A 56,080-nucleotide genomic window follows, 5' to 3' on the forward strand; every position below is an offset into this window, starting at 1 on the left:
TCGAAGCGGCGAACGAGGGCTATGACATTGTCCACGCCTCTGTCGATTTCCGGCTCGCTGACAATTTGGAAGCGCTCATTCTGGAGGGGCAACGGGCCACGACAGGAATCGGCAATAATCTTGATAACACGCTGACAGGGAACTCCGCGAACAACACCCTTATCGGCGGCGGCGGGAACGACTATCTGGACGGACGAGATGGCGCTGATCGCATGGTCGGCGGTGCAGGCGATGACACTTATATCGTCGACAACATCGGCGATGCCGTCATCGAGGATGCAGGAAGCGGCATCGACCGCGTGCTGACGTCGGTAAGCTATACGTTGGGCGTCAATGTCGAAAACCTGACGGCGGCAATTGGCACCAACGCGCTCTCGCTGACTGGCAATACATTAAATAACACGATCGTCGGAAACGCCGGAAACAACCAGCTCGCCGGAGGTCTCGGCAAGGACACATTGACCGGCGGAAGTGGTCAGGACACGTTTGTCTTCAACACCAAGCTGAATGCCAAGACCAATCTGGACAATATCACCGACTTCAATGTGAAGGACGACACGATCTGGCTGTCCCGCTCGATTTTCAAGGCGCTGGGTAAGAAGGGCACCCCCGCCAGTCCGGCCAAGCTCGACAAGAAAATGTTCTGGGTCGGCCCCAAGGCGCACGACAAAGACGATCGCATTATTTACGATAAGGCGAAGGGCATACTCTATTATGATGCCGACGGCTCCGGTGCCGGTAAAGCAATCGCTTTCGCCACCGTCCCTAAAAAACTCAAGATGACCGCCGCAGATTTTTTCATCATCTAAGACCCGGCGACATCGGCGGGAGTACGAACGGCGGTCATTCGGTCGCCGTTCGTATTTTGTCGTGACCGCGCGAATAGATGCCCCGAGTTTCTAACGCGTGATCTCAACGACCAAGTGCCAGCTTCACTCCACGGCTCGAAGACCGCTCCTCTGAGGGCGAAGAAGATCCGCCTGCGCTCCAGCTTCGCCATCCTCGAATTCGAGCGTCTCGATTTTCTGGCCGCGCTTCACGATCTTGTCCGTCGAAATGCGAATCTGCGCCACGTCGTCCTGTGCCTGGCGGAAATGAGCGTCCAGCTTGGCAACACGGCCGTCCAGGCGCTCGATATCCTCAAGAAGCTTCTGCACCTCGACCTGGATGACGCGCGCCTCCTCGCGGATGCGGGCGTCGCGGACGAGCGCCTGCATGACCTGGATCGCAAGCGCGAGAAGGGATGGGGAAACGATCACGATGCGGGCGCGATGCGCCTTCTGGACCACGTCATCGAAATGCTCGGCGAGATCCGCATAGATCGACTCCGCTGGTACGAACATCATCGCGATGTCCTGCGTCTCGCCGGGAATGAAATACTTCTCCGAAATATCCCTCACATGGACGAGCATGTCGTTGCGAACGCGGGTCGCTGCCTGCTTGCGCGCCTCCTCGCCCTTGGCCTCGCGGAACTGGCTGAACCCTTCGAGCGGAAACTTGGCATCGACCACGAGCCCGCGCTCGTCACCCGGTAGTCTGACGATACAATCGGGCCGCGTGCGGTTGGAGAGCGTGGGCTGGAATTCAAAAGCACCGTTCGGCAGCCCGTCCCGGATGATGGCTTCCATGCGGCCCTGCCCGTAGGCGCCGCGACTTTGCTTGTTGGCCAGAATGTCCCGCAGGCCGACAATTTCGCCGGTGAGGTCGGTCAGATTCTTCTGCGCCGCATCGATGACCGCGAGGCGTTCGTTGAGTTTGGACAGATTTTCCGACTGGCGTTGCGTCGTCGCTTCCAACCCCTGCCCGACCCGGTGCTGGAGCCCGTCGATCCGCTCCGAGATCAGCCGGACGAAATCGCTCTGACGGGATCCGAACACTTCGGCGATGGTCTGCATCCGCCCGGTCATTTCGGCCTGGATACGGGTCAGTTCGGCGACCTTGTCGTCCATCTCCCGGGCCCGTTCATCGGAAACGGCTGCCTCAAGGGCCCGCTCTCGCCGCGTCCTCAAAAGGAGCGCCGTCACGATCAACAGAAGCACGAGGCTCAAGCACGCCATCCCGAGCACGAGCTTTCCCCACGTGAGGGGCATTGAGCCAAGGACCAGCACGACGTCGTTCATGAATATCAAGCTTCCGGTTGACGGATGCATCCGAACATAAGACGAACGATTTGACCATCCCGAGCCAAGCCCTTATCTCCGGCAATCATGACCATCAGACCTCTTGTCATTCTTCCCGACCCCAAGCTCCGCCTCGTTTCCGAGCCCGTGGCGACCATCACGGACGAGATCCGCAAGCTCGCCGACGACATGCTGGAAACCATGTATGACGCCCCCGGCGTGGGCCTCGCGGCAATCCAGATCGGCGTGCCCTTGCGGGTCGTGACGATGGACGTGTCGAAAACGGAGAACGAGCATCAACCCATGGTGCTGATCAATCCGGAAATCGTCTGGGCCTCGGACGAAAAGCGCGTCTACGAGGAAGGCTGCCTGTCGATCCCCGAATATTACGAGGAGGTCGAGCGGCCGGATCGGGTCCGCTTCCGCTATATGAGCCTCCAGGGTGAGACCATCGAGCAGGAGGCTGCGGAGCTGATGGCGACCTGCGTGCAGCACGAGATCGACCACCTCAACGGCATCCTGTTCATCGACTATCTCTCGAAGCTCAAGCGCGACAGGGTCGTGACCAAGTTCAAGAAGGCCGCCAAGCGTGAGGTGGGCGGCGCATGAGCCTTCGCATCGTTTTCATGGGGACGCCCGATTTCGCGGTGCCCACACTCTCCGAGATCGTCGGCCAGGGGCACGAGGTCGTGGCGGTCTACACCCGCCCACCCGCCGCTGCAGGGCGCGGCATGGAGCTGAAGCCCTCCCCCGTCCACCGGATGGCGGAGCGGTTCGGGCTCAATGTGTTCACGCCGAAGACCCTTCGGACGGACGAAGCGGCTGAGATTTTCCGGAGCCATGAGGCGGATGTGGCCGTGGTTGTGGCCTATGGCATGCTGTTGCCGAAATCGATCCTCGATGCGCCCGAGCTCGGCTGTCTCAATCTCCACGCCTCGCTCCTCCCCCGCTGGCGGGGCGCTGCGCCGATCCAGCGCGCGATCATGGCGGGCGACAAGGAAACCGGCGTCGCCGTCATGAAGATGGAAGAGGGTCTGGATACCGGCCCCGTCGCCATGGTCGAGCGCGTGGCGATTACCCCCGAGATGAATGCGGGCGAGTTGCACGACAAGTTGATGGGGCTCGGCGCCGACCTGATGGTGCGGGCGCTCGCCGCCCTCTCACGCGGCGGCCTGAACTTCACGCCGCAACCTGAGCAGGGCGTGACCTACGCCCACAAGCTGACGAATGACGACGCCAAGGTCGATTGGTCGAGGGCCGCCCAGACGGTGCACGACCATGTGCGCGGCCTCTCGCCCTTCCCCGGCGCTTTCTTCACCGCCGATTTCGGTAAAGGTCAGGAGCGCGTGAAGGTTCTGCGCACGTCTCTCGCGGATGGCTCCGGTGAGCCCGGCAGCCTGATTGATGCAAACGGCATTGTCGCCTGCGGCAGCGGCTCCATTCGCCTCCTTCAGGTGCAGCGTGCTGGCAAGGCGCCGATGAACGCGGATGAATTCCTGCGCGGCGTGAGGCTTGGCGCGGGGGCACGGCTCTAGGATGCCCCGCTACAAGCTCGTCGTCGAATATGACGGCACGCCCTTTACCGGCTGGCAGCATCAGGCGAATGGCCTCTCTGTGCAGCAGGCGGTCGAGGTCGCGATTGCCCGTTTCGCAGGCGAGACGGTTCGGATTCACTGCGCGGGTCGCACCGATTCCGGCGTTCATGCGACGCACCAGGTCATCCATGTGGATTTGAGCAAGGATTGGCGCTCCGACACGGTCCGCGACGCCACCAACGCGCATCTGAAACCCGCCCCCGTCGCGATCCTCTCCGCGACCCTCGTGCCGGAGACCTTCAACGCCCGCATCTCGGCGATCAAACGCCACTACGTCTATCGCATCCTCAACCGGCGCGCGCCACCGGCGCTCGAGGTCAACCGCGTGTGGCACGTAGCCTGGCCGCTCGATTCCGACATCATGCACGAAGCCGCCCAGACGCTCCTGGGAAAGCACGATTTCACCACCTTCCGCGCGGCCGAATGCCAGGCGAACAGCCCAATCCGCACGCTCGACCGCCTCGATGTGGAACGGATCGGCGACGAGATCCGGGTTTATGCCTCCGCGCGCTCGTTCCTGCATCATCAGGTCCGCTCGATTGTCGGCACGCTGGAGCGGGCCGGAGCCGGACGCTGGACCGTCGCCGATGTCCGCGCGGCGCTCGACGCGTGCGACCGCACACGCTGCGGCCCGATGGCCCCGTCGATGGGGCTCTACCTGATCGGTGTCGATTACCCGGAGTAGAGCATGATCAGGCTCTAGCTCAGCAAGCCCCGCGTCAAAGCGCCTATGAGGGTATTGAGCACCACGCCCAAGGCGACGATGCCGAAGGCCGGGATGCCTGGCAGGCCCAGCGTCGCCTTGGTGGCGAACCATTGCAGCCGCAAGAACACGATCGAGAAAGCAAGACCGAAGATGCTCGCCAGCGCGGGCGTGGCCCAGCCCAGCAGCAGAAGCAAGGCCGGGAGAGACAGCACCAGCAATCCGATGGCGGTGACCCAGTTCGCGACGATGACGAAGGGGACATAGCGATGGGTGAGCTGCATTCGGCGCGCGATCCAGATCATCGCGACCGGAAGGGCGATGAAACTGGCCCCGTAGCCGAGCGCCACCGCCAGATCGATCCCGGCACTGCCGAGAAGGCCTTGATCGGATTGCGACAGGCCGAGCCGGACCCGCTCGCAGGCCAGCGAGACGACATAGGCGGGAAGCGTCAGCCAGATCGCCGTGAACGAGCGCCAGAAGCCCCGCTCGCTCATGTCGAAGGCTTGCAAGCCCTCCACGCGGTTGTTGAGCAGATCGAGCGTTCCACGGAACGAACGGTTCACTTCATCGGCAGTGACGATCATGGGCGACACCGGAAAGACGTTGCTCACGAAAACCGGTAGAGCCCGCAAACGTTCCTGCGTGACTTAGACTTTAGTTTTATGAAACCGAGAAATTTCTAAGCCGAAACAGCGAAGTAGGCGTCGAGAACCTTGCCGTAGATCGTCGCAAGCCGGTCGAGATCGGCGACCGGGACGCGCTCATCGATCTGGTGCATGGTCTGTCCGACAAGGCCGAACTCGACCACCGGGCAATCCCGGACGATAAACCGGGCGTCGGACGTTCCGCCCGTGGTCGAAAGCTTGGGGCGAATGCCGGTCTCGGCTTCGATCGCGTCCGCGATGAAACCGACGAAGGCGTTCGGTTCGGTGATGAAGGCAACCGCGTTGGTCGGCTCGACGGTCAGCGTGTAGCGAACCGTGTTTCCGGCCGCCTCACGGAGCCTGCGGGCGATTTCCTCTTCAAGGCTTTGCGGCGTCCAGAGATCGTTGAAGCGGATATTGAAGGTCGCCCGCGCGTCGGCCGGAATCACATTCGAAGCGGGGTTGCCCACGTCGACCGTCGTCACTTCCAGATTCGAGGCGTCGAAATGGGCGGTGCCCCGATCGAGCGGCTCGCGCAGGAGACCATTCAGCAAACGCAGCATCCCCGGGATCGGGTTGTCGGCTAGATGCGGGTAGGCGACGTGGCCTTGCTTGCCTTCGACGACGAGCTTTCCCGTCAGCGAGCCGCGCCTGCCGATCTTGATCATGTCGCCGAGCTGGTTCGGATTGGTCGGCTCGCCGAGGATGCAATGATCGAAGCGCTCGCCCCGCGCCCGCGCCCAGTCGAGCAGCTTGACCGAGCCGTTGATGGCCGGGCCTTCCTCGTCTCCAGTGATGAGGAAGCCGATGGAGCCTTTGAAATCCGGGTTGGCACGAATGAATTCGATCGCCGCCGCCATCATGCAGGCGACGCCGCCCTTCATGTCGACCGCGCCGCGCCCGAAAAGCTCGCCCTCTTCGATGGCCCCGCTGAAGGGATCGTGCCGCCAGCGATTGATGTCGCCGGGTGGAACCACATCCGTGTGCCCTGCGAACAGCAGATAAGGCTCAGTCTTGCCGTAGCGGGCGTAGAGATTCTCGACATCGGGCGTGCCGGCCTCCGAGAACACCGGCCGATGCACTTCGAACCCGGCTTCCCGGAGGACGCCCTCGATGAAGGTCAACGCCCCGCCCTCCGCGGGCGTGACAGAGGGGCAGCGCAGAAGGGATTGGGCGATATGGAGAGGGGAAGTGTCGTGCGGCATGGCTACTCATGACGCACGTTACCCTCGGAAATCAATCCCCAATGGGCTGCAATTGCATGGCCGGCTGCGCTTCGCCAAGAGGGTCAGGCCCGAACCGGTTCGGGCCGACGGTGCCGCGAAGGAAGCCAAGCTGAATGAGGAACCAAATCGACACGATGCCAAGCCAAGCGATCAGCATGAAAGCCGGCGCGGGAAACCACAACAATTCCTTCGCACGCTCCCCAAACAAGGCGATGTCACCGGTTTCGCCAATCGAATTGGCAAAGACCTTCAGGATCACGACCAAGATCGCGAAGGGAATCGCGTGCAAAAGCTGCCACCACCCGCTTTTGTCTCGATCATGTAACCGCCGCGTCCACAATGAAACGCAATGGGCGAGCAAAGCGAGACCAATCGCTTCAAAACCGATTTCCTGAAGGAGACTTCCGAAGACGCTGTCCGCAAGCGGAGCGAGCTGGTCCAGCGCAATACCAATAAGAATGTTGCATATGAGGCCTTTCCAGAAAACAGCGCGGTTCATGCGCCCCGAAAAGCCGAAAAGATGCTGCAACAGTTCCACAACGTTCCCCTAGCAAAAAACCGAAACAATATTGCTAGAGGGTATCTATTTTGCAAGAAAATGTTCTCAATCCCGGAGCAGCTCGTTGATCGCCGTCTTCGCCCTCGTTTGCGCATCGACGCGCTTCACGATGACGGCGCAATAGAGTGACGGGCCGGGGGTGCCATCAGGCAGGGGCTTGCCGGGGAGCGAGCCGGGAACCACGACGGAGTAAGGCGGTACGCGGCCGATGAAGACCTCGCCCGTGTTGCGGTCGATGATCTTGGTGGAGGCGCTGATGAACACCCCCATGGAGAGGACAGAGCCCTCGCCGACGATCACGCCCTCGACCACTTCCGAACGCGCGCCGATGAAGCAATTGTCCTCGATGATGGTCGGGTTGGCCTGAAGCGGTTCCAGCACGCCGCCGATGCCGACGCCGCCGGAGAGATGCACATGCTTGCCGATCTGGGCGCAGGAGCCGACCGTCGCCCAGGTATCGACCATGGTGCCCTCGTCCACATAGGCGCCAAGATTGACGAAGGACGGCATGAGGACGACGTTCGGGGCCACATAGGCGCCGCGACGCACGACGCAGTTCGGCACGGCACGGAACCCCGCCTGCTTGAACTCGGCGTCTGACCACCCATCGAACTTGGACGGCACCTTGTCCCACCAGACAGCATCGCCGGGCCCACCCTTGATCACCGCCATGTCATTGAGGCGGAAGGACAAAAGCACGGCCTTTTTCAGCCATTGATTGACCTGCCACTCGCCGCCGATCTTCTCCGCGACGCGCGCCTGCCCGGAATCGAGAAGCTTGAGCGACCACTCCACGGCCTCGCGGATGGCTCCGGTCGTGGCGGGGCTCACATTGGCCCGGTCTTCCCAGGCGGCTTCGATGGTGTGGGCGAGATCGGTGCGGGACATGGAGAACTCGAGCAGGAGGTTCGATGCAGACTGATTAGCAATGGCTTTCCGGCCTGTCACCTGAGAGACTGTTTCAGGGAAGCAGTTTAGCCGCCTGACAACGGCTACGCTGTTGCGCTACACAGTTATGGATCTTTCGCATCTTCGAGTTCGATTGTTATGACCACCGTCCGCGACGTGCGTAGCGTTCTCTACGCCACCGCCATCCTCTTCGCGGTCGCGATCGTCGGCATTCGCGGTCTTTTCCTGTGGCTGGAATATCGGAATGCCATCGACCGCGCGGAAGCATCGACTCGCGATCTTGCGCTTCTGGTCGAGGAGAATACCAAGCGGGCGCTCGAAACGAGTGATCTCTTGCTGCGTGAGATCGTCGTCTATGTGCAGTCGAAAGGCGGGGTCGAGGCTGCCGCCGACTCAAGCGACATTCACGATTTTCTTGCCAGCCTGACTGAACGGTCCGCGACCAGCGACCAATTCCTGATCGTCGATTCCCATGGGTTTCCAGTTGCGACTTCGAGCAACCCCGCGCCGATGCGGACCAGCTTTGCGGACGTCGCCTGGTTCCTGTCCCTTCGTGACGGCGCGGAAACGTATATCGGCGACCCCTTCGTCCGGGGAAAAGGCGAGGAGATGCTTTATACCTATAATCGTCGCATCGATGACGCGAATGGCACGTTCGCGGGTGTCGCGCACGTGATTCTCAAGCCGACCATTCTGCAGACGATTTCGCGGCCGGATGCCGGTGCCGACAACCTGATTCTGGGGCTTTGGGGCCGCGACGGGCGCATCATCGCCCGAACCGGCCTGACCCCGGAGCAGCTCAATTTCAGCCTCGCACAGTCGCGGATATTGAATGCGATGGCTTCAGAGAAGTCGGGGACGTTTCGGTCAGACGTAACGGCAGATCAAGTTGAGCGGATCGTGTCGTTCCGCCGCCTCGAGCAATGGCCGGTGATCGTGACGGCGAGCATTCCGCTGGCGACGGCCCTCTCTTCCTGGACTGGGGGGTTCTATTGGAGCACGGCGCTCGCCGCCGTCGTCCTCGCCGCGTTCGGCGGACTGACGACGATCGGCGCGCGGCTGAGCTACCGGGTGGAGGAAACGCAAAACCAGTTGCAGAAGGCCAATGACGATCTCGCACAGGCCAACACCGATCTCGAAAAGGCCCTCGCCGACAAGGTCGTCCTGCTCCAGGAGATCCACCACCGGGTGAAAAACAACCTCCAGGTGACCTCCAGCCTGCTTCAGATGCAGTCGCGGCGCTTCACGGATCCGACTGTCAAGGCCGCCTTCAGGGAAACGCAGGATCGCCTGCGTTCCATCGGCCTGATCCACGATACTCTCTATCGCAGAGAGACCGGCGGGATGGTCGATTTGCAGGAATATCTCGATCGTCTCATCAACGAGCTGTCCGCGACCTATGGCGCGGCAGATCGCGGCATATCGGTCGAGCTCAATGCGGAGCCGATTTCAATTGGCCTCGAGCGCGCCGCGCCCCTCGCCCTTGCGATGACGGAGGCCATTTCGAATGCCTTCAAGCACGCCTTCGAGCCCGGTCGGGGCGGGCGAATCGTCATATCGGCGGTGCGGATCGACGATCAGATCGAAGTGTCCGTCCGCGATACGGGAAAAGGCGTATCGGACGTGAGGGAAACCGATTCATCCCTTGGAATGAGACTGATTCGCGCCTTCGCCGACCAGCTTGGCGGCAGCTTCAGCATTGAGGCGAAGGACGGAACGATCTTCCGGCTGCGAATTCCGGCATGATGGCTGAGAGTGAATGATGATCGAAATCGGCGTTCTTGAACCGCATGAAACGAATACCGCCGTCGCGCTTTGGCGAAAGGTCAACCTGACGCGTCCCTGGAACGATCCTTACGCGGATATCGAACTGGCCCTGAAGACGCCACTGTCGACGGTGCTTGTCGGGCGGCTGAACGGTGGGGTGGTCGCGACGGCCATGATCGGGTCGGATGGGCACCGGGCCTGGGTCTATTACCTCGGCATCGATCCCTCCATTCAAGGTCAGGGTCTGGGCCGGAAGATGATGGAGGCTTGCGAAGCGTGGGCGAGCGAGCGAGATGTGCGCAAGATCCAATTGATGGTGCGCAACGACAATCTTTCTGTCCGCGAGTTCTACAAATCGCTTGGCTATGATTTAAGCGAAGTGGTCGTGCTGTCGCGCTGGCTAGACGACAACAGCAAAGAGCTAGAACGCCGTGCGCTGGCGGATCGCCGCTGAGAGGGTGCCCTCGTCGAGATAGTCGAGTTCGCCGCCGACCGGCACGCCATGGGCGAGCTTCGTCACCTTCACCGGCAGGTGGCTCAAGAGATCGGTGACGTAGTGGGCCGTGGTCTGGCCGTCGACGGTCGCACTCAGCGCCAGGATCACTTCGACGACGCCGGGTCGAGACGCCCTCTCGACCAGACGGTCAAGGTTCAGATGTTCGGGGCGCACTCCATCGAGCGGCGAGAGCACGCCGCCGAGCACGTGGTAGAGCGCGTTGATGGCCCCCGAGCGCTCGAGCGCCCAGAGATCCGACACATCCTCCACCACCACAAGGATCGAGGCGTCGCGGCGGTGATCCCGGCAGATGGTGCAGGGATCGGACGTATCCACGTTGCCGCAGGACGAGCACACCACGATCCGCTCATTGGCGACGCGCATGGCGTCGCTCAACGGGTTGAGCAGGGTCTCCCGCTTCTTGATGAGGTGCAGAGCCGCGCGCCGGGCCGAGCGCGGACCCAGTCCCGGCAGGCGAGCCAGGAGCTGGATCAGGCGTTCGATTTCCGGACCGGCGACGGACTGGGCCATGAATGTCTCAGAAGAGCTTCAGGCCGGGCGGCAGCGGCAGGCCCTTGGTCAGATCCGCCATGCGGTCCTGCGCGGCGCGATCGGCCTTGGCCCGCGCGTCGTTCATCGCCGCAACGATGAGATCTTCGAGAATTTCCTTCTCGTCCGCATTCATGAGCGACGGGTCGATGTTGATGGCCTTGAGGGCGCCCTTGCCGGTCACCTTGACGGTGACGACGCCGCCGCCGGCGGTGCCTTCGACTTCGACATTCTCGAGCTCGGCCTGAGCATCCTGCAGCTTCTGCTGCATGGCCTGGGCCTGCTTCATCAATCCCATCATATCGCGCATGATTCTTACTCCAGTTCGTCTTCGGCGTCGGTTGCGCCGAGAATGTCCATATCGGCCTCGGCGGACGCATCCTCGCCCGCCTTCTCAGCGCGATCGACCACGTTCACGATCTGCGCGCCGGGAAACTTCGCGAGCACCGCCTGCACCAGAGGATGGCTCGTCGCCCCCTCCTTGCGTTCGCGCTCGGCGGTGTCGGCCTGCTGGCGCAGTGTCGGAGCGCCTTCGTCGGATGACAAGGCGATCATCCAGCGCTGGCCGGTCCATTGCTGCAGGGCACGCGCCAGATCGTTGGCAATCGTCCGGCTGCCGCCCTCGGCCAGATTGAACTCAATGCGGCCTTCCTCGAACCGGACGAGGCGGACATCCCGTTCAAGCGCGGTTTTGAGAACGATCTCGCGCTGCTCGGCCGCGAGCGCCACCACATCCTCGAACCGCCGCAGCCGCATGACCGGCGCGGTGCCTTGAGGCTGAGGCCGGGGCTGCGGCATCGGCTGGGAGGTCGCGAGCGCCACGTTGCCGGACGTCATAGGCCCGGTGGACATGGGCGGTGATGGCGGCGGGGACGAGGGCCCGCTGGAAGGGGCGGGAGCACCGTCTTTCAACGCGCGCAGGGCCTCATCGGGCGTCGGCAGATCGGCGGCGTAGGCAAGGCGCACGAGCACCATTTCCGCCGCAGCAATGGGACGGTTCGAGGCCTGGACCTCGGGGATGCCCTTCAACAGAATCTGCCACGCGCGAGACAGGGTCCGCACGGAGAGTTTCTGCGCATATTCCGTGCCGCGCGCACGCTCGATCTCGGACAACGCGGGGTCCTTCGCCGCGTCGGCGATCAGTTTGAGACGCGTGACCACGTGCGAAAAGGCGGCCAGATCGGACAGGATGACGCTGGGGTCGGCCCCCGCATCATATTGCGAGCGAAGCCCCGCGAATGCGGCGGGCACATCACCCCGCATCACCGCCTCGAACAGGTCGATGACGAGCGTGCGGTCGGCAAGACCCAGCATGTCGCGCACGGTCTCGCCCTGCACCACGCCCGCGCCGTGGGCGATGGCCTGATCGAGGAGGGAGAGCGAATCGCGCGCCGAGCCTTCCGCCGCGCGGGCGATGGCGGCAAGCGCCTCCTGGTCGGCTTTGACGCCCTCGGCATCGCAGATGCGGCCAAGATGGGCGACGAGCTTGTCGGCCTCGATGCGGCGCAGGTCGAAGCGCTGGCAGCGGGAGAGGATCGTGACCGGGACTTTGCGGATTTCAGTGGTGGCGAAGATGAATTTCGCGTGCGGCGGCGGCTCCTCAAGCGTCTTCAGGAAGGCATTGAACGCCTTCTCCGAGAGCATGTGGACCTCGTCGATGATGTAGACCTTGTAGCGCGCGGAAACCGGTGAATAGCGGATGCCGTCGATGATCTGGCGGACGTCGTCGATGCCGGTATGAGAGGCGGCGTCCATTTCCAGCACATCCACATGCCGCGATTCCATGATCGCTTCGCAATGCAGACCAAGCTCGGGCATATGGATCGTCGGCGCGCCGGTGCCGTCGGATTTCTGGTAGTTCAGGCCGCGGGCCAGAATACGGGCCGTCGTGGTCTTGCCGACGCCGCGAACGCCGGTCAGCATCCAGGCTTGCGGGATGCGCCCGGTCTCGAAGGCGTTCGAGAGGGTGCGCACCATCGCCTCCTGACCGATCAGGTCGTCGAAAGTGCGCGGGCGGTATTTGCGGGCAAGGACACGATAGGGCGATCCCGGCGCGGCGGCAGGCGCGGGAGGGAAACCCGGCAAGGCCGGCTCGTCGTTCAGGGGCGTGCCGGTTGTGGTTTCGTCCATCGGCTCTGAGGGCTCTGGGATATGGGGCGCCAACTTAAAGGCGCCAGGGTGGGAGGCTGGACGAAGACCCGTTCGGTCTCGTTAGGGCTGCTTCCTTCCGGATCTGACCCGGTTGGCGAGTGAGACGTCCCTCGCCAACCTCCCGTCGCCTATATGGAGTTTTCGCCTCAGGAACGCAAGCAGCGTTGTGGCGGGCGCGCTCAAGCCCCTCCCCCGTCATTCCGGGGCGAGCAAAAGCGAGAGCCCGGAACCCATAAACGCCAACACATCCAAACAGAGCGCATCGTTCGGGTTGCGGCTTATCTCCGAACGTCGGCGGCTACGGGTTCGGAATGGCGGGATCAGCGACGGGGGATAGGCATAAGATGCCAAGCTCGGCTAACGTCATGCCCATGAGTTCACCTTTCCAACTCGATTCGCGGCTTGAAGCCGATACGATCCCGGTCGGGGACCTGTCCCTGTCCTCCGTTCTGCTTCTGAACGACGCCCGGTTCCCGTGGTTCGTGCTGGTGCCGCGCATCAACGGCTTGAGCGAGTTGACGGACCTCTCGGATGAGCAGGCCGTCCAGCTGATGCAGGAAATCCGCATCGCGACGAAGGTCATGATGAGCCTTGCAAAGCCCGACAAGGTGAATGTGGGCGCGCTCGGCAACATCGTGACGCAGCTTCATGTCCATGTGATCGGGCGCTTCCGCTCCGATCCCGCCTGGCCTGGCCCCGTCTGGGGTCACGGCACCCGCACCCCCTACCCCGACCATGCGGCGGCCGCCCTGATCGAGCGTGCCACCACCCTTTTCGCGGCGGCCTGACCCCATGACATCTTCCCCCGGCTACATCACGAACCCTCTCGTGCGCCACAGCGCGGAGCGGGACCCCGAAGCGCTCGCGCGCCATGTGAACGACCCGCATGCAGCCATGGTGATCGTGGCGGGAGACATCCCCATCCTCCAAGCCGGAGAGCCGGGAACCGGTCTTTTGCCCGCATCCGCCTTGAAGCGGCTCACAACCCATCACGAGCAAGTCTTTCTCGGCACTCTTAAAGATCGCCCGGTCATCGCGACCCTCGCGCCGCCCGAAGCGGTGGATCTGTTTCAGGACGACCCGGCCTTCGCCGTCACCGATCTGCGCTCGATCGCGGTGCAGGGTCTGGTGCCGACGGAGGAGCTCGGCACGCTCGCCATGGCGAAGTCGATGCTCGGCTGGCACGCGCGGCATCGGTTCTGCGCCAACTGCGGCGCGCGGACAGAGCCCGCCCATGCGGGCTTCCGGCGCGATTGCGCGGCGTGCCGCACGGAGCATTTTCCCCGCACGGACCCGGTCGTGATCATGCTGGTGACACGAGGCGGCAAATGCCTGCTGGGGCGTCAGAGCCGGTTCAATGCGAAAACGTATTCCTGCCTCGCGGGATTTCTGGAGCCCGGCGAGACGATCGAGGATGCGGTGCGGCGGGAAACCTTCGAGGAAGCCGGCATCCGCGTCGGCAAGGTTCGTTACCTCGCCTCGCAACCCTGGCCGTTTCCGTCATCGCTCATGATCGGATGCGTGGGCGAAGCCGAGACCGACGAAATCACCATCGATACCGCCGAGCTGGAAGATGCCCGCTGGTTCACGCGCGATGACGTGCGCCGCATGCTCGACGGCACGCACGAAAACTTCGCCGCGCCCTCCCCCATCGCCATCGCGCATCACCTCCTGCGCGAATGGATGCGTAGTTAGAGTCAGTTGAAAACACCGACCTCATCCTGAGGAGCCGCGAAGCGGCCATGACTCCTTGTAGGATTCGCGCCATCCCTGAACGTGCGCGCGGGCGATGCCATCGGCATCCCCGTCACGCGCGTCACGGATGAGAATCGTCACTCGGCCGCTTCCTTGATCTTTTCGCGGAACGGATGGGCCGGATACACGCCGAGAATACGCAACTCGCGGGAGAAGAACTCCAGCTCCTCGAGCGCACGCTTCAGGTTCACGTCGTCCGGGTGGCCATCGACCTCGGCATAGAATTGCGTCGCCAGGAACTCACCCTCCAGCATGTAGCTTTCGAGCTTGGTCATGTTGATGCCGTTCGTCGCGAAGCCGCCCAGCGCCTTGTAGAGCGCCGCCGGAAGGTTGCGGACCCGGAACACAAAGGAGGTGACGGTCGGCCCGTTGCCCGCCGGAGCCCATCGCGCTGTCTTGGAGAGGATGACGAAGCGTGTCGTGTTGTGCGCCTCGTCCTCCACATCCTCGGCCAGGATCTTCAGCCCATAGATCTTTTCCGCCATGCGGGGGGCGAGCGAGGCCTTGGTCGGGTCCTTCCACTCGGCAACTTCGCGCGCCGAGCCCGCCGTATCGCCCGCCACATGGGCTTTCAGCCCGAGCTTGCGGATGATCTTGCGGCACTGGCCGAGCGCGTGGACGTGGCTGTGTACGCTCTTGATCGTGCCGAGATTGGCCTCGGGCACAGCCATGAGCTGGAAATGGATCGGCAGAAAGTGCTCGCCGATGATGTGAAGACCTGATGTCGGCAGGAGATGGTGGATATCCGCCACGCGGCCGGCGATCGAGTTCTCGATCGGGATCATGGCGAGCCCCGCCTGCCCCTCGTCCACGGCGGCGAAGGCATCCTCGAAGGTCGGGCAAGGAAGCACCTGCCACTGGGGATAGACCTCCTCGCAGGCGATATGGGAGTTTGCTCCCGGCTCGCCCTGGAACGAAATGATCTTGTTCATGGTTTCCTCCGGGCCGCGATGATCTCGCGCGCCCTTTCCAGATCGTGAGGGGTATCGACACCGAGCGGTACGTCATGGACCAGAACCGCATCGATGCGCATGCCGGCCTCCAGCGCGCGCAATTGCTCAAGCTTTTCGCGGAGCTCCAGCGCGGATGGCGGCAGGTTGACGAAGCGTTGCAGGGCTTTGCGACGATAAGCGTAGAGGCCGATATGGTGATAGAGCGGCCCCTCCCCGTAGGGTGCCATCGCACGGGTAAAGTACAGCGCGCGGAATCGGCCGGGCGAAACCTCGCTTCCCACCATCTTGACGACATTGGGATCGGCCCGCTCCTCCTCCCGCTTGATCACCGCCACGAGCGTCGAAAGATCGACGGCGGAATCGGACAGGGGAGCAATCGAAGCGGCGATAGCGCGCGGGTCGACTGTGGGAAGGTCACCCTGGACGTTGACCACCACATCGTGGCGGCCTTCCGGGTCGAGTTTTTCCACAGCCTCGAAGATGCGGTCGGAGCCGGAAGCGTGATCGGCACGGGTCAGGACGGCCCTGCCCCCGGCCCGGGTCACGGCCTCGGCGATTTCGGGGGCATCGGTCGCGACCGCGACCGGCCCGATTCCCGCCTCTTGAGCCCGGCGCAGCACATGGACGATCATGGGCTCACCCGCAATATCGGCCAGGGGCTTGTTTGGCAGGCGGGTTGCGGCGAGGCGTGCCGGGATCAGCACGAGAGGATCGGACATGGTGCAGGCCCAAGTGAACTTTGCGCGTCCTTACCAAGACGAGGCCGTTTTGTCATGGTCGGCCCGGATCTCTCACCGGGTGAAAGCACACCGCTGCCCCCAAAACACCTCGCTGCGACCACGAGACCGGCGAAAACCCGCGCGCCCCCCATTGTCAAAACCCCATCTCTGCGGCTAAGCAACGCCACGGTCGCGGGCACCCGTTCGCGCCCGACTTGTTCTGTTGCGCTGGTTTCGCCGTTATCCAAGGCGAGGAGAGCCTAATCCATGAATATCGAGACCAATAAGATCGCGGGCGCCGTATTCGGCTCGCTTCTTTTCGTGGTTGGCGTCAACGTCATCGCCAGTGGTCTGTTCGCGCCGAAAAAGCCAGCCGTTCCCGGCTACGATCTTCCGGCGCCGGAAGAGGCCGCAGCCGGTGGCGCAGCCGCTCCGGCCGCCCCGGCCGAGCCCCTGCCCGTCCTCCTCGCCAAGGCCGACCCGGCCAAGGGTCAGTCGGCTGCCAAGAAGTGCGCCGCCTGCCACACCTTCGAAAAGGGCGGCGCGAACAAGGTTGGCCCGAATCTCTACGGCCTCGTCGACCGTGCCGTCGCCTCTCACGCGGGCTTCAACTATTCGGCGGCCCTGAAGGGCAAGGGCGGCAACTGGACGTACGAAAACATCGACCATTTCATCACGTCGCCCAAGAGCTACGCCCCCGGCACCATCATGGCCTTCGCCGGTGTTGCCCAGGCTCAGGAGCGTGCGGACATTCTGGCTTACCTGCGGACCCTCTCCGACAGCCCGGTCCCCTTCCCCGCACCGTAAGGTACGGATCATTTCCCCATCTTAAAGCCGGGCCGTTAAGCCCGGCTTTTTCTTTTGCGCGTTATCCCTTGCGCTCGTCCGGTTCTAGGCAAAGATGGAATGCCTTGGACAGACGCCTCATTCGCAGGAGACGCCTTGTGATCCGCCCGATAATGCTCAGCCTTTTTGCCGCCTGCCTCGCCGCCTCTCCCCTCGCGGCGCAGGAGCCCGTGTGGCGGCATGGGTCAGCCTTGCTCGGCCAACCGAGATATACCGCCGACTTCAAGCATTTCGATTACGTGAACCCGGACGCTCCCAAGGGCGGCCTGGTCCGGCTGGGCGTTCAAGGCACATTCGACAGCTTCAATATCGTCGTCGCGGGGGTCAAGGGATCACCCGAACAGGGGCTCGGGCAGATCTATGAAACCCTGACGACATCGTCCCTCGACGAGGCAAGCACGGCCTATGGCCTGCTTGCCGAAGCATTCACCTATCCGGAGGACTTTTCGTCGGTCACCTTCCGCCTTCGCCCGGAAGCGCGCTGGCATGACGGGAAGCCGGTCTCGGTCGAGGATGTGATTTTCTCGTTCCAGACCTTGAAGGCCAACAGCCCGACCTATGCCTTCTATTACACCAATGTCGTCAAGGCGGAGAAGGTCGGCGAGCGTGAGGTCAAGTTCACCTTCGACGAGAAGGGTAACCGGGAGCTGCCGCAGATCATGGGGCAGCTCATCATCCTGCCGAAACATTGGTGGGAGGGCACGGCCCCGGACGGCCGCAAGCGCGACGTCACGCAAACCACCCTCGAGCCGCCGCTCGGCTCGGGCCCCTACCGGCTCAAAAGCTTCGATGCCGGACGCAGCGCATCTTACGAGCGCGTGAAGGATTATTGGGGCGCGTCCATCAACGTGAATGTCGGGCAGAACAATTTCGACGAAATCCGCTTGGAATATTACCGGGACGCGACCGTCCTGCTTGAAGCGTTCAAAGGCGACCGAACGGACTTCCGGACCGAGAATAGCGCCCGGAACTGGGCGACGGGATACAATTTCCCGGCCCGCCAGGAGGGCCGCGTCATCCTCGAAGAGTTTCCGATGCGCGCCATGGGCCGGATGCAGGCCTTCGTCCTCAACCTGCGGCGCGACAAATTCAAGGACCCACGCGTCAGGCGGGCGCTCAATCTCGCCTTCCCGTTCGAGGAGATCAACAAGGCGATCTTCTCCGGGCAGTACGAGCGCATTTCGAGCTATTTCTACGGCCTCGACCTGGCCTCATCCGGTCTACCCGAAGGTCGGGAACTGGCGATTCTCGAAACGGTTCGGGACAAGGTGCCACCGGAGGTCTTCACGACGCCCTACAAAAACCCCGTCAGCGACTCGCCAGAGGCGACCCGCAACAACCTGCGCGTGGCCGACCAGCTCTTGCGAGAGGCCGGCTGGGAATTGAAGGACCGCCGGCGGGTCAACGCCAAGGGAGAAACCTTGACCGTCGAGTTGCTCGGCGACAGCCCGAACGACGAGCGCGTGTTCCTGCCTTACAAAGCCTCCCTCGACCGCCTCGGCATCGTCACCTCGGTGCGCATCGTGGATGATGTCCAACACGTCAACCGAATCCGCGCTTTCGACTTCGACGTCGTGTCGGGGATCTGGGCGCAATCCCTCTCGCCGGGCAACGAGCAGCGTGAATTCTGGGGCTCGCAGGCGGCCCAACGCCCCGGTTCGCGAAACACAGCCGGCATTGCCGATCCGGCAATCGACGCGCTGATCGATCGGGTGATCTTTGCCAAGGATCGCGATGAGCTGGTGGCCGCAACCAAGGCGCTCGACCGGGTTCTGCTCGCGCATGACTACATGGTTCCGCAATGGACCTATCTGAAACAGCGCACCGCCCGCTGGAACCGCTTCAGCCACCCTGAGACGATGCCGCGCAATGGCGGCGCGGCCTTTCCGACGATCTGGTGGTATGATGAGGCCAAAGCCGCCAAAACCGGAGCGCCTCGATGAAACACCCGAACCGCCGAGGTCTTTTGATCGGCGGGGCCGCGATGACGGCCCTGTCCAGTCTGCCTCGGCGCGGCATCGCCCAATCGACCGGCGAGACTGAAACCTATGGTCTCTCCAGTTTCGGCGATCTGAAATACGGCGCCGACTTCAAGCATTTCGACTACGTGAACCCGGCGGCCCCGAAAGGCGGCCTGCTCGCGATCCAGATCAAGCAGAGCACGGGCAATCAGAACTTCGACACGTTCAACACCCTCAACATTTTTGTGCTGCAAGGCGATGGCGCAGCCGGGATGGGGAGCACCTTCGACAGCCTGATGTCGGCGGCAGGCGACGAACCGGATGCGCTTTACGGGCTTGTCGCCCGCAGTGTTCGGATCTCGGACGACAAGCTGACATACCGCTTCTTCTTGCGCCCGGAAGCGCGCTTTCACGACGGCTCGAAACTGACCGCCGGCGACGTGGCCTTTTCGCTCAATATCCTGAAAGAAAAAGGCCACCCGGTCTATCGCTCCGTTCTCACGCAGATGACGGCCGCCGAGGCCGAAGCGGACGACATTTTGCGCGTTCGGTTTTCGCCCAAACGCAGCCGTGACCTGCATCTCGTCGTGGCAGGGACGCCGATCTTCTCCGAGCGTTATTGGCGAGGTCGCGACTTCGAGGCCTCGACGCTCGAAGCCCCGCTCGGCTCGGGCGCTTATAAGGTCGGCCCTTTCGAGCAGGGCCGTTTCATTGAGTTCACGCGCGTGCCGGATTACTGGGCCAAAGACCTGCCCGTGAATGTCGGCCTGAATAATTTCGACCGCGTCCGCTACGAATATTTCCGCGACCGCGCGGTGGCTTTCGAGGCTTTCAAAAGCGGCGTCCTCAATTTTCAGGAGGAATACACCTCACGCACCTGGGCGACGGGCTACGATTTCCCCGCCATCCGCGAAGGCCGCGTGAAGAAGGAGGCGCTTCCGAACGACGCGCCCGCGCCCATTCAAGGGTGGTATTTCAACACGCGCCGCGACGCCTTCAAGGATCCGCGCATCCGCGAAGCCATCGGGCTCGCCTTCGATTTCGAGTGGACGAACACGAACATCATGTTCGGCTCCTACCGTCGACTGACCTCATTTTTCGAGAATTCGGACATGAAGGCTGTTGGAGTTCCCTCACCTGAGGAACTCGCGCTGCTCGAACCCTTCCGCGGCAGGGCGTCGGAATCGGTTTTTGGCGAACCCTATCTGCCGCCGGTTTCCGACGGTTCCGGCCAGGATCGCAAGCTGCTGCGCCGCGCCGATGAGCTGTTGCGCGCGGCGGGTTGCAAACGGGAGGGCAGCGCGCTGAAGCTGCCGAACGGCCAGCCCTTCCGCATCGAGTTCCTCGATTTTTCGGCCAGTCTGCAACCGCATACGGAGCCGTTCCAAGCCAACCTGAAACGGCTCGGCATTGACGCCTATTCTCGCATCGTGGATGCGGCACAATATCAGCGGCGATTGAACGACTACGATTTCGACGTGACCAGCCGCGCTCTCGCAGGCTCACCGACGCCGGGCGATTCCTTGCGGATCGTCTATGGCTCGCAGGCGGCCCAAACGCCGGGAAGCCAGAACCTCGCGGGTATCGCCGATCCCGCCGTCGATGCGCTGGTCGAACGCATTGCCGATGCGAAAACGCGGGCTGAACTTGTCACCGCCTGCCGCGCCCTCGACCGGGTCCTGCGCGCAGGCCAATATTGGGTGCCCATGTGGTGGAAAGCCAACAACTGGCTCGCCTATTGGGATCAGTTCTCCCACCCGGAGAAAAAGCCGCGTTTCAGCACGGGCGCACCGGATACGTGGTGGTACGATGCCGAAAAAGCCAAGCGGATCGGACGAGGGTGACGATTTGAGCCAGATCGTGGCAGCCCCAGCCGTTGCGGGCGTTCCCCGCCTTGTCCTGCGCCTGGAAGGGCTGGTTCTTTTCGTGCTCGCAACAGCGGCCTATGCTTATGCCGGGCTGTCCTGGTGGCTTTATGCGATTCTCTTCCTTAGCCCGGACCTTGGCTTTGTTGCCTATGGGGCTGGCCCAAGGATCGGAGCTATGATCTACAATATCCTTCACTCGACGATCGGGCCTGCGATGCTGGCGGGGATCGGGCTGTCTCTGAACAACCCGCTCCTCATCGGTCTGGCCGCGATTTGGGCGGCTCATATCGGACTGGACCGCATGTTAGGATATGGATTGAAGTACGCGACCGCCTTTGCAGACACCCATCTCGGCCGTATCGGCCGTGACCGTGCGGTCGTTTGATGTTCGCCTATATCGCACGTCGCATCCTGCTCATGGTCCCGACCCTGTTGGGCATCATGCTGATTTCCTTCACCCTCGTGCAATTCGCACCCGGCGGTCCCGTGGAGCGCATCATCGCGCAGCTCCAGGGGCAGGATTCGAGCGCGACGTCCCGCATCTCGGGCGGCGGTGGCGATTTCTCCGGCGGCCAGGGCGCGGCGGGCGGCGGCGCGGCCGATACGTCCTCGTCCCGCTATCGCGGCGCGCAGGGACTCGACCCGCAATTCATCAAGCAGCTCGAAGTGCAGTTCGGCTTCGACAAGCCCGCGCCCGAGCGCTTCATGAAGATGCTCTGGGATTATGCGCGCTTCGATTTCGGGAAGAGTTATTTCCGCGACATCTCGGTGTTGCAGCTCATCAAGGAGAAGCTGCCGGTCTCGATCAGCCTCGGGCTCTGGATGACGCTTCTGTCCTATGCCATCTCGATTCCGCTCGGCATCCGCAAAGCGGTTCAGGACGGCTCGTCCTTCGATATCTGGACATCGGCCATCGTCATCATCGGCTACGCGATCCCCGGCTTTCTGTTCGCGATCCTTTTGATCGTGCTCTTTGCGGGCGGCTCGTTCTGGCAGTTCTTCCCGTTGCGCGGATTGACCTCGGAGAACTGGTCGCAATTGTCGCTCGCCGGCAAGGCTCTCGACTATCTGTGGCACATCACCTTGCCGATCACGGCCATGGCGCTCGGTGCCTTCGCCACCTCGACCTTGCTGACGAAAAACTCCTTCCTCGACGAGATCCGCAAGCAATACGTGCTGACCGCACGCATGAAAGGTCTGTCGGAGCGGCAGGTGCTCTACGGCCACGTCTTCCGCAATGCGATGCTGATTGTCATTGCGGGTTTTCCCGGCGCGTTCATCGGCGCGTTCTTTGCCGGCGCGCTGCTCATCGAGACGATTTTCTCCCTCGACGGCCTTGGCCTGCTCTCGTTTGAATCGATCGTGAACCGCGATTACCCGGTCGTGTTCGCCAATCTCTACATCTTCTCGCTCATCGGCCTGGCCGTGAACCTGATCTCGGACCTCACCTATACCTGGATCGATCCGCGCATCGATTTCGAGACGCGGGAGACGTGAGATGAACGAGAGCATCCCCGTCGCACCCACCGCCACTGCACCCGTTGCACCGCCTTTGCCGCGAGAAGGCTTCATTCGCCTCTCGCCGCTCAACCGGCGTCGCTTGCAGAACTTCAAGGCGAACCGGCGCGGCTATTGGTCGTTCTGGATTTTCCTCGTCCTGTTCGGGTTGAGCCTTTGCGCCGAACTCATCGCCAACGACAAGCCGATCCTCGCCTCCTACAATGGTGAGATCCTCTACCCGGCTTTCGTGGATTACCCGGAAGAGAAATTCGGCGGATTCCTGGCGCAGACCGACTACCGCGATCCCGTGATCTCGAAGGAGATCGAGGCGCATGGCTGGCTGCTCTGGGCGCCGATCCGCTTCTCCTACAACACGCATAATCTCGACCTGCCGGTTCCTGCGCCCGCGCCTCCGACGTGGATGCTGAGCGATGCGCAGTGCCGCTCCATCGCGGAACGCACGGGCGGCACCGGATGCCGCGACATCGAATGGAACTGGCTCGGCACGGATGACCAGGGTCGCGATGTCGTCGCGCGCCTGATCTACGGCTTCCGCATCTCGGTTCTGTTCGGCCTCGTGCTCGCCGGCATCTCGTCGATCATCGGCGTGCTGGCAGGAGCGGTGCAGGGCTATTTCGGCGGATGGGTCGATCTGCTCTTCCAGCGCTTCATCGAGGTCTGGACCGCGATCCCGGCGCTCTACCTGCTCATCATCATTTCCGCGATCATCACGCCAAGCTTCTTCGTGCTGCTCGGCATCCTGCTGCTGTTCTCGTGGGTATCGCTGGTCGGCGTGGTGCGCGCCGAATTCCTGCGCGCTCGGAACTTCGAATATGTGCGCGCGGCGCGGGCGTTGGGCCTCTCCAACGCCACCATCATGTTCAAGCATCTGCTGCCGAACGCCATGGTCGCGACGCTGACCTTCCTGCCCTTCATCCTCAACGGCTCGATCACGACCTTGACCTCCCTCGACTTCCTCGGTTTCGGCCTGCCTCCCGGCTCGCCCTCGCTCGGCGAAATGCTTGCGCAAGGCAAAGCCAACCTGCAGGCGCCGTGGCTCGGGCTGACGGGCTTCTTCGTCATCGCGCTCATGCTGAGCTTGCTGATCTTTATCGGCGAAGCCGTGCGTGACGCATTCGATCCGCGGAAGGCCTTCCGATGAGCGAACCTCTGCTTTCCGTCCAGGACCTCTCCATCGCGTTCCGACAGGGCGGGCGCGATACGCTCGCGGTCGACCGCATTTCGTTCGACATCAAGCCCGGCGAAACGGTGGCGCTGGTGGGCGAATCCGGCTCGGGCAAATCGGTTTCCGCGCTCTCGATCCTCAAGCTCCTGCCCTATCCGACCGCCCATCACCCTTCGGGCCGTATCCTGTTCAAGGGCAAGGACCTGATCGGGGCGGACGAGGACGAGATGCGCCGCGTGCGCGGCGACGACATCACCATGGTGTTTCAGGAGCCGATGACCTCGCTCAATCCGCTCCACACCATCGAGCGGCAGATCGGCGAAATCCTCAAACTGCATCGCGGTCTCTCCGATCGCGAGGCGCGAGCGCGGACGCTCGAACTCCTGACGCTTGTCGGCATCCGCGACGCGGAGAGCCGCCTCGGCGCCTATCCGCACCAGCTCTCGGGCGGCCAGCGCCAGCGCGTGATGATCGCCATGAGTCTCGCCAACGAGCCCGACCTGCTGATCGCCGACGAGCCGACGACGGCGCTCGACGTGACGGTGCAGGCGCAGATCCTGAAACTGCTTGGCGAGCTGAAGAGCAGGCTCGGCATGGCCATGCTGTTCATCACGCACGATCTCGGCATCGTGCGCAAAGTGGCCGACCGCGTCTGCGTGATGCTGCGAGGCGAAATCGTGGAACAGGGAACGGTCGAAGAGGTCTTCGGCAATCCGCAGCATCCCTACACGAAGAAGCTCCTGGCGGCGGAGCCGAAGGGCCGCGCCAATCCGGTTCCCACTGATGCGCCGACCGTTGTCGAGGCAGGCCCGATCAAGGTCTGGTTTCCGATCAAACGCGGTTTCTTCCGCAAGACAGTCGGGCATGTGAAAGCGGTCGACGGTGTGTCGGTTCGCGTCCGTAAGGGCGAGACCGTTGGCGTCGTCGGCGAGTCCGGTTCCGGCAAGACGACGCTGGGGCTCGCGATCCTGCGCCTTGTCTCGTCGGAAGGGCCGGTGGTCTTCCTCGGCAACCGCATCGATGGACTGCGCTCCCGAGACATCCGCCCGATGCGCAAGGATTTGCAGGTGGTGTTCCAGGACCCTTACGGCTCCCTCTCGCCGCGCATGTCGGTGGCGGAGATCGTGGAGGAAGGGCTTCTCGTCCAGAACAAGAGCCTCACTTACGCCGAGCGCCGCAACATCGTCGCCCGCGCCCTGCACGATGTGGGGCTCGACCCGGCGACCATGGACCGCTACCCGCATGAATTCTCGGGCGGGCAGCGCCAGCGCATCGCCATTGCCCGCGCCATGGCGCTGGAGCCGCAATTCATCGTGCTCGACGAGCCGACCTCGGCCCTCGACATGTCGGTGCAGGCGCAGATCGTCGAATTGCTGCGCGATCTGCAGAAGCAGCGCCATCTCGCCTACATGTTCATCAGCCACGACCTGAAAGTGGTGCGCGCGCTCGCAAACCATGTCGTTGTCATGGAGAACGGCAAGATCGTCGAGGAAGGATCGGCGGAGAGCATCTTCGCGGCCCCGCAGAAGGAATACACCCGCGCCCTCTTCGCGGCGGCGTTCAACCTCGAAACGCTCGGCACGAACGCGGTCCGGCAATAGGCTCCTTCACGACCTATCGCGTATTGTGCCGTAATGCCGTATCAGTTTCTGATTCTCCCCGCTTGAAGGATTCCACCATGCCTCGCGCTCTCGTCATCGTGCTCGATTCCGTCGGTATCGGCGGCGCCGAGGACGCGGATGCCTATGGCGATGTCGGGGCGGATACGGTCGGACATATCGCGGAAGCCTGCGCGGCGGGCCGTGGCGATCAGGCGGGGCTGCGCCAGGGCCCGCTCCATCTGCCGCATATGACCGCCTTCGGCCTCGGGCTTGCCTGCGAGGTCTCGACCGGCCGCTTGCCGCCGAACCTTGCGCCGCAAGGAGCGCTCAAAGGAGCCTGGGGCTACGGCGTCGAGACGTCGAAGGGCAAGGATACGCCGTCCGGCCATTGGGAAATCGCGGGCGTGCCCGTCACCTTCGATTGGGGCTACTTCCCCAACACGGTGCCGTCCTTCCCCAAGGAATTGACGGAGGCGCTGATCGCGCGCGCCGGCATTCCCGGCATTCTCGCGGACAAGCACGCCTCCGGCACCACCGTCATCGACGAATATGGCGCGGAGCATGTGCTCACCGGCAAGCCGATCTGCTACACCTCGGTCGACAGCGTGCTGCAGATCGCCGCTCACGAGGAAACCTTCGGGCTGCAGCGGCTCTATGATCTCTGCAAGATCGCGCGTGACCTCTGCGATCCTTACAATATCGGCCGCGTCATCGCGCGCCCGTTCGTCGGCTCGGCGGAGACGGGTTTCAAGCGCACCGGCAACCGCAAGGATTTCGCGGTGTTTCCGCCCTCCGACACGATCCTCGACACCTTGCACAAGGCGGGCCGCGCCATCGTCACCGTCGGCAAGATCGGCGACATCTTCGCGCATCGCAGCACGGGCGAGGAAGTGAAACCCAACGGCAACGACGCCTGCCTGTCAGCCGCCATCACGGCGATGAAGGACTTGGCCGATGGCGGTTTCGTGTTTGCCAATCTCGTCGATTTCGACTCCGAATTCGGCCACCGCCGCGACATCCCCGGCTACGCCGCCGCGCTTGAGGCGTTCGACCGGCGCGTTCCCGAGATCGAAGCCGTGCTGCGGCCTGGCGACCTCGTCATCATCACCGCCGACCACGGCAACGACCCCTCCTGGCGCGGCACCGACCACACCCGCGAACACACGCCGATCCTGTGCTTCGGGCCGGGCGTGAAAGCGGGGCAGATCGGGCGGCGGGAGAGCTTTGCCGATATCGGCGCAAGCGTGTTGGCGCATCTGGGCGTCAGGCACCCGGGCAAGGGCGCGGCCTGGCTCTAGCTGTTGAGCCTCATTGCGCCAGCACCAATCGCGCCGTCACTTTTTGCGTCACGGCATACAACGGCCCACGCCGATGCGCCTCTCCGCCGAAATGCAAAGACGCTCAATCGCCATGATCCCGGCTATAGCCATTGCGTGCGGGCGAGGTCCAACCCTCAGGCGGTGCCTTTGGCCGATAGACCTCGACGAGCAAGGGGTGGCAGGACGCCGCGTCGCTGGAGTGCTCGGTGCTGCAATCACCGCCGGGGCAGGCGGACAATGAGCCCAGAAGATCGATTTCGGCAAAAAATTCAAGAAAGTCACCCGGTCTTACGGGACTTGCCTTCATGAAATACTGCCCCGTGTCGCGCGTGAAGCCGGTACACATGAAGACGTTGAGCACGTCATGCACTGCAGGTTCGGCCTCTTCGCGAGGGCGGCTCAGATGACGGGCGAGGGCCCGTGTCAGGTTCGAGTGGCAGCAGTAATGGTAGTCATGACCGGAGAGGAGCCGGTGCGTGTAGGGATCGCACCGCGTGCCGATCACGTCATGCACGGAGCCGCCCCACTCGTCGAAGCCATACCAGTCCAGTGTGTCCTGTGTAATCGTCGCCATCGGCCGAAGGTATGGCAGGGACGACCACAGCCGGTCCCCGGTGGACAGGTGCGTGCCTTGCAAAGCCCTCGTCTTGCCGGAGAAGAAGCGCTCATCGAGATCATTGGCCGCCCAGAGATTCAGGTCTCCAACTTGAGGGCCTTCGATAGAGACGATGCGAAAAAAGCAGCCTGCGGGAACCTCGAAGCATCGTGCATCACGTGGCGGCACGACCACCTCATCCACCTTCCGCCAGCCCTCCCGGGCAGCGCGGTACGCCGCGAGATCGGGCGGAGCCAAACTGTCCGTAGGATAGCAGATGACAGGCGCAACCTTCCTGCGCACCTCTGCATCGAGCGGCTCCGGCAGCTCACCCTTTTCACGTTTCATGCGGCTCTCCAGCAATCCATCGCCTGCCACTTTACAGAGGATCGGACGGCGGTGGCTAGCGGGCGGCCCCATCAGGGAAAAGAGAACGCTGGAGTTGGCGGAAATAGGACAATGCGTTCGAACACCTGCTGACCGTCGCTTCCTGACCTGAGGGCCACGGGGGATAAAGGGGACAACACCTTACCGTCATTCCGGCCGCGAAAACGGAGCCCGGAACCTATCGCAGGATCGAGCGGGAAGCTTTGCGCTGTATTCTGACACCGCTGCGTTTATGGGTTCGGGGCCCGACCCCAAGGGCCGTCCCGGAATGACACCCTGGAGAACGACACGAAAAAGGTCCGGCCATGCGTTCTCCCAGATAGGCCTATTGCGGGACAACAGGCGGGATGTACGGCAACGTCCGGGCGAAGAACCACAGCAGGAAAAGCACGACAGGAAGATGGACGAGGAGCTGCATGAAGGTGAAGCCGACGATGTCGCGCGCTTTGATGCCGAGCACGCCGAGCAGCGGCAACATCCAGAACGGATTGATCAGATTAGGCAGCGCCTCGGCGGCATTATAGACCTGAACCGCCCAGCCCAGATGCACTTTAAGATCGTTCGCCGCCTGCATGACGTAAGGTGCCTCGAGCAGCCACTTGCCGCCGCCCGACGGAATGAAGAAGCCTAGCACCGCCGAGTAGACGCCCATCGCCAGCGGAAAGGTGTCGTGGGTGGTCAGACTGACAAAGAGGTGGGCAATCTGGTCCGACACCGTCGTTCCACTCGCGTTCTTCGCGGTGGTCAGGATCGAGGCGATGGCGCCGTAGAGGGGGAATTGGATCAGCACGCCCGTGGTGGCCGGCACCGCCTTGCTGACCGCAATCAGGAAGCGCTTTGGCCGCCAATGGAGGAGCATGCCCAGCATCAGGAACAGGAAGTTATAGGTATTCAGGTTCGAGATCGCGATGATCGCGCTCTGGCGCGCGAACTCCTGGATGAGCCAGCCGACCGCCAATGCCACCAAAAGGATGCTGAGAAGCGGATAATGCTCAAGCCACTCCCCGGGCTGCTGCGGTGGCGGGACCACCTGCTCCGCTTTGGTCATCTCAACGCCCATGTCGTGAGCGGTCACCGCGCTGGTATCAGAGGGCGCCGACCAGATCGCGATGACGATCGAAATCGCGATCAGCACACCAGCAATCACCATCGATTGCCACAAGAAAATTGTCTCAGTGAACGGGATAACCCCCGTGATCGGGAGGAGCGCCTTCGGCAGGCTGGCTGCATTGGCCTGCAGCTGTGCGGCAGACGAACTCAACCCCAGCGCCCAGGTGGCACCAAGGCCGAGATAAGCCGCCGCCCCAGCCGCCCGGTAGTCCATGCGGATGTCGGTGCGCTCCGCGAGAGCCCGGGCCAGCAGACCGCCGAAAATCAGGCTCAAGCCCCAATTGAACAGCGAAGCGATCATGCTCACCGCCGCAACGAAACCGACAGCGCCCCGCCCGGTTCGCGGGACTTGCGCAAGCCGAAGGATCAGGCGCTGGGCCAGAGGTGAGGTTGCGACGACATAGCCGCCGACAGCGACGAAGACCATTTGCATGGTGAACGTGATCAGGCTCCAGAAGCCATCCCCGAAAGACTTCGTGACGGCTTGGACGGGAGCTCCGTTGAGAAGAGCCACGCCTGCAACAACGACGACCGCGATGGCGACAAACACGAAAGCATCAGGGAACCAACGCTCCGCCCACGCGGTAAACCGCAATGCGACGCGGGCCAGTGAGCCCTCCTCACCATCGTCCGCGATACTCTTCCGAGGAGCGGCGTGCTGATCAGTGGTCACGCCGCTCTCGCGGGTCGAGACGCCTTCCTCGCTCGCTAGGGCAGCCGCTCCAGGCTCGAATGCTTTCGCGGTGGACGTTTCGTTTCCAGCGGCATCGCTATCAGGCTTGGTCGTGCTCATGGCTACATACCCTCTCGACCGCGAAACGGTGAGATCTGCCGATGGAACTCTCCGTGGAGATAACCTGCAGTCTGAGCCCAAGTTGCATCGGCGTTGCTCAAGCCCGAGACACAAAGGTCTGAATCGTCTGAATCAGGTCAAGATCGCAAGAGCCAATCGTTCGAGCGTCTACTGACCTCCCTTTCCCGACCTGACTCCACCGGGAATGGCACCCCGTGCGGCCGCCCCTTTCCCCATCCTTGCCGTCATGGCCGGACTTGTTCCGGCCACCCACGCCTTAAGCATCAAGGCGGGCAGACGTGGATCCCCGGGACGAGACCGGGGACGACCGGATTGAAAAGGGCAAGAGTACGAATCGAGGATAAGAATGTTCTCTTTTTGTTCTTGACAATTGTCCCAACCCTGGCTATCTCTCCTCCCGTCCCGGCCCACCGAGGGGCGCGCTCGCGAGGCGTCGTGATTGTGGGGTCGGGCACGGTCCCGCGAGTGGGGGTACGCAACCCCATTCGGCGGGAGGCCCAGGCTGTGCCGAGGGCTCAGGTTGGTCCGGGGCCGCCCGTCTCTCGCAGACGGTGTCCGCCACGGGCAGCTGTTGGAGCCAACGCCGCCTGTCCGCCTAAAAGAACCGTGCGCGAGGTGCCAGCCGGCTCTCACCTCTCATTGCCATCATCGAGCCGGACCGCACGTCGCGCCACCCTCGATCGCTTTTCAAGGCTTGGGGCTTTTTCAGCCCCGAGCCCGCACCCGCTTGCTCTTTGAAAACCAGCGAAAACCAGCACCCGCAAGGCCATGTTCAGGCGCGCGCCTCCTCCCTCTCCCGGGGGAGAGGGTTGGGGTGAGGGGTTGCGCCCTCTTGCGGATAAGGCGCAGCCCTCACCCTCGCTTCGCTCGACCTCTCCCCACGGGAGAGGTGATGACGGCGCACAGCCCCGGACTGGACACCCTCCCCCGTCACTCCGGGGCCGCGTCAGCGGAGCCCGGAGCCCATAACCGCCACGGCAGCCGAACAAGGCGGAATGCTCGCGCTTCATCCTGATCCGCTTGCGGTTATGAGTTCGGGGTCCGGCCCGGTGGCAGTCCCGGAATGACGCGCTCGGATGTCATCCCCGGCTGGAGTGAAGCGGAATGGAAGGGGATCCACCTCCGGACGCTACGCTCCCCCTGCGGCGTGCCGGGATGACAAACCGTTCTGAGCCGTTGACGGCGTCGTAACTTCGGATCATTCTACCATGGATCGCAAGGAGGCTTTCCGAACGATCTTAGGGAGAGTCTTCCCCGGCGTGGAAGACCGTTCATGAACTCGCCCAACCGGACCACACATATCCGCCTCACCTCGCACCCGGAGCCGAATGCGGCCACGGTTCGCCGCCCCATCAAATGGGGAGTGAGCGACCCTAAGGAGCGCGGGCCGGTCATCGGTTCCATCACCAATCCATCCGACCGCAATGTCATCGGGGCCCATGGCGGCTCCTATTCGCTCTACCGCGCGCTTGCCATCTCCGCCCGCGCCCTCAACCCGATGGCGCGGCCCGATCTGCACAACACGCACCCAACGGCCGAGATCGGCCCGCATCCGCAATGGTTCGAGCCCGGCCGGATCGTGTCGCTCGATCCGTGGGGCCATATGGTCGGGCAGATCTACCGGGATGACATCGCAAGCGACGTCGATATTAGGCCGACCATCGCCATCACCAAAGCGCGGTTGAACATGCCGGAAATCCTGTCCGCCATGGGGGCGAAGCGCCTCAAGGCGGATGGCGGCGTGTTGCGCGCTTCCGGCGACATTTCCGTCACCAAGGTCGCTGTCGATCCGGTGTGGTATCTGCCCGGCATCGCGGAGCGGTTCGGATGCGCCGAGGGCGAATTGCGCCGGACCCTGTTCGAGCAAACCGGCGGCATGTTCCCGGAACTCGTGACCCGGCCCGACATGAGCGTGTTTCTGCCGCCCATCGGCAACATCACGGTCTATGTCATCGGCGAGGTGGCCAAGCTCAGCCATCCGAAGACGCGGATCGCCTGCCGCGTGCACGACGAATGCAATGGCTCCGACGTGTTCGGCTCGGATATCTGCACCTGCCGCCCCTATCTCGTGCACGGCATCGAGGAATGCGTGCGCGAGGCGCAAAGTGGCGGTGTCGGAATCATCGCCTATAACCGGAAAGAGGGCCGCGCGCTCGGCGAGGTCACCAAGTTCCTCGTCTACAATGCCCGCAAGCGGCAGGAAGGCGGCGACAAGGCCTCGACGTATTTCGAGCGCACGGAATGCGTCGCGGGCGTTCAGGACGCGCGCTTCCAGCAGCTCATGCCCGACGTGTTGAACTGGCTCGGCATCCGTCGCATCGACCGGCTCATGTCCATGTCGAACATGAAATACGACGCCATTACCGCCTCAGGCATCGAAGTGGTGGAGCGGGTGCCGATCCCGGCAGAGCTGGTGCCGCCTGACGCGCAGGTGGAGCTGGAGGCCAAGAAAGCCGCCGGTTACTACACGCCGGAGGGAGCCCCCGATGCGTCCGACCTCGAAAAGATCAAAGGTCGCGATCTCGAGCGGTTTTAAACCGGTTTCGTCCTTGCCCGGATCGTGCATTTAACCTTCTCCGCAACCGGTTCTCTTAAGAGACAGGAGACAAGCCGGGACTTGTGGTATCGCTGTTCCATTGAAGAGCCTCGGAGTACGGCGTGACGGACCAGTTGAACCTTCCTTCGGACACCGAAGCAGCCCGAAGCCTCCTATCCGCCACGGCAGTGCGCGAGCGTTCCCACCAGATCCTCCGGCATGGCGTCGAGGGCCGCCTTCCGCATTTTGCGGTCCATCTCGACCGGCTCGAGGCTTGCGCGGACGAGGTCGTGGCGACCATCCGCGAAGCCTATCCGTCCCTCGACATTCCCTTCCATGCCCGCTGGCGTCATTTCTCCGTCGGCGGCTATGACCGCTGGGGCGCGGTGATGCATGGTGCTCCGTGGTCGAATGCGGGCGAAATGGCCCGTGCTGCCTTCGATCTCGCCATCGTCTCGGTTCTGCTCGATGCGGGGGCCGGTCCGCAATGGCGTTACGAGGAAGGCCGGACGGCCGAGACCTATGCCCGCTCGGAGGGACTGGCGGTCGCGAGCTTCGACATGTTCATCGGCGGCGCGTTCTCGAGCCGACCCGAGGACCCGTTCAGGGTCGATGCGGACGTGCTTTTAAGCCTGAGGCCGGAAGACCTGGCAGAAGGTTTCCAGGCCTCGGCGGACAACCCTCTCGTGGGCCTCGAAGGCCGCGCCGCCCTTCTCAACCGCCTCGGCCGGGCGGTCGCGACCAATCCCGATATTTTCGGCCAGCACGACGATCCGCGCCCCGGCGGGCTGTTCGACGTCATCGCCGCGACGGCCGATGGCGAGACGATCAAGGCCACCGCGATTCTCGAGGCATTGCTCACCTATCTCGGTTCGATCTGGCCGGGCCGCACCACGCTCGGCGGCGTCGATCTCGGCGACACCTGGCGGCATCCGCTGGTCGATGCGCCGGATGTCACGAAGGGCCTGATCCCCTTCCACAAGCTGTCCCAGTGGCTCTCCTACTCGCTGATCGAGCCGCTGGAATGGGCGGGCTACACGGTCGTGGATGTGGACGGCCTGACGGGCCTGCCCGAATACCGCAATGGCGGCCTGTTTCTCGATGCGGGTGTCCTGTCCTTGAAGGATCCCACAGAGGCAAGCCGCGCTCATCCGGTGGATTCCACCCTCGTCGTGGAATGGCGGGCCTTGACCGTGGCGCTTCTTGACCGCATTGCCGATCCGATCCGCGCGAAGCTCGGATTGAAGGCGGAGGATTTCCCCCTCGCCAAGGTGCTCGAAGGCGGCACCTGGGCGACGGGGCGCAGACTGGCCAAGGCGCGGCGCGGCGATGGATCCCCTCCTCTGACGATCATCAGCGACGGGACGGTGTTTTAAATGAACCAGCACAAGACGATTGAAGGGCGAAAAAGCATGCAGGGCGTTACCGTGGTCGACCATCCGCTGGTTCAGCACAAGCTGACTTTGATGCGGGAGAAAGAGCGCTCCACGAAGGGTTTCCGCCAGCTCCTCAACGAGATCGGCATGCTCCTCTGCTATGAGGTCACCCGCGACCTGCCGATGGAGCGCGTCAAGATCGAGACGCCGATGACCACGACGGAAGGCGCGCAGATCGCCGGCAAGAAGCTCGTTTTCGCCCCGATCCTGCGCGCGGGCGTTGGCTTCCTCGACGGCATGTTGACCCTCGTTCCGGCGGCGCGTGTGGCCCATATCGGCCTCTATCGCGACCCGGAATCGCTCCAGGCCGTGGAATACTATTTCAAGGCCCCGTCCGATCTCGCCGATCGCATGGTTCTCGTACTCGATCCCATGCTCGCCACAGCCAATTCGGCCGTGGCCGCCATCGACCGGCTGAAAGAGCGCGGAGCGAAGGATCTGCGTTTCGTCTGCCTGCTCGCCGCGCCGGAAGGCATCGAGAGAATGCGCAGCGCGCATCCCGACGTGCCGATCTGGACCGCCGCCATCGACGACCATCTCAACGATCACGGCTATATCGTGCCGGGCCTCGGCGATGCGGGCGACCGCATGTATGGAACGCGCTGAAGGCCTCTTCGGTTAAGTCCTCGCCCCTCGAACCCGCGGATCTTCTGCTGTGCGCTTCATCGTCGCCGATTGGGGAACGACCCACTTTCGCGGCTATCTGATCGAGAACGAGACCGTTCTCGATCGGGTCTCTTCGCCGGAGGGCGTCTCGGCCCTCAAGCCGGGGCAGCACCGCAAGGTGTTCATGCGCCAATGCGGACGCTGGCTCGATGCGGAGCCCAAGGCTCCCGTGCTCCTGGTCGGGATGGTCGGGAGCCGCGAGGGTTGGGTCGTCGCGCCCTACGCCTCCTGCCCGGCGGGCCCCGCCGAGATCGCCAAGGCCATGGTCCCCGTCGATCTCGATCACGGACGTCAAGGCTACATCATCCCCGGCCTGTTCTGCGAGCCCGCGCCGGGCGCGTCCGATGTGATGCGCGGCGAGGAAACGCTCGTTCTCGGCTCCGGCGTCGAGAATGGCTTGGTCTGTTCCCCCGGCACCCATCCCAAATGGATCGCCATGCGGGACGGGCGGATCGAACGCTTCGCCACTTACATGACCGGCGAGATGTACGCTCTCTTACGCGAGCATTCGATGATCGGCCGCCCGGCGACGGAACCCGAAGACCCGCGCGGGTTCGATCTCGGCTTGGAAGCCGCCAGCCGCAATAGCGGCGGGGCGGATGGCGAGCGAGTGGGCTTGCTTCATCTTCTCTTCGGCGCACGGGCCGCCGTCGTGTCCGGGCGGATGGAGACGGGTTTGCTTGCGCCCTATCTTTCGGGCCTCCTCACCGGCGATGAAATCAACGGGGCCCTGTCACAGTTCGGACGCCCTTCCCTGGTAACCATACTGGCAGATCAGCCGCGCGCGGATCTCTATCGTCATGCGCTCGCTCGCCATGGGATCGAAACCGCCGTCAAAGCCCCGCAAGAGGCCCTGATCGCCGGTCTGGCATGGATTGTCCGACACCACCCGGCCGGTTGAAGCCTCGCCAAAAGGGATCATAATCCGATCTGACCCGCGCCCGACAGTCAGCCTTCGTTCATATCCGATCCTCAAGATCCCGCCCTACTCACACCTCCACTTCCGGATGGACCATGTTCCCTAAGCCTCAAGTCGCTCTCGTCCCGAACACCTATGAGTATGAATCCTTCCCGCTCGTGAAGCCGACCGGCTTTCGCGAATACGACGCCCGCTGGCTGTTCGAAAAAGAGATCAACCTCATGGGCGTGCAGGCCCTGGGGATGGGCATTGGCACCCTCATTCATGAGATGGGCGTGCGGCCGGATCTGGTGACGGGACATGATTTCCGCGGCTATTCCTCGTCCATCAAGTACGCCCTGATCTCGGGCATGATGGCCGCCGGCCTGCGGGTCAAGGACATCGGCCTCGCGCTCTCGCCCATGGCCTATTTCGGCCAGTTCGAGCTCGATTGCCCGGCGGTCGCAATGGTCACCGCTTCCCACAATGACAATGGCTGGACCGGCGTGAAGATGGGCGCGAACCGCCCCCTCACCTTCGGCCCCGAAGAAATGGGACGGTTGAAGGACATCGTCATGAACGCGGCGTTCACGCTGCGTGAAGGCGGCTCGTATCAGTTCGTCGAAGACTTCCGGGACCGTTACATCACTGACCTCACCAACCGGCCGAAACTGAAGCGCAAGCTGAAGGTCGTGGCGGCCTGCGGCAACGGCACGGCAGGTGCGTTCGCGCCGCAGGTGCTCGAAATGATCGGCTGCGAGGTGATCCCGCTCGATACGAATCTCGACCACACCTTCCCGCGCTACAATCCAAACCCGGAAGACATGAAGATGCTTCATGCCATTGCGGACAAGGTGCGCGAGACGGGTGCCGATGTCGGTCTCGGCTTCGACGGTGACGGCGACCGCTGCGGTGTGGTCGACAACAACGGCGATGAAATCTTCGCCGACAAGATCGGTGTCATGCTGGCGCGCGATCTGTCGAAATTGCACCCGAACGCAACCTTCGTCGTCGACGTGAAATCGACCGGCGTGTTCGCGACCGACCCCGAGCTTCGGGCGCAAGGCGCGAAGACCGATTACTGGAAGACCGGCCATTCCTACATCAAGCGCCGCGTCAACGAACTCTCGGCCCTCGCGGGCTTTGAGAAGTCGGGCCACTTCTTCTTCAACAAGCCTGTCGGACGCGGCTATGACGACGGCGTTCTGACCGCCATTGCCGTGTGCGAGATGCTCGATCGCAACCCCGGCAAGTCCATGGCCGATCTCTATAGCGCCGTGCCGAAAACCTGGGGCTCGCCCACCATGGCGGCGAAATGCGCCGACGAGGTGAAGTACGAGGTCGTCGATCGCGTCGTAAAGCGCTTCACCGGATTGAAAGGCGAGAAGGTCGGCGGACACGCCATCACCGATCTCATTACCGTCAACGGTGTGCGCGTCGTGACGGACGACGGCACCTGGGGCCTGGTGCGGGCCTCCTCCAACAAGCCGGAGATCGTGGTCGTCGTCGAAAGCCCCGTTTCGGAAGCGCGCATGCGGGAGATGTTCAAGGCGGTCGATGCGGTTCTTCACGAAAACCCGGAAGTCGGCGCCTACAACCAGACGATCTGATCCTTTCACGTCCGGCAGGAACCATCCTGCCGGACTTTTTCTTTTCGCTTCACCGAGATTCCCCGATGCCCCACTCCCTGCTTGCCTTCCCCCATGAATCCTCGCTGCCGATCTGGCTGGTGAACGACGCCACCTGGCCCGGCATTCTCGAAAAGTTTCCCGAGATCACACGAGCTTTCGCGAAGGCGCAGGGCTTCGAAGCCAAGGTCGGAACTCACTGCCTCCTGCCGGATACGGACGGGAACATTCTGGGTGTCGCGTTCGGCCTCGACGGCAAGGATGCCAAGCGCATCGACCCCTTCCTGCCCGCAAAACTCGTGACCTTGCTCCCGGATGGCGTCTATCGGTTCGAGACGCAAGCGCCGAACCCGACCCTGGCGACGCTCGCCTGGATTCTCGGCGCCTATTCGTTCGATCGCTATCGCAAGCGCCCCACCAAATCCGTTCGCCTCGTGCCGCCGGAAGGCGTCAACGTGGACGAGGTTTCGCGCATCGCCGATGCAATCACGACGAGCCGCGATCTTATCAACACGCCCACCAGCGATCTTGGCCCCGATGGCATCGAGGCGGCCGCGCGTAAATTGGCGGAGAAGCACGGCGCGGCGTTCACCACCATCGTCGGCGACGATCTGCTGAAGCAAAATTTCCCGATGATTCATGCGGTCGGGCGCGCTTCGGCGACGCCTCCGCGTCTCATCGACTTCGCCTGGGGCAAGGAAGGCGCGCCGCGCGTCACCCTCGTCGGCAAGGGTGTCGCTTTCGACACGGGCGGCCTCGACATCAAGCCTGCCGCCTCCATGCTAATGATGCGCAAGGATATGGGCGGCTCGGCGGCGACACTGGCGCTCGCCGACATGATCATGGGCGCGAACCTGCCCGTGCGCCTGCGCGTGCTCATCCCTGCCGTCGAAAACTCGATCTCCGCCAACGCCTTCCGCCCCGGCGACATCTTGCAGAGCCGCAAGGGCATCACGGTCGAGATCGGCAACACGGACGCCGAAGGCCGGCTGATCCTCGGCGATGCGTTGGCGCTCGCGGATGAAGAGAATCCCGACCTGATCGTCGATTTCGCGACCCTGACGGGTGCTGCCCGCGTGGCGCTCGGCCCCGAGCTTCCGGCGTTCTTCACGGATGACGACGCACTCGCCTTGGAAATCTCGCGTTTTGGCGACAAGGAAAACGATCCCGTCTGGCGCATGCCGCTCTGGCAATCCTATGCCGCCCAGCTCGATTCCAAATTCGCCGACATCAACAACACGGGCGGCCCGATGGCCGGCTCGGTCACGGCAGCACTGTTCCTGAGCCGCTTCGTGACGGCAGCGAAGGCCCATGTCCACTTCGACATCTTCGCATGGAATAACGCCACCAAGCCCGGCCGTCCGGAAGGCGCGGAAGTGCAGGCGGCGCGGCTGATGTATGCGCTCATCAAAGATCGATACGCTTCCTAAAGCATAGCCGCAGACAGGGATTGCGCCGTTCGTTTTGTGGTCGAATACTACGGCTCCGAAACGAACGGTGCGGCCATGCCTGTCGAGTTACGCGCTTCCCAATCCCTCAAGCTCTGGCACGACGTGCATCTCGACCTCGTGCATCAGGGCGGCGATCTCTCCTCGCGCCAGATCGCCATTCTGCTGACGATCTATCTTGAGCCGCCGCCGCACACTGTGCGCGGCCTCGCCAGGAAGCTGAACGTCACCAAGCCCGTCATCACCCGGGCCCTCGACACCATGGGCAAGCTCGATCTCGTCACCCGCCGCCGGGATGAACTGGATCGTCGCAATGTCATCATTCAGCGCACGGTCGCTGGCGCGTTGGCTGTCGAGCGGCTAGGAGATATCATCACCGCCCGCGCCAAGGAGCTGCCCCTATGAACTTCGACCGCCGTATCACGCCCTTCCGTGCCGATCTGGCCGACGAGCGCTTACGCGGGCAGGTCGAGGCGGAGCGCTTCGCGACCGGCACGAAGAAGCGCGTCGTCGCATCCTTCGCCTCTCTTCACCGCCACCCGTCCCGCGAAGCGCCCGTCGACACCCAGGCGATTCGGGGGGAAAGCGTAACCGTCTACGACGAACATGAAGGCTGGGCCTGGGTTCAACTGCACGAGGACGGCTATGTCGGCTATCTACAGAGCGCAGCGCTGGGGGAGCCGGGGCCGGAGCCGACGCACAAGGTCGGCACGCTCCGGACCTTCATCTATCCCGGCCCGAACCTGAAACTGCCGAATGAGGGCATTTTCACTCTCAACTCGATGCTCGCGATCACCGGCATTGAGGGCGAGTACGCGCGCCTAGCCACCGGCGGTTATGTTTTTGCTGCGCACCTGACCGGCCTCGATTCATTCGAGACGGATTATGTCAGCGTGGCCGAACGGCTTGAGCACACTCCCTATCTTTGGGGCGGCAAGACCAGCGTCGGGCTCGACTGTTCCGGCCTCGCGCAGACGTGTCTGACCGCTGCTGGCATCAAGGCTCCGCGCGACAGCGACATGCAGGAACAACGGCTCGGAAGCTCGGTCGAGGTGAAGCCCGATCTCAGCGGCTTGCAGCGCGGAGACCTCGTGTTCTGGAAGGGCCATGTCGGCTTGATGATGGACGAAACCCGCCTCATCCATGCGACCGGCCACACCATGACCGTCTATGTCGAACCCCTCGCCGTCGCGGAAAAGCGCATCCGCGAAACGAGCTACGGCGCGATCAGCGCGATCAAGCGGCTGCGATAGAGCCGGCCACCGGCGTCGCATCCATTATGGCCGGGCTTGTCCCGGCCATTCACGTCTTTCACGCTGCGCGGAACGAAGGCGTGGACGCCCACGACAAGCGCGGGCATGACGTTGAGTTTCTAATAACCCCGAGCCCGATCCACCACATTCTGGAACGGTTCTCCAGCCTCATGCCGGCGGATCTGCTGCGCGATGTAGCGCGCCGTCATTTCGGCATCACTCGTCGCCGAATTGTGCGGGGTGACACTCACGCGCGGATGCGTCCAGAGCTTCGACTCCTGCGGCAGCGGCTCGACTTCGAACACGTCGAGGGTTGCAGCCTTCAACGTGCCATCATCGAGACAGGCGAGAATATCAGCCTCCACCTGCGATCCGCCCCGCCCGGCATTGATGAGAATGGGTCCACCGAGGCGTCCGTCACGCGCGATTTTCTTGAACAAGTCGCGATTGAGGATGCCGCGCGTCTCTCGGGTGAGCGGCAGGAGACTGACGAGAATGTCCGTGCGCGCGAGGAACCGCTCAAGCCCAGCCTCGCCGGAGAAGATTTCAAAACCCTCAATGGCTTTCGGCGTGCGGCTCCAGCCCGCAACATCGAAGCCCATGACCTTGAGCTTGCGCGCAGCATCTTGGCCTAACGCGCCAAAGCCCATCACGCCGACGCGCACTTGGGCGGCAATCGGCGGTGCGCGGTCGGGCTCCCAACGTTTCGCGCGCTGGTCCGCATCGAACCGGCGCTGATCGCGCAGATGCATGAGGCTGTGCATCACCACATATTCGCTCATTCGGTGCGTGAGATCGTCCTGCGACACGCGCACGATCGGCACATCAGGCAGGCCGGGATAACCCATCAGATGATCGACACCCGCGCCAAGCGAAAAGATCGCTTCGAGCGCCGGCAGATCGGAAAGGCTGCCGGGCTTCGGCCCCCAGGTCGCAACGTAGCGAACGCTTGCTCTGTCGAAATCCTCACCCAGAACGACAATGTCGAGACCGGGGAGATGCATCTTGAAACGCTCGACCCAGGCTGCCGGATCCCAAGTCAGCGCAACGAGCAGGGTCACGAGGTCGCTCCAATGCGTTCGAGGATCAACGGTCCGGATTTGGCAGCACCCTCTCCAACCGCATAAGCGGCGCGAACAGCGCGGGCGGCGGCCTCGGCCGCAGCCTCGGTGCGGGCGTGCACGATAGCGAGCGGACGATTAGCGTCAACGGTCGCGCCAATGCCGGCGAGCTCGGTCAAGCCGACCGCGTGATCAATCGGGTCCTGCGGCCGGGTGCGGCCGCCACCCAACGCCACGACTGCGACGCCAACATCACGGGTCGCGATTTTTTGCACGATGCCGGAACGCTCCGCGTGAATGGAACGGATGACTGGCGCGGCTTCGAGATGCTTTTCCGGACGTTCCAAGAGATCGCCAGGGCCACCGAGCGCGACGACCATGCGTTGGAAAATCTCAGCGGCTTTACCCGAAGCGATGGCCTCCTCGATCTTCTTACGCGCTTCGACGATGTCGCTCGCAAGCTTGCCAAGCACGAGCATCTCGGCACTGAGTTCCACCGTCACACGATGGAAACGCTCTTCACGGCGACGACCCGTCAGGTAGTCGGCGGTGTAGGCAACCTCGACCGCATTGCCGGCGGCAGAAGCGAGTGGCTCGTTCATGTCGGTGAGCAGCGCGCTCGTGGGCAATCCGGCGCGGTTCGCGACCAGCACGAGGCTCTCCGCCAACGCGCGCGCATCGGCGGCATTGTCCATGAAGGCACCCGAGCCGAACTTCACGTCCATCACGAGCCCCTGTAGCCCGGCGGCGAGTTTTTTAGACAGGATCGACGCAGTGATAAGATCGATCGATTCCACCGTCGCGGTCACATCGCGGATGGCGTAGAGGCGCTTATCCGCCGGCGCGAGATCCGCCGTCTGGCCAATGATGGCGCAGCCGATGTCGTGCGTCACAAGCCGGAATGTGTCGATATCGGGCTGGGACACATAGCCCGGAATGGAATCGAGCTTGTCGAGCGTTCCACCCGTATGGCCGAGGCCGCGTCCGGAGATCATCGGCACATAGCCGCCACATGCGGCAACAGCCGGCGCGAGCGCGAGGCTCACCGTATCGCCGACCCCACCGCTCGAATGCTTGTCGAGGACCGGGCCGGGCAGGTCCCACTTCAACACTTCGCCCGAGCGCACCATCGCCTGCGTCAACGCCACGCGCTCGGCGACAGACAGCCCACGGAAGAACACCGCCATGGCGAAGGACGCCGCTTGTCCTTCTGATACGCGCCCGGTCGTCAGGCCTTCGATGAAATCCTGAATCAGTTCGGCTTCGAGCGCACCGCCGTCACGTTTGCGGCGAATGATTTCCTGCGGAAGAAGAGTCATGTCAGTAGGTCCCGGCGGTGGCTGTGTTGGCCCGCCCTTCGATGGCCGCGATCAGCGCGTCGTAGAGGCTGCTCGCGCCAATGCGGAAAGTCTTCGGTGTCGCCCAGTCGGTACCCATGATGCGGTCCGCGAGGTCGAGATAAATTGCAGCTTCCCCAACGGTAAAGATGCCGCCGGACGGCTTCAACCCGACGGGACGACCGGAAAGCTTGATGGCGTTTAGCATGATTTCCGCAGCTTCCGGTGTGGCGGAAACCGGCGTCTTGCCCGTCGAGGTCTTGATGAAATCGGCACCCGCCTCGATGGCGATACGGCTCGCGGTCGAGATGAGCGACGGATCGACGAGTTCGCCCGTTTCCAGAATGACTTTCAACACGCCCCCTTGGTCGACGACATCACGCACCGCCTCGACCATCTCGGACGCGACGCGCAGATCACCGCGACGCACGGCCTGGTAAGGCAGCACGAGGTCGATCTCGTTCGCGCCGTCGGCAAGCGCTTCATGCGTGTCGTCCACAACGCGGCCGACATCCTCACCGCCAGCGGGAAAATTGACGACGGTCGCGATCCGCACGGAAGAGCCTCGCAAGGCGTCGCGCGAGCGCCCGACATATTGCGGCCACACGCAGACGGCAGCGACCGGCCCATGCCGGGTCTGCGCCTTGGTGCAAAGCGTATCGATAGCGTGATCGGTGCAGTTATCGTTAAGGTCTGTCAGATCGAGACTGCGCAGAGCGCGCAGAGCGATTTCGACATCAGACATCAGGGCAACTCCGCGACGAATGAGCGAACGAGTCGCTTGAACTTCTCCGAAGCCTCGGCGGCCGTATCCTTCGTCTCCTGATGCGAGGGCGAGGCCCCCTCGATCCCGGCGGCGAGATTGGTGACGAGGGAGATCGCCGCGACCTTGAGGCCATAATAGCGCGCCAGGATGACCTCGGGCACTGTAGACATGCCGACAAGATCGCCGCCGAGAATTTGCGTCATGCGGATTTCAGCCGGCGTCTCGAAGCTCGGCCCCGAGAGCCACGCATAGACGCCTTCGGGCAGATCGATGCCGGCCTTCCTCGCAGCCGCTTGTAGCGTCCTCCGCAGGCCTTCGTCATAAGCGCCCGTGAGCGAGACGAAGCGTCCTTCCGTGTGATCCCGCAAGAGCGGGTTGGCGCCGGACAGGTTGAGGTGGTCGTTGATGGCGACGAGGCTTCCGGGACGAATTCCGGCGCGCACGGAACCCGCGGCATTGGTCAGAACCAACGTCGGAACGCCAAGCTCCCGCACTAGCGCCACGGGCAGGCGCATCGCACCCGCATCCCCCGTCTCGTAGTAATGCGCGCGGCCTTGGAAGAGCAGCACACGCTTGCCTTCGAGCATGCCCGCGACGAGACGGCCCGCGTGACCGGAGACGCCGCTCTTGGGGAAATGCGGAATATCCGCATAAGGCAGGCTGACTACGTTGGTAACGTCATCGACCAAGGTGCCGAGCCCGGTGCCCAGCACGAAAGCAGCGTCGAACCGGCCATCAAATCCATGGGTCCGCACAAACTCGGCTGCTTCCTGAACGTTCTGTTGCATCATCATCTCTTGGAGCACGATTGGATCATGCTCTTCCTTCTTTTTTATGTCGCGGGTTCTATTGAGAAGCCCTATCGGGCACCGAGGTTGTGCGGCCCGAACGAGAAGGGCAGCAACTCGTCGAGCGTGAAGCTTTTCCGGATTCCCTCCGGCCCCGCCACGTGGATCGCCGTATCGGGCGCGGCGAATTCACGGATACGCTGGCGGCAACCGCCGCAGGGCGTCACGAGGCTGTCGCCCTCGCCCATCACGACGATCGCAGCGATGCGGCTTTCACCGGAGGCCACCATCGCAGAAATAGCGCCGCCTTCCGCACAACTGCCAACGGGATAGGCCGCGTTTTCGACATTGCAGCCCGCAAAGATCTTGCCGTCCGGCGTCATGATGGCGGCGCCGACCTTGAACCGGGAATAGGGCGCATAAGCCTTCGCCTGTACCGCCCGGGCTGCATGGAACAGCGTGTCGAGAGGCGCCATGTCACCGCTCCTTCACGTAAGGAACGCCGGCCGCACGCGGCGGGATCGCCTTGCCGATCACGCCGGCAAGGAGGATGACGGTCAAGAGGTACGGCAAGGCCTGGATCGCCTGTACCGGCACCTCGCCTATACCCGGCAGCGAAATACCCTGCAGACGGATGGCGGCTGCGTCCAACACGCCGAAGAGGAAGCAGGTGCCCAAAGCGGGCCACGCGCGCCATTTGGCGAAAATCAGAGCCGCAAGCGCAATGAAGCCCTTGCCCGCTGTCATGTTGGGAAGAAAACCTGCCGACTGGCCGACCGAGAGATAGGCGCCGCCAAGGCCACAAAGGGCACCGCAGATCATCACAGCCACGTAGCGCAACCCAGTGACCGAGATACCAGCCGTATCCACAGCGGCCGGGTTCTCGCCGACGGCACGAAGGCGAAGGCCGAAGCGGGTCTTGCCGAGCACGAACCACGTCACCGGGACGGCCAGCAGCGCGAAAATGACCGGCGCGGAATGGCCGAGAAACACATCTCCAAATCGCGCCGCACCCTCGAGCGGCGGCGTGCGGCCGCCCTGCGCGTACCACGCATTTCCGACGATGGCGGTCAGGCCTGCGGCGAGCATGTTGATGGCTACGCCCGACACGATCTGGTTGCCGCGCTGGCTGATGGATGCAAAGCCGTGAATGAGCGCGAAAGCGACAGACGCACCGATGCCCGCGATGAGCCCAATCCAGGCCGAGCCGAAAGCATGTGCGGCCGCCGCCGCCGCAAAGGCAGCGACCAGCATTTTGCCCTCAAGGCCGATATCGACGACGCCGGAGCGCTCGGACCAGAGGCCAGCGAGACAGGCAGCGAGAAGCGGTATCGACAATCGCAGCGAGGAATCGAAGACAGTGACGAAGAAGCCGAGATCCATGATGATTTAAGCCCTCGCCTGTCTCATCGCCGGCATCAGCGCGCGCGCGACGAGGCGGCGGAACAACCCTTCGAGAGCGCCCGCGAAGAGAATGATGATGCCGCCGATGACGACCACCATGTCGCGGGTGATCGCGGGCTGCTCGAAGGCCAGCTCCGCGCCGCCTTGATAGAGGATGCCGAACAGGAGCGACGCGAGAATGATGCCCAGCGGATGCGCCCGCCCCATCAACGCGACCGCAATGCCGACGAAGCCGTAGCCGGACGTGAATTCGAGCAGAAGGCGATGCTGGTACCCCATCAGCTCATTGACGGCGAGGCCGCCGGCGAGCGCGCCCGACAGAACCATCGCGATGACCGTAATGCGCGCGGGCGAAATGCCCGCATAGACGGCCGCCGTCGGATTAAAGCCGACGGTGCGGATCGCGTAGCCGAGACGCGAGCGATAGATCAGGAGCCAGATGGCGTAGGCTGCGGCCAGCGCCAGCACGAAGGTCAGGTTGAGTTGCGACGGCGCGATCTCGACGCCGAATGCGGCGAAGACTTCATGCATGAACGGGATCTGCGACTGCGCCGGGAACGCCTTCGTCTCCGGATTCATGTTGGTCGGCTCACGCAGGACGTTGACCAGCAGATAGACGATCAACACGCTCGCGAGCCAATTGAACATGATCGTGGTGATCACGATGTGACTGCCACGCTTGGCCTGCAAGTAGCCCGGAATCGCGCCCCACAGCGCGCCGAAAGCGGCCGCGCCGAGAATGCCGACCGGTATGAGCAGGAAGCCCGGCAGGAAGCTCAGATTAAGAAGAACGAGCGCGGCTCCAAGACCGCCCAATGTCGCCTGCCCCTCGGCGCCGATATTGAACAGGCCCGCATGATAAGCCACCGCCACCGCAAGGCCAGTGAAGATGAAATTGGTGGTGTAGAACAGCGTGAAGCCGAGCCCTTCGCCCGTACCCACACTGCCCTCCAGCAAAAGACGCGTCGCGGTGAGGGGGTTCTCGCCGATGCCGACCACGACCATGCCGGCCACGAAAAACGCGGCCACCACGGAGACGGCAGGCACGAGGACCGTATCGGCCCATTTGGGAAGATCGATGGGAGCGCTCACGACTGATGATCCGGCAAGAACATGTGGCCCTCTTCGTCGAGAGGAAAGAAAGGATTCCAGGCCACTTCCCACAGGTGGCCATCCGGATCGGCGAAATAGCCTGAATAGCCACCCCAGAAGACGTCCTGCAGCGGCTTGAGGAGACGTCCGCCCGCGGCCAGCGCCAGGGCAAAAACCTCATCGGCCTCGGCTTTCGAACGCGCATTGTAGGCGAGCGTCACGGCGGAGAAGCCTGTCGGCTTGTCCTCGACATGCGCGTCTTCGGCGAGGTCCGCGCGTCCGAAGAGCCCGAGGGCCAAGCCGTTCGCCTGGAAGAAAGTGACACTGGGCTGACTGGCGGCCGAGGCCTTCCAGCCCCAGGCCTCATAAAAGGCCGTCGCCCTGGCGACATCCGCAACGCCGAGCGTCACAAGGGTCAAACGCGGTTGCATCACGCTGCCTGCTCCGTGACTCCGGCCATGAGAAGGCCGAGATCCTGCTCGTTTGTCTCGTTCGCCTTGCGCTCGCCGGTGATCTGGCCGCCGCACATGGTGAGAATGCGATCCGAGAGATTCATGATCTCGTCGAGTTCGACCGATACAAGAAGAATTCCGACACCCGCGTCGCGCAGCGCAATGAGGCGGCGGTGGATGAACTCGATCGCGCCGATATCGACGCCGCGCGTCGGCTGACCGACGAGAAGCACCTTCGGATTGCGCTCTATTTCGCGCGCCAGAACGATCTTCTGCTGATTGCCGCCGGAGAATTTCGAGGATTTCAAACGCGGCGCGCGCGGGCGCACATCGTAAGCTTCCATCTTCGCCGTAAGATCCGCGATCATGCGGTCATGGTCGAGGAACGGCCCCGCCCCTAGGCGCGGATCGTCAGTGAAGCCAAGCACCGCGCTCTCGAAGGCTGGAAACGCCGACACGAGCCCCATGCGCAGACGGTCTTCAGGAACATGCAGCAAGCCGAGCTTACGCATGCCGTGCGGATTGTGCTGATCGAAGCGGACTTCGCACCCCTCGAATTTGATCGTGCCGAGAACCGGCTGGCGCATACCCGCGAGCGCCTCGAGCAATTCGCTCTGGCCGTTGCCGGCGACACCGGCGATGCCGACGATCTCGCCGGCGCACACGTTCAGCGAAGCATTCGCGACCCTGAGCACGCCCCGGCTGTCGATGACGGACAGGTTTTGGACCTCCAGAAGCGGCGCGCCGGGCTCGCGCTCGGCCTTCTCGACCCGCAGAAGCACCCGGCGACCGACCATCAGCTCCGCAAGCTCCGGCGGCGACGTGTGCTTGGTCTCGACGGTAGCGACCATCTCGCCACGGCGCATGACCGAAACGCGATCCGTCACCGCCATGATCTCGCGCAGCTTGTGAGTGATGAGAACAACCGTCTTGCCTTGCGCCCTCAATGCCCGAAGCAATTCGAACAACGCATCGGCTTCGGCGGGCGTCAGCACCGCGGTTGGCTCGTCCAGGATGAGAATATCGGCCCCGCGATAGAGGGCCTTCAGAATTTCGACGCGCTGCTGGAGACCAACGGATAGATCGCCGACGATGGCGTCGGGGGCGATCTCAAGACCGTAATCACTCGACAGGCGCGCAAGTTCGGCGCGCACCTTCGCCTCGCCGCCGCGAAGCATGACGCCGCCCTCTGCGCCGAGCATCACATTCTCGACGACGGTCAGGGTCTCCACCAGCATGAAGTGCTGGTGGACCATGCCGATGCCGACAGAGATGGCATCGTTGGGGGAGCGGATCGAAACCGGCTTACCATTGACGCGGATTTCGCCGGAATCGGCTTCATAGAAACCGTAGAGGATCGACATCAGCGTCGACTTGCCTGCGCCGTTTTCACCGACGATCCCGTGGATCGTTCCGCGCTCGACCGTGAGGTTCACGTCCTTGTTGGCGTGAACCTCACCGAAGCGCTTGTTGATGGCGTGCAGTTGAATGGCGGGAAGCATGAGCAAACTCACACATCATCCCCGGGCGGACACGGCCTGCCCCAGCGGACGAAAATGGATTCAGCGATCGAACGCCAGAACCGGCGCCGATCGCGTTTGAATCCCGACCTGCCGCGCCTGACGCGCGGCAGGAGGAACGAAAACCCTAGCGGCTTATTGCACCGGGCACTTCGAATCGGACATGTAGTCATGCACCTTGATGGCGCCGGACTTGATGCCTTCGGCGGCCTTGTCGGCGGCTGCCTTCATCTCAGGCGTGATGAGCGCCTTGTTGTTGTCGTCGAGCGCCCACGCCACGCCATCTTCCTTGAGGCCGAGCACGGAGACGCCAGCCTTGAAGGTGCCCTTCTTGGCCTGATCGAACGCATTGTAGGTCGCGATATCGACGCGCTTCACCATCGAGGTGAGCACCTTGCCGGGGTGCATGCCGTTCTGGTTCGAATCGACGCCGATGCTGAACTTGCCCGCATCCGCCGCCGCGCGCATGACGCCTACGCCCGTGCCGCCAGCCGCATGATAAACGACGTCAGCGCCGCGATCGATCTGGCTCTTGGCGAGCTCGCCGCCCTTCACCGGGTCGGTCCAGGCCGCGCCGGTAGTGCCGGTCATGTTCTGGAACACTTCAGCATTCGCCTTGGCGAATTTCGCGCCCTGGACGTAACCGCAGGCGAATTTGCGGATCAGGGGAATGTCCATGCCGCCGACGAAGCCGACCTTGCCTGTCTTCGAGGCCTGCACAGCCAGGAGGCCGACGAGGAACGAACCTTCGTGCTCCTTGAAGACGACCGACTGGACGTTCGGCTTCTCGACGACGGCGTCGATGATGGCGAACTTGGTCTTGGGGAACTCTTCGGCGACCTTCTTCAGCGCAGTCTCCTGGCTGAAGCCGACGGCCACGATCGGCGAGAAGCCATCGCGAGCGAAGCGGCGGAGCGCCTGCTCACGCTGCGCGTCGTTCTGCGGCTCGAAGTCGCGGTAGTCGGTCCCCGTTTCCTTCTTGTACTTCTCAGCGCCGGTGTGGACGCCCTCGTTGAAGGATTTGTCGAACTTTCCGCCGAGATCGTAGACGATCGCCGGCTTGAACGCATCCTGCGCGAAAGCCGCTGTGGCGGAAAAGGCGAGGCCTGCAAGCGCAAGGCCGAATTTAGTCGCTGTCATTGGCATTGTTCCCCTGTTTGGCGCCGGCTTGTTACCCGGTTGCGCCCAGACGATGGCACGGGAAGGGTCATGACGCCAAGCACCCTGTCAAGCCGTTGATGTTATTTCCTCCGTGGAATGGTTGATAGACCCGGCCATGACGCTAAGGTCACATGATGCCGCTGATGCCCGACGAGATCGACCGCTATGCCCGCCACCTCGTTCTTCGCGACGTGGGAGGTCCAGGCCAATTGAAATTAAAGGCCTCCCGCGTCCTTGTGATCGGCGCCGGGGGCCTGGGCACTCCGCTGATTCAGTATCTCGCAGCGTCAGGTCTCGGAACCATCGGGATCGTGGACGATGACGTGGTTTCGCTCGACAATCTGCAGCGCCAGGTCATCCACGGAACGCCGGACGTCGGCCGTACCAAGGTGGAAAGCGCGGCGGGGGCCGTCGCACGGCTCAATCCTCACGTTACGGTAGAGCCTCATCATCTGAGACTGACTGCGGAGAATGCGCGGGACCTGATCCGCCGCTACGATCTCGTTGCAGATGGGTCGGACAATTTCGAGACCCGATATGCCGTCTCGGACGCCTGTTTCCTCGAGAGAAAGCCTCTCGTTACGGCAGCCCTCGGACAATTCGATGGATCTCTGACAACGATTCGAGCCCATGAGACGGGCCCGCACGGCAAGCCGAATCCGACCTATCGCTGTCTCTTCCCCTCTCCGCCTCCGCCCGGCGCGATTCCGACCTGTGCGGAAGCCGGAGTGCTCGGCGCGCTCGCCGGCGTCATGGGAAGCCTGATGGCGATGGAAGTGATCAGGGAGATTGTCGGCTTCGGCGAAAGCCTCGTCGGTCGATTGCTGATGGTCGACGCGCGCTCGATGCGCTTCGACACCATCCGCTACGGCTGGGATGAGAATAATCCGCTGAATGGGAGCGGCGTTACGCCCCCCTCATCCTGAGAGGCGAGGCGTCTCGAAGGACGCAGGCGGCGCATCCAGTAAGCTGCTGGAAACGCTTCGCCCTTCGAGACGGATTGCGATGCAACCCTCCTCAGCGTGAGGCTGAGTTGATTACCCGCGCAACACCGCGCCGGTCTTCTTGGCCACCTCGCCGACGATCTTCGCCGAAACCGCTTCGATCTCGACATCGGTCAGGGTCTTCTCGGTCGGCTGGAGGGTGACCGCGATCGCGACGGACTTCTTGTCGGGATCGATGCCGGTGCCCTCGTAGATGTCGAACACCTCGACGCCGACGATGAGCTGACGCTCGGCTCCTTGAGCCGCCTTGATGATGTCTCCTGCCGCCACGTTGCGTCCGACCACGAAGGCGTAGTCGCGGGTGATGGGCTGGAAGTCCGACAGAACCAGCTTCGGCTTCATCTTGGTCGGCTTGGTCTTCGGCGGCGGCAGCGCATCAAGGGTCAGCTCGAAAGCGACGAGCGGGCCCTTCAGGTCGAGCGCCTTCAAGACCTTGGGATGAACCTCGCCGAACGCGCCGATCACATTCTTGGGGCCGAACTGCAAGGTGCCCGAGCGGCCGGGGTGGAACCAGGCCGGAGCGCCAGGCACGACCTGCAAGCCGCCGGCCGGGATGCCCAGCGTGCCCAGAAGCGACAGAATGTCTGCCTTGGCGTCGAAGGCATCGACGGTGACGGCGCCGCCATCCCAATGACGTCCCACGCCCTCAGCGCGGGCCGTGCCGCGACGCACGCCTGCGGCCTTGATGGTCTGGCCCTCCGGCTCGTCCGAGGCGAAGCATTGGCCGACCTCGAACAACGCGACGTCGCCATAGCCGCGATCCGCATTGCGTTGGGCTGCCTTCAGCAGGCCGGGCAACAGGCTCGGGCGCATATCGGAGAGATCGGCAGCGATCGGGTTCGCCAGCGCCAGGCGCGCATCGCCGCCGCCGAACAGCTCCGCCTCGCTCTTGGCGATGAAGGACCAGGTGACGGCTTCCACCAACCCACGCGTCGCAAGCACGCGACGGGCGAGACGGGTACGCTTCTGGATCAACGTCAGGATCGGCTTGGCAACCGCCGCCTCAAGGCGCGGCAGGGGTTTCGGCAGGATGCGGTCAACGCCCGCGATGCGGATGACTTCTTCGACGAGATCCGCCTTGCCTTCGATATCCGAACGCCAGGACGGCGGCACGACGTTCACGCGCTCACCCGAGCCCGAGACCACGAAGCCGAGCTTTTCCAGAATCGGCTTCGATTCGGCAGGCGGAACATCGAGGCCAGACAGGCGCGAAACCTCCGCCCAGGGAAATTCGATGACGCGCTTTGTCTCCGGCACCTTGCCGGCGACAACTGCTTCACTTGCCTCGCCGCCGCAAAGGTCGATGACCATGCGGGTGGCAAAATCGAGTCCCGGCAAGGTATAGGCCGGGTCGATGCCGCGCTCGAAGCGGTAGCGCGCATCGGTGATGATGCCGAGTTTGCGGCCCGACTGCGCGATGTTGAGCGGGTCCCAGAGGGCCGATTCGATCAGCACGTCGGTGGTGCTCTCATCGCACCCCGAATGCTCGCCGCCCATGATGCCGGCAATGGACTCAACTCCGCTCTCGTCGGCGATGACGACATTGCCGTGATCGAGCTTATAGGTGCGTCCGTCGAGGGCCAGAATCTCCTCGCCGTCTTTCGCCCGGCGAATTGTGAGGTTGCCCTTCACTTTTTTGGCGTCGAAGACATGGAGCGGACGGCCGCGATCGAAGGTCACGTAGTTGGTGATGTCCACGAGCGCATTGATCGGGCGCAGGCCGATAGAGAGAAGTCGGCGCTGCATCCAATCCGGCGACGGGCCGTTCTTGACGCCGCGCACGAGGCGAAGCGCGAAAGTCGGGCAGAGCTTCTCGTCGCCCGGCGCGAAATCGAGCTTTACGGAAACCGGGCAGGCACCCTTCGCCGCGACGGACGGGACGGTCTCGCCCTTCAGCGTGCCAAGGCCCGCCGCCGCGAGATCACGGGCGATGCCGTGGATCGAGGTGCAATCGGGACGGTTCGGCGTCAGGTTTATCTCGATCACCGGATCGTCGAGGCCGGCATAGGCCGCGTAAGCGACGCCCACCGGCGCATCAGCCGGGAGGTCGATGATGCCGTCGTGATCGTCGGAGATTTCGAGTTCCGCCGCCGAGCACAGCATGCCCCGGCTCTCAACGCCGCGAATGGTGCCGATGCCGAGCGTGATATTCTTGCCCGGAATGTAGGTACCAGGCGGCGCGAAGACGCTCTTCATGCCGGTGCGGGCGTTCGGCGCGCCGCAGACGACCTGGATCGGCGCCCCCTCGCCCGTATCCACGACACAGACGCGAAGTCTATCGGCGTTGGGGTGCTGCTCGGCGGAAACGACGTAGGCGATCTTGTAAGCGCCAAGCGCCTTCGCCTTGTCCTCCACGCCCTCGACCTCGAGGCCGATGCGGGTGAGCGTCTCCACGATCTCATCGAGGGACGCCGTGGTGTCGAGGTGGTCTTTCAACCAGGAGAGGGTGAATTTCATAACTTTACTCTCCTTTACGAGGTCAGGCCGCTAACGAGCGACGGAATATCCAGCGGGCGGAAGCCGTAATGGTTCAGCCAGCGGACATCAGCCTCGAAGAAGGGGCGCAGGTCCGGCATGCCGTATTTCAGCATGGCGATGCGGTCGATCCCCATGCCCCAGGCGAAGCCCTGGTACTGGTCGGGATCGAGGCCGCAGTTGCGCAGAACGTTCGGATGAACCATGCCGCAGCCGAGAATCTCGAGCCAATCCTCGCCCTCGCCGAAGCGGATCTCGCCGCCCTTGCGGGAGCACTGGATGTCGACTTCGGCGGACGGCTCGGTGAAGGGGAAGAAGGACGGGCGGAAGCGCATCTTCACCTGCTCGACCTCGAAGAACGCCTTGCAGAACTCTTCCAGAATCCACTTCATATGCGCGATGTTCGCCTCGGTATCGATCACGAGGCCTTCCACCTGGTGGAACATCGGCGTGTGGGTCTGGTCCGAATCGTGACGATAGGTCCGGCCCGGGCAGATGACCCGAATCGGCGGCTTCTGAGACATCATGGTGCGAACCTGCACCGGGGAGGTGTGGGTCCGCAGCACCTTGCGCTCACCCTTCTCGTCGGGGGCGAGGAAGAAGGTGTCGTGCATCTCGCGGGCGGGATGGCCCTCGGGGAAGTTCAGCGCCGTGAAGTTGAGGTAGTCCGTCTCGATATCCGGCCCTTCGGCGACCGAGAATCCCATATCGGCGAAAATCGCGGTCAGCTCTTCGATGACCTGGCTGATCGGGTGGATGCGCCCGCGGGTCTCAGGCCCCTCCTGCACCGGCAGGGTGACGTCGACGCGCTCGGCGGCGAGACGGACGTCGAGGGCCGCCTCGGCGAGGGTTTCCTTCTTGGTGGCGATCGCCGTCTGAACCTTGTCGCGCAATCCGTTGATGAGCGGCCCCCGCTCCTTGCGCTCCTCAGGCGACATGGCGCCAAGCGTCTTCAGGAGTTCGGAGACGGAGCCCTTCTTGCCGAGCGCGGCCACGCGCACGGTTTCAAGAGCCGCTTCATCGCCGGCGGCTTCGACCTGGGTGATCAGGTCATGTTCGAGATGGTTGAGGTCGGTCATCGGTCCCGTGCCAGAATGCGTGCGCTTGAGTGAGACGCGGCGCGGGAACCGTCAAGCCTACCGAGCCGCAAAAAATCAAACGACAGCGTAGCTACGCCGTCGGTGCGAATGGTCTCGGAGGCGAAGCATGATCCGGAAAAGTGGAATCCGGTTTTCCGGAAGGATCATGCGGTATCAAGATAGAGCCGGCGCGACGGAAAAAGATCCGCCGCGCCGAAGCCAGGTTATCCTTAGGCGGCCTGCGCGGGCAGGGAAGCCTTGGCGCGCTCCACGTAAGCGGCGAAAGCAGCCGGCTCGTGGATGGCCATTTCGGACAGAACCTTGCGATCGATCTCGATCCCAGCCTTGCCGAGACCATCGATAAATCGGGAATAGGTCAGGCCGTGCAGACGGACAGCGGCGTTGAGGCGCTGGATCCAGAGAGCGCGGAAAACGCGCTTCTTGTTCTTACGGTCGCGATAAGCATATTGCATGCTCTTCTCGACCGCCTGCTTGGCGATGCGGATGGTATTCTTGCGGCGGCCATAAAAGCCCTTGGCGGCTTTCAGAACCTTCTTGTGCTTGGCGTGGGCGGTAACGCCCCGTTTGACGCGGGCCATGGAAAAATTCCTTCAAAATCCGGGATGTCAGGGAAGAATGTCTCAGCCGTTGGGCAGGAAGAACTTCTTCACGTTGTACGCGTCGCTTTCGAACATGACGTTCGTGCCGCGCAGATTGCGGATCTGCTTCTTGGTCCGCTTGATCATCCCGTGACGCTTGCCGGCCTGGGCGTAAACGACCTTACCGGTGCCGGTGATTTTGAAGCGCTTTTTGGCGCCCGACTTCGTCTTCAGCTTGGGCATTTTGCTCTCCTTTGGACGGGCTTCAAAAACGCTGAACGCCTTGAAAACCCTTATATTGCTGCATTGAGCAAAACAAACCGCCACGGCAGCCCTTACAGCCGGGCGGTTCGATGAAGGGCGGCTTATGGCAGAAGGCCACCCAAAAAGCAATGGCCGCCTCGCATGAGACGGCCATCGCGAAACTTTCTTGAACCCTCTTAGCGGGGCGCCAGAACCATCACGACCTGACGGCCCTCGAAGTTCGGCTCCATCTCGACCTTGGCGATCTCGCCCACGTCCGACTTGACCCTATCGAGAACCTTGAGACCAAGATCCTGGTGGGCCATCTCACGGCCTCGGAAGCGCAGCGTGATCTTGACCTTGTTGCCTTCCTCGAAGAAGCCCTTCATCGCCTTCATCTTGACGTCGTAGTCATGATCGTCGATGCCCGGGCGCAGCTTGATTTCCTTGACCTCGACGGTCTTCTGCTTCTTGCGCGCCTCGGCGGCCTTCTTCTGTTCGAGAAAGCGGTACTTGCCGTAGTCGAGAATCTTACAGACCGGGGGAGCCGAATTCGGGGCGATTTCGACGAGGTCGAGGCCCGCATCCTCAGCGAGACGCAGGGCATCGAAAAAGGCCATAACGCCTTTGTTCTGTCCGGTATCGTCGATCAGCTGCACTTCGCGGACGCCGCGAATGTCTCGATTGGCGCGCGGTCCGTCCTTTTGCGGCACCGGCATAGGTCTCATTGGTCGGCGAATGGCTCGTATCTCCTGTTTTAGGGCTCAGTCGGGGCCGGAGACTCTTTCGAATCTCAGATGACGCCTACTCAACTTTGCCACGAACGAACTGACATTTCGCGCAAATCCGCCGGAAGTCAACTTGTTCTGCGCGTGAAATGACCTTCCAGCAGGGCAGAATAGACGTCGAGGGTGCTCGATACCATGTTCTCAAGTGAGAAGTGTCTCTGCACATGCATCCGGGCACGGGTCCCGAGAGCGTCACGGGCGCTGGCTCCCAGCGACAACGCCGCCCCCACCGCCTCGGCCAGCGCATCCGCGTCGCCCGGAGCGATCCGCCAACCCGTGCGCTCATGCGGCAAAACGGCAGGCGGCGACAGAACGGTTTCCGGAACCGCGCCGAGATCTGACACGACCACCGGCGTTCCCATGGCCTGCGCCTCCACGGCGGAGCGGCCGAATGCCTCGGGCTCGGTTGAGGGAACTGTCACGACGGAGGCCGCGAGGAAAGCCGCCGGCATGTCTGTGCAATGGCCGACCCGGCGGACGATGCCTTGCAATTTGCGCGACTCAATTAGGTTGTCCAATTCGCGAACGTAGGAATCGCGCCCCTGCGGATCGCCCGCCAGGATATAAGCTACGTCCGTCACGCCCGCATCGCGCAGCTTGGCCGCCGCCTCGATCAAGACCTTCTGGCCTTTCCAACCCGTGAGCCGGGCGGCAAGGAGCACCACGCGCTCATGGGGTGCGACATTCCAGGACTTTCGCAAGACTTCCACCCGTTCCGGCGCGACGGCCGGGGGTGAGAAGGACAGAAAATCGGTTCCGCGATGGATGACTCGAACGCGATCATTGGCGAGCGGATAGAGCGAGCGGATCAGATCGCCGGTGTAGTGCGAATTGGCGATCACCGCATCGCCACGCGCCATGACCGAGTTATAAAGCACCTTCACCGAGGAGCGGCCGGCATAGCTGCCGTGATAGGTTGTAACGAAGGGGATGTTGAGCGACCGCGCTGCCCCCAAGGCGACCCAGGCCGGAGCGCGGGAGCGGGCATGAATCAGGGACACCCTCTCCTTCTGGCAGAGCTTGGCGAGCCGCCGCACGTTCAGGAACATCGAGACAGGGTTCTTCGTCGCGGCCTGGAACGGAAGCCAGATGCCGCCCTTGGCCTGAAGT

The 56,080-nt window shown here is 63.0% G+C and carries 54 protein-coding genes and 1 other RNA gene (1 of these 55 cut by a window edge); 25 read left to right on the forward strand and 30 right to left on the reverse strand.

What is annotated here, in order from left to right:
* Positions 1 to 809, forward strand: an 809-nt coding sequence (locus I2H38_RS09805) for a M10 family metallopeptidase C-terminal domain-containing protein (RefSeq protein WP_196271676.1), incomplete at its 5' end; no start/stop codon positions are given.
* Positions 810 to 932: 123 nt separating this feature from the next.
* Here I2H38_RS09805 and I2H38_RS09810 read toward each other — a convergent pair.
* Positions 933 to 2,120, reverse strand: a complete 1,188-nt coding sequence (locus tag I2H38_RS09810) for a DNA recombination protein RmuC (protein WP_196271677.1) — start codon at positions 2,118 to 2,120, stop codon at positions 933 to 935.
* A gap of 87 nt (positions 2,121 to 2,207) precedes the next feature.
* Between I2H38_RS09810 and def the strand changes: the two genes are divergently transcribed.
* The 3 genes from def to truA are packed head-to-tail and all read left to right on the forward strand — an operon-like array spanning position 2,208 to position 4,400.
* Entirely contained in the window at positions 2,208 to 2,729 is a 522-nt protein-coding gene (gene def / locus I2H38_RS09815; RefSeq protein WP_196271678.1) for a peptide deformylase, read from the forward strand.
* Positions 2,726 to 3,655 (forward strand): methionyl-tRNA formyltransferase, encoded by a 930-nt coding sequence (gene fmt, locus I2H38_RS09820; RefSeq protein WP_196271679.1) that lies wholly within the window; start codon positions 2,726 to 2,728, stop codon positions 3,653 to 3,655. The genes def and fmt overlap by 4 nt, the downstream gene beginning before the upstream one ends.
* 1 nt (position 3,656) lies before the next feature.
* A complete protein-coding gene (truA, locus tag I2H38_RS09825) occupies positions 3,657 to 4,400 on the forward strand; it encodes a tRNA pseudouridine(38-40) synthase TruA (RefSeq protein WP_196271680.1) in 744 nt (247 codons plus the stop codon).
* A gap of 14 nt (positions 4,401 to 4,414) precedes the next feature.
* Here truA and I2H38_RS09830 read toward each other — a convergent pair whose 3' ends face one another.
* The 4 genes from I2H38_RS09830 to dapD form a co-directional block, all read right to left on the reverse strand.
* A complete protein-coding gene (locus I2H38_RS09830) occupies positions 4,415 to 5,005 on the reverse strand; it encodes a hypothetical protein (RefSeq protein ID WP_196271681.1) in 591 nt (196 codons plus the stop codon).
* 95 nt (positions 5,006 to 5,100) lie between these two features.
* Positions 5,101 to 6,270 (reverse strand): succinyl-diaminopimelate desuccinylase, encoded by a 1,170-nt coding sequence (gene dapE, locus I2H38_RS09835; RefSeq protein ID WP_196271682.1) that lies wholly within the window; start codon positions 6,268 to 6,270, stop codon positions 5,101 to 5,103.
* Between the two features lie 31 nt (positions 6,271 to 6,301).
* On the reverse strand, positions 6,302 to 6,829 hold the full coding sequence (locus I2H38_RS09840) for a DUF805 domain-containing protein (RefSeq protein ID WP_196271683.1): 528 nt from the start codon (positions 6,827 to 6,829) through the stop codon (positions 6,302 to 6,304).
* Between the two features lie 66 nt (positions 6,830 to 6,895).
* The gene (gene dapD, locus I2H38_RS09845) at positions 6,896 to 7,738 is read right to left on the reverse strand and encodes a 2,3,4,5-tetrahydropyridine-2,6-dicarboxylate N-succinyltransferase (protein WP_196271684.1); all 843 of its coding nucleotides are present in this window, start codon (positions 7,736 to 7,738) and stop codon (positions 6,896 to 6,898) included.
* Between the two features lie 159 nt (positions 7,739 to 7,897).
* Here dapD and I2H38_RS09850 point away from each other — a divergent pair, with 159 nt between their 5' ends.
* Together I2H38_RS09850 and I2H38_RS09855 are read left to right on the forward strand one after the other, a co-directional pair.
* Positions 7,898 to 9,505 (forward strand): sensor histidine kinase, encoded by a 1,608-nt coding sequence (locus I2H38_RS09850; protein ID WP_196271685.1) that lies wholly within the window; start codon positions 7,898 to 7,900, stop codon positions 9,503 to 9,505.
* Positions 9,506 to 9,518: 13 nt separating this feature from the next.
* A complete protein-coding gene (locus tag I2H38_RS09855) occupies positions 9,519 to 9,980 on the forward strand; it encodes a GNAT family acetyltransferase (RefSeq protein ID WP_196271686.1) in 462 nt (153 codons plus the stop codon).
* On the opposite strand, the gene recR is transcribed toward I2H38_RS09855, so the two are convergent.
* The 4 genes from recR to ffs all read right to left on the reverse strand — a co-directional run bounded on the left by recR (position 9,948) and on the right by ffs (position 12,845).
* Positions 9,948 to 10,553: a recombination mediator RecR gene (gene recR / locus I2H38_RS09860; RefSeq protein ID WP_196271687.1), complete on the reverse strand. Its 606-nt coding sequence runs from the start codon at positions 10,551 to 10,553 to the stop codon at positions 9,948 to 9,950. The genes I2H38_RS09855 and recR overlap by 33 nt on opposite strands.
* A 7-nt stretch (positions 10,554 to 10,560) precedes the next feature.
* Positions 10,561 to 10,881 (reverse strand): YbaB/EbfC family nucleoid-associated protein, encoded by a 321-nt coding sequence (locus I2H38_RS09865; RefSeq protein WP_196271688.1) that lies wholly within the window; start codon positions 10,879 to 10,881, stop codon positions 10,561 to 10,563.
* Positions 10,882 to 10,886: 5 nt separating this feature from the next.
* Positions 10,887 to 12,701 carry a DNA polymerase III subunit gamma/tau gene (locus tag I2H38_RS09870; RefSeq protein WP_196271689.1) on the reverse strand — a complete coding sequence of 605 codons (1,815 nt, stop codon included), beginning with the start codon at positions 12,699 to 12,701 and terminating at the stop codon, positions 10,887 to 10,889.
* 47 nt (positions 12,702 to 12,748) lie between these two features.
* An RNA gene (ffs, locus tag I2H38_RS09875) (signal recognition particle sRNA small type) lies at positions 12,749 to 12,845 on the reverse strand.
* Positions 12,846 to 13,093: 248 nt separating this feature from the next.
* Between ffs and I2H38_RS09880 the strand changes: the two genes are divergently transcribed.
* Both I2H38_RS09880 and nudC read left to right on the forward strand, forming a co-directional pair.
* The gene (locus I2H38_RS09880; RefSeq protein ID WP_196271690.1) at positions 13,094 to 13,510 is read left to right on the forward strand and encodes an HIT domain-containing protein; all 417 of its coding nucleotides are present in this window, start codon (positions 13,094 to 13,096) and stop codon (positions 13,508 to 13,510) included.
* Between the two features lie 4 nt (positions 13,511 to 13,514).
* Positions 13,515 to 14,417, forward strand: coding sequence for an NAD(+) diphosphatase (gene nudC, locus I2H38_RS09885; RefSeq protein ID WP_196271691.1), 903 nt, complete (start codon positions 13,515 to 13,517; stop codon positions 14,415 to 14,417).
* A gap of 137 nt (positions 14,418 to 14,554) precedes the next feature.
* Here the strand turns inward: nudC and I2H38_RS09890 are convergent, their stop codons facing one another.
* Both I2H38_RS09890 and I2H38_RS09895 read right to left on the reverse strand, forming a co-directional pair.
* On the reverse strand, positions 14,555 to 15,409 hold the full coding sequence (locus I2H38_RS09890; protein WP_196271692.1) for a prephenate dehydratase: 855 nt from the start codon (positions 15,407 to 15,409) through the stop codon (positions 14,555 to 14,557).
* Entirely contained in the window at positions 15,406 to 16,149 is a 744-nt protein-coding gene (locus I2H38_RS09895) for a 3-deoxy-manno-octulosonate cytidylyltransferase (RefSeq protein WP_196271693.1), read from the reverse strand. The genes I2H38_RS09890 and I2H38_RS09895 overlap by 4 nt, the downstream gene beginning before the upstream one ends.
* A 267-nt stretch (positions 16,150 to 16,416) precedes the next feature.
* Between I2H38_RS09895 and I2H38_RS09900 the strand changes: the two genes are divergently transcribed.
* From I2H38_RS09900 to I2H38_RS09935, 8 genes are all read left to right on the forward strand, one after another.
* Positions 16,417 to 16,956 (forward strand): c-type cytochrome, encoded by a 540-nt coding sequence (locus I2H38_RS09900; protein ID WP_196271694.1) that lies wholly within the window; start codon positions 16,417 to 16,419, stop codon positions 16,954 to 16,956.
* Positions 16,957 to 17,108: 152 nt separating this feature from the next.
* A complete protein-coding gene (locus I2H38_RS09905) occupies positions 17,109 to 18,938 on the forward strand; it encodes an extracellular solute-binding protein (RefSeq protein WP_196271931.1) in 1,830 nt (609 codons plus the stop codon).
* The gene (locus I2H38_RS09910) at positions 18,935 to 20,800 is read left to right on the forward strand and encodes an extracellular solute-binding protein (protein ID WP_196271695.1); all 1,866 of its coding nucleotides are present in this window, start codon (positions 18,935 to 18,937) and stop codon (positions 20,798 to 20,800) included. Before I2H38_RS09905 ends, I2H38_RS09910 begins: the two co-directional genes overlap by 4 nt.
* Entirely contained in the window at positions 20,766 to 21,209 is a 444-nt protein-coding gene (locus tag I2H38_RS09915; RefSeq protein WP_196271696.1) for a DUF4260 domain-containing protein, read from the forward strand. The genes I2H38_RS09910 and I2H38_RS09915 overlap by 35 nt, the downstream gene beginning before the upstream one ends.
* Positions 21,209 to 22,321 carry a microcin C ABC transporter permease YejB gene (locus tag I2H38_RS09920; RefSeq protein ID WP_196271697.1) on the forward strand — a complete coding sequence of 371 codons (1,113 nt, stop codon included), beginning with the start codon at positions 21,209 to 21,211 and terminating at the stop codon, positions 22,319 to 22,321. The genes I2H38_RS09915 and I2H38_RS09920 overlap by 1 nt, the downstream gene beginning before the upstream one ends.
* A gap of 1 nt (position 22,322) precedes the next feature.
* Positions 22,323 to 23,486: an ABC transporter permease gene (locus I2H38_RS09925; protein WP_196271698.1), complete on the forward strand. Its 1,164-nt coding sequence runs from the start codon at positions 22,323 to 22,325 to the stop codon at positions 23,484 to 23,486.
* Positions 23,483 to 25,111, forward strand: a complete 1,629-nt coding sequence (locus I2H38_RS09930; RefSeq protein WP_196271699.1) for an ABC transporter ATP-binding protein — start codon at positions 23,483 to 23,485, stop codon at positions 25,109 to 25,111. The genes I2H38_RS09925 and I2H38_RS09930 overlap by 4 nt, the downstream gene beginning before the upstream one ends.
* A gap of 77 nt (positions 25,112 to 25,188) precedes the next feature.
* The gene (locus tag I2H38_RS09935) at positions 25,189 to 26,409 is read left to right on the forward strand and encodes a phosphopentomutase (protein WP_196271700.1); all 1,221 of its coding nucleotides are present in this window, start codon (positions 25,189 to 25,191) and stop codon (positions 26,407 to 26,409) included.
* A gap of 103 nt (positions 26,410 to 26,512) precedes the next feature.
* Here the strand turns inward: I2H38_RS09935 and I2H38_RS09940 are convergent, their stop codons facing one another.
* Both I2H38_RS09940 and I2H38_RS09945 read right to left on the reverse strand, forming a co-directional pair.
* A complete protein-coding gene (locus tag I2H38_RS09940) occupies positions 26,513 to 27,373 on the reverse strand; it encodes an urea carboxylase-associated family protein (protein ID WP_196271701.1) in 861 nt (286 codons plus the stop codon).
* 364 nt (positions 27,374 to 27,737) lie between these two features.
* A complete protein-coding gene (locus I2H38_RS09945; protein ID WP_196271702.1) occupies positions 27,738 to 29,315 on the reverse strand; it encodes a short-chain fatty acid transporter in 1,578 nt (525 codons plus the stop codon).
* A gap of 1,294 nt (positions 29,316 to 30,609) precedes the next feature.
* Here I2H38_RS09945 and I2H38_RS09950 point away from each other — a divergent pair.
* From I2H38_RS09950 to I2H38_RS09985, 8 genes are all read left to right on the forward strand, one after another.
* Positions 30,610 to 31,872 carry a GTP cyclohydrolase II gene (locus I2H38_RS09950; protein WP_196271703.1) on the forward strand — a complete coding sequence of 421 codons (1,263 nt, stop codon included), beginning with the start codon at positions 30,610 to 30,612 and terminating at the stop codon, positions 31,870 to 31,872.
* 122 nt (positions 31,873 to 31,994) lie between these two features.
* The gene (locus tag I2H38_RS09955; protein WP_196271704.1) at positions 31,995 to 33,248 is read left to right on the forward strand and encodes a URC4/urg3 family protein; all 1,254 of its coding nucleotides are present in this window, start codon (positions 31,995 to 31,997) and stop codon (positions 33,246 to 33,248) included.
* Between the two features lie 36 nt (positions 33,249 to 33,284).
* Entirely contained in the window at positions 33,285 to 33,914 is a 630-nt protein-coding gene (gene upp, locus I2H38_RS09960) for a uracil phosphoribosyltransferase (RefSeq protein ID WP_196271932.1), read from the forward strand.
* Between the two features lie 49 nt (positions 33,915 to 33,963).
* The gene (locus I2H38_RS09965; protein WP_196271705.1) at positions 33,964 to 34,875 is read left to right on the forward strand and encodes a 2-dehydro-3-deoxygalactonokinase; all 912 of its coding nucleotides are present in this window, start codon (positions 33,964 to 33,966) and stop codon (positions 34,873 to 34,875) included.
* Between the two features lie 113 nt (positions 34,876 to 34,988).
* The gene (locus I2H38_RS09970) at positions 34,989 to 36,482 is read left to right on the forward strand and encodes a phosphomannomutase/phosphoglucomutase (protein ID WP_196271706.1); all 1,494 of its coding nucleotides are present in this window, start codon (positions 34,989 to 34,991) and stop codon (positions 36,480 to 36,482) included.
* 65 nt (positions 36,483 to 36,547) lie between these two features.
* Positions 36,548 to 37,930 (forward strand): leucyl aminopeptidase family protein, encoded by a 1,383-nt coding sequence (locus tag I2H38_RS09975; RefSeq protein WP_196271707.1) that lies wholly within the window; start codon positions 36,548 to 36,550, stop codon positions 37,928 to 37,930.
* 75 nt (positions 37,931 to 38,005) lie between these two features.
* A complete protein-coding gene (locus I2H38_RS09980) occupies positions 38,006 to 38,353 on the forward strand; it encodes a MarR family transcriptional regulator (RefSeq protein ID WP_196271708.1) in 348 nt (115 codons plus the stop codon).
* The gene (locus I2H38_RS09985) at positions 38,350 to 39,201 is read left to right on the forward strand and encodes a C40 family peptidase (protein ID WP_196271709.1); all 852 of its coding nucleotides are present in this window, start codon (positions 38,350 to 38,352) and stop codon (positions 39,199 to 39,201) included. Before I2H38_RS09980 ends, I2H38_RS09985 begins: the two co-directional genes overlap by 4 nt.
* Here the strand turns inward: I2H38_RS09985 and I2H38_RS09990 are convergent.
* The 11 genes from I2H38_RS09990 to I2H38_RS10040 all read right to left on the reverse strand — a co-directional run bounded on the left by I2H38_RS09990 (position 39,165) and on the right by I2H38_RS10040 (position 48,761).
* Complete coding sequence (locus tag I2H38_RS09990) at positions 39,165 to 39,308, reverse strand: hypothetical protein (RefSeq protein ID WP_196271710.1); 144 nt, start codon at positions 39,306 to 39,308, stop codon at positions 39,165 to 39,167. The two genes, I2H38_RS09985 and I2H38_RS09990, sit on opposite strands and share 37 nt — an antisense overlap.
* A 12-nt stretch (positions 39,309 to 39,320) precedes the next feature.
* Positions 39,321 to 40,262 (reverse strand): 2-hydroxyacid dehydrogenase, encoded by a 942-nt coding sequence (locus I2H38_RS09995; RefSeq protein ID WP_324617374.1) that lies wholly within the window; start codon positions 40,260 to 40,262, stop codon positions 39,321 to 39,323.
* Complete coding sequence (gene deoA / locus I2H38_RS10000) at positions 40,259 to 41,581, reverse strand: thymidine phosphorylase (RefSeq protein ID WP_196271711.1); 1,323 nt, start codon at positions 41,579 to 41,581, stop codon at positions 40,259 to 40,261. The genes I2H38_RS09995 and deoA overlap by 4 nt, the downstream gene beginning before the upstream one ends.
* Position 41,582: 1 nt before the next feature.
* Entirely contained in the window at positions 41,583 to 42,344 is a 762-nt protein-coding gene (deoC, locus tag I2H38_RS10005; RefSeq protein ID WP_196271712.1) for a deoxyribose-phosphate aldolase, read from the reverse strand.
* Positions 42,344 to 43,159 (reverse strand): purine-nucleoside phosphorylase, encoded by an 816-nt coding sequence (locus I2H38_RS10010; protein WP_196271934.1) that lies wholly within the window; start codon positions 43,157 to 43,159, stop codon positions 42,344 to 42,346. Before I2H38_RS10010 ends, deoC begins: the two co-directional genes overlap by 1 nt.
* A gap of 65 nt (positions 43,160 to 43,224) precedes the next feature.
* Positions 43,225 to 43,629, reverse strand: coding sequence for a cytidine deaminase (locus I2H38_RS10015; RefSeq protein ID WP_196271713.1), 405 nt, complete (start codon positions 43,627 to 43,629; stop codon positions 43,225 to 43,227).
* Position 43,630: 1 nt separating this feature from the next.
* Positions 43,631 to 44,536 (reverse strand): ABC transporter permease, encoded by a 906-nt coding sequence (locus I2H38_RS10020; protein WP_196271714.1) that lies wholly within the window; start codon positions 44,534 to 44,536, stop codon positions 43,631 to 43,633.
* Between the two features lie 6 nt (positions 44,537 to 44,542).
* On the reverse strand, positions 44,543 to 45,649 hold the full coding sequence (locus I2H38_RS10025; RefSeq protein WP_196271715.1) for an ABC transporter permease: 1,107 nt from the start codon (positions 45,647 to 45,649) through the stop codon (positions 44,543 to 44,545).
* A complete protein-coding gene (locus I2H38_RS10030; RefSeq protein WP_196271935.1) occupies positions 45,646 to 46,080 on the reverse strand; it encodes a VOC family protein in 435 nt (144 codons plus the stop codon). The genes I2H38_RS10025 and I2H38_RS10030 overlap by 4 nt, the downstream gene beginning before the upstream one ends.
* Positions 46,080 to 47,603 carry an ABC transporter ATP-binding protein gene (locus tag I2H38_RS10035; RefSeq protein WP_196271716.1) on the reverse strand — a complete coding sequence of 508 codons (1,524 nt, stop codon included), beginning with the start codon at positions 47,601 to 47,603 and terminating at the stop codon, positions 46,080 to 46,082. Before I2H38_RS10035 ends, I2H38_RS10030 begins: the two co-directional genes overlap by 1 nt.
* 153 nt (positions 47,604 to 47,756) lie before the next feature.
* The gene (locus tag I2H38_RS10040) at positions 47,757 to 48,761 is read right to left on the reverse strand and encodes a BMP family lipoprotein (protein ID WP_196271717.1); all 1,005 of its coding nucleotides are present in this window, start codon (positions 48,759 to 48,761) and stop codon (positions 47,757 to 47,759) included.
* A 155-nt stretch (positions 48,762 to 48,916) separates the two neighbouring features.
* On the opposite strand from I2H38_RS10040, the gene I2H38_RS10045 reads away from it, so the two are divergent.
* Positions 48,917 to 49,708 (forward strand): HesA/MoeB/ThiF family protein, encoded by a 792-nt coding sequence (locus tag I2H38_RS10045; protein ID WP_196271936.1) that lies wholly within the window; start codon positions 48,917 to 48,919, stop codon positions 49,706 to 49,708.
* 111 nt (positions 49,709 to 49,819) lie between these two features.
* Here the strand turns inward: I2H38_RS10045 and pheT are convergent, their stop codons facing one another.
* The 6 genes from pheT to I2H38_RS10075 form a co-directional block, all read right to left on the reverse strand.
* Complete coding sequence (pheT, locus tag I2H38_RS10050; RefSeq protein ID WP_196271718.1) at positions 49,820 to 52,243, reverse strand: phenylalanine--tRNA ligase subunit beta; 2,424 nt, start codon at positions 52,241 to 52,243, stop codon at positions 49,820 to 49,822.
* Positions 52,244 to 52,257: 14 nt separating this feature from the next.
* On the reverse strand, positions 52,258 to 53,340 hold the full coding sequence (gene pheS, locus I2H38_RS10055) for a phenylalanine--tRNA ligase subunit alpha (RefSeq protein WP_196271719.1): 1,083 nt from the start codon (positions 53,338 to 53,340) through the stop codon (positions 52,258 to 52,260).
* A 230-nt stretch (positions 53,341 to 53,570) separates the two neighbouring features.
* Entirely contained in the window at positions 53,571 to 53,939 is a 369-nt protein-coding gene (gene rplT, locus I2H38_RS10060; RefSeq protein WP_196271720.1) for a 50S ribosomal protein L20, read from the reverse strand.
* Between the two features lie 42 nt (positions 53,940 to 53,981).
* Entirely contained in the window at positions 53,982 to 54,182 is a 201-nt protein-coding gene (gene rpmI / locus I2H38_RS10065; RefSeq protein WP_196271721.1) for a 50S ribosomal protein L35, read from the reverse strand.
* A gap of 197 nt (positions 54,183 to 54,379) precedes the next feature.
* Positions 54,380 to 54,901 carry a translation initiation factor IF-3 gene (gene infC, locus I2H38_RS10070; protein WP_229426646.1) on the reverse strand — a complete coding sequence of 174 codons (522 nt, stop codon included), beginning with the start codon at positions 54,899 to 54,901 and terminating at the stop codon, positions 54,380 to 54,382.
* A 137-nt stretch (positions 54,902 to 55,038) separates the two neighbouring features.
* Positions 55,039 to 56,080, reverse strand: partial view of a glycosyltransferase family 4 protein gene (locus tag I2H38_RS10075; protein ID WP_196271723.1) — the 3' portion only. Its footprint extends 203 nt past the window's final position; 1,042 of the gene's 1,245 nt are visible here — the last part of the coding sequence; its start codon lies beyond the right edge, outside the window; its stop codon occupies positions 55,039 to 55,041.

It is taken from the genome of Microvirga alba (assembly GCF_015694465.1).
Classification (GTDB): domain Bacteria; phylum Pseudomonadota; class Alphaproteobacteria; order Rhizobiales; family Beijerinckiaceae; genus Microvirga; species Microvirga alba.

What these genes read in the sequence shown, in the direction of transcription:
- I2H38_RS10035 (WP_196271716.1), bottom strand. Translation starts at nt 47,603, where the DNA reads ATGCTTCCCGCCATTCAACTGCACGCCATCAACAAGCGCTTCGGTGAG.
- dapE (WP_196271682.1), bottom strand. Translation starts at nt 6,270, where the DNA reads ATGCCGCACGACACTTCCCCTCTCCATATCGCCCAATCCCTTCTGCGC.
- I2H38_RS09890 (WP_196271692.1), bottom strand. Translation starts at nt 15,409, where the DNA reads ATGAACAAGATCATTTCGTTCCAGGGCGAGCCGGGAGCAAACTCCCAT.
- I2H38_RS10015 (WP_196271713.1), bottom strand. Translation starts at nt 43,629, where the DNA reads ATGGCGCCTCTCGACACGCTGTTCCATGCAGCCCGGGCGGTACAGGCG.
- I2H38_RS09865 (WP_196271688.1), bottom strand. Translation starts at nt 10,881, where the DNA reads ATGCGCGATATGATGGGATTGATGAAGCAGGCCCAGGCCATGCAGCAG.
- def (WP_196271678.1), top strand. Translation starts at nt 2,208, where the DNA reads ATGACCATCAGACCTCTTGTCATTCTTCCCGACCCCAAGCTCCGCCTC.
- I2H38_RS09920 (WP_196271697.1), top strand. Translation starts at nt 21,209, where the DNA reads ATGTTCGCCTATATCGCACGTCGCATCCTGCTCATGGTCCCGACCCTG.
- I2H38_RS10040 (WP_196271717.1), bottom strand. Translation starts at nt 48,761, where the DNA reads ATGACAGCGACTAAATTCGGCCTTGCGCTTGCAGGCCTCGCCTTTTCC.
- rpmI (WP_196271721.1), bottom strand. Translation starts at nt 54,182, where the DNA reads ATGCCCAAGCTGAAGACGAAGTCGGGCGCCAAAAAGCGCTTCAAAATC.
- deoA (WP_196271711.1), bottom strand. Translation starts at nt 41,581, where the DNA reads ATGACTCTTCTTCCGCAGGAAATCATTCGCCGCAAACGTGACGGCGGT.
- I2H38_RS09880 (WP_196271690.1), top strand. Translation starts at nt 13,094, where the DNA reads ATGAGTTCACCTTTCCAACTCGATTCGCGGCTTGAAGCCGATACGATC.
- I2H38_RS09925 (WP_196271698.1), top strand. Translation starts at nt 22,323, where the DNA reads ATGAACGAGAGCATCCCCGTCGCACCCACCGCCACTGCACCCGTTGCA.
- pheT (WP_196271718.1), bottom strand. Translation starts at nt 52,243, where the DNA reads ATGAAATTCACCCTCTCCTGGTTGAAAGACCACCTCGACACCACGGCG.
- infC (WP_229426646.1), bottom strand. Translation starts at nt 54,901, where the DNA reads ATGCCGGTGCCGCAAAAGGACGGACCGCGCGCCAATCGAGACATTCGC.
- I2H38_RS09990 (WP_196271710.1), bottom strand. Translation starts at nt 39,308, where the DNA reads ATGCCCGCGCTTGTCGTGGGCGTCCACGCCTTCGTTCCGCGCAGCGTG.
- I2H38_RS09910 (WP_196271695.1), top strand. Translation starts at nt 18,935, where the DNA reads ATGAAACACCCGAACCGCCGAGGTCTTTTGATCGGCGGGGCCGCGATG.
- upp (WP_196271932.1), top strand. Translation starts at nt 33,285, where the DNA reads ATGCAGGGCGTTACCGTGGTCGACCATCCGCTGGTTCAGCACAAGCTG.
- pheS (WP_196271719.1), bottom strand. Translation starts at nt 53,340, where the DNA reads ATGACCGACCTCAACCATCTCGAACATGACCTGATCACCCAGGTCGAA.
- I2H38_RS09830 (WP_196271681.1), bottom strand. Translation starts at nt 5,005, where the DNA reads ATGATCGTCACTGCCGATGAAGTGAACCGTTCGTTCCGTGGAACGCTC.
- I2H38_RS09940 (WP_196271701.1), bottom strand. Translation starts at nt 27,373, where the DNA reads ATGAAACGTGAAAAGGGTGAGCTGCCGGAGCCGCTCGATGCAGAGGTG.
- I2H38_RS10030 (WP_196271935.1), bottom strand. Translation starts at nt 46,080, where the DNA reads ATGCAACCGCGTTTGACCCTTGTGACGCTCGGCGTTGCGGATGTCGCC.
- recR (WP_196271687.1), bottom strand. Translation starts at nt 10,553, where the DNA reads ATGGCCCAGTCCGTCGCCGGTCCGGAAATCGAACGCCTGATCCAGCTC.
- I2H38_RS09850 (WP_196271685.1), top strand. Translation starts at nt 7,898, where the DNA reads ATGACCACCGTCCGCGACGTGCGTAGCGTTCTCTACGCCACCGCCATC.
- I2H38_RS09985 (WP_196271709.1), top strand. Translation starts at nt 38,350, where the DNA reads ATGAACTTCGACCGCCGTATCACGCCCTTCCGTGCCGATCTGGCCGAC.
- fmt (WP_196271679.1), top strand. Translation starts at nt 2,726, where the DNA reads ATGAGCCTTCGCATCGTTTTCATGGGGACGCCCGATTTCGCGGTGCCC.
- I2H38_RS09975 (WP_196271707.1), top strand. Translation starts at nt 36,548, where the DNA reads ATGCCCCACTCCCTGCTTGCCTTCCCCCATGAATCCTCGCTGCCGATC.
- I2H38_RS09930 (WP_196271699.1), top strand. Translation starts at nt 23,483, where the DNA reads ATGAGCGAACCTCTGCTTTCCGTCCAGGACCTCTCCATCGCGTTCCGA.
- I2H38_RS09895 (WP_196271693.1), bottom strand. Translation starts at nt 16,149, where the DNA reads ATGTCCGATCCTCTCGTGCTGATCCCGGCACGCCTCGCCGCAACCCGC.
- I2H38_RS09935 (WP_196271700.1), top strand. Translation starts at nt 25,189, where the DNA reads ATGCCTCGCGCTCTCGTCATCGTGCTCGATTCCGTCGGTATCGGCGGC.
- nudC (WP_196271691.1), top strand. Translation starts at nt 13,515, where the DNA reads ATGACATCTTCCCCCGGCTACATCACGAACCCTCTCGTGCGCCACAGC.
- I2H38_RS09915 (WP_196271696.1), top strand. Translation starts at nt 20,766, where the DNA reads ATGCCGAAAAAGCCAAGCGGATCGGACGAGGGTGACGATTTGAGCCAG.
- I2H38_RS09945 (WP_196271702.1), bottom strand. Translation starts at nt 29,315, where the DNA reads ATGAGCACGACCAAGCCTGATAGCGATGCCGCTGGAAACGAAACGTCC.
- deoC (WP_196271712.1), bottom strand. Translation starts at nt 42,344, where the DNA reads ATGTCTGATGTCGAAATCGCTCTGCGCGCTCTGCGCAGTCTCGATCTG.
- I2H38_RS10020 (WP_196271714.1), bottom strand. Translation starts at nt 44,536, where the DNA reads ATGGATCTCGGCTTCTTCGTCACTGTCTTCGATTCCTCGCTGCGATTG.
- I2H38_RS10010 (WP_196271934.1), bottom strand. Translation starts at nt 43,159, where the DNA reads ATGATGATGCAACAGAACGTTCAGGAAGCAGCCGAGTTTGTGCGGACC.
- I2H38_RS09970 (WP_196271706.1), top strand. Translation starts at nt 34,989, where the DNA reads ATGTTCCCTAAGCCTCAAGTCGCTCTCGTCCCGAACACCTATGAGTAT.
- I2H38_RS09980 (WP_196271708.1), top strand. Translation starts at nt 38,006, where the DNA reads ATGCCTGTCGAGTTACGCGCTTCCCAATCCCTCAAGCTCTGGCACGAC.
- I2H38_RS09855 (WP_196271686.1), top strand. Translation starts at nt 9,519, where the DNA reads ATGATGATCGAAATCGGCGTTCTTGAACCGCATGAAACGAATACCGCC.
- I2H38_RS09870 (WP_196271689.1), bottom strand. Translation starts at nt 12,701, where the DNA reads ATGGACGAAACCACAACCGGCACGCCCCTGAACGACGAGCCGGCCTTG.
- I2H38_RS09900 (WP_196271694.1), top strand. Translation starts at nt 16,417, where the DNA reads ATGAATATCGAGACCAATAAGATCGCGGGCGCCGTATTCGGCTCGCTT.
- I2H38_RS09905 (WP_196271931.1), top strand. Translation starts at nt 17,109, where the DNA reads ATGCTCAGCCTTTTTGCCGCCTGCCTCGCCGCCTCTCCCCTCGCGGCG.
- rplT (WP_196271720.1), bottom strand. Translation starts at nt 53,939, where the DNA reads ATGGCCCGCGTCAAACGGGGCGTTACCGCCCACGCCAAGCACAAGAAG.
- I2H38_RS09810 (WP_196271677.1), bottom strand. Translation starts at nt 2,120, where the DNA reads ATGAACGACGTCGTGCTGGTCCTTGGCTCAATGCCCCTCACGTGGGGA.
- I2H38_RS09950 (WP_196271703.1), top strand. Translation starts at nt 30,610, where the DNA reads ATGAACTCGCCCAACCGGACCACACATATCCGCCTCACCTCGCACCCG.
- I2H38_RS10045 (WP_196271936.1), top strand. Translation starts at nt 48,917, where the DNA reads ATGCCGCTGATGCCCGACGAGATCGACCGCTATGCCCGCCACCTCGTT.
- dapD (WP_196271684.1), bottom strand. Translation starts at nt 7,738, where the DNA reads ATGTCCCGCACCGATCTCGCCCACACCATCGAAGCCGCCTGGGAAGAC.
- truA (WP_196271680.1), top strand. Translation starts at nt 3,657, where the DNA reads ATGCCCCGCTACAAGCTCGTCGTCGAATATGACGGCACGCCCTTTACC.